This is a genomic window from Aminobacter sp. BA135 (assembly GCF_050859125.1).
GTDB lineage: Bacteria > Pseudomonadota > Alphaproteobacteria > Rhizobiales > Rhizobiaceae > Aminobacter > Aminobacter ciceronei.
In genome coordinates this window covers 5,710,524-5,765,864 of the sequence record NZ_CP139572.1, presented here as the reverse complement: position 1 = coordinate 5,765,864, position 55,341 = coordinate 5,710,524, and the positions used below count along the sequence as shown (strand labels likewise).

Below are 55,341 nucleotides of genomic sequence, written 5' to 3'. Positions count from 1 at the left end.
TGTTTGCAATCCCTAACCTTCGGTCCTCGTTGCCGAATGGGGACGCGCCGCTCGCGTCTCCATCGGTGTATGTTCATTCGGGATGCTTGCCGTTTCCGGCGGAGCCCCAGTCACCTTCGCCTAGCGCCATGCAGCGCTTTCGGAAGGCCAGTGCCGCGGGGGCGGCAGCACCAGGCAAATGCGTAGCCACCCGGCGAAATCGCCGGTGCGATGCAAAGTCACCATGCCGTGTATCCCCACACGCCCCAAGTATACTTCGAAGTGGGCATACCTCCCCCGGACGCGGATTCCATCCACGCCGAGAACGCCGCCGATTTTGTGGCTTTGCAGAGGGCTTGCTGCCCGTCCCTTCGATAAAAAGACCTTACAAAAATCGCTGTGGACGAGGCAAGGCCGAGTCTAACCCGTTTTTAATGAATCTGCTTACCTCGGCTCCGGATTCAAAGCTTGCCGGTACCCCTCAAAGGGACAAAGCCGTTGTGATTCAAACCCTTTTCCGGGGATCGAAAAAAACCGCACGCCGGCCGAAATATTTTTAAAAGAATCCGCTTGACACCAACTTGTCCCCCGAGCCCCGCGGGCAGCTTGAACAAGCTGTGGATGACCATTCGCAAGTCTTTGAAATTAATAGGTAATTTCTGCCAGCCCGAGTCTGGTTGTAGGGCTACTTCTAACAGTTGTAGTTATCAGAATAGCCGCATATGCCGGCAAAATTTCGACCCCCTGCAGACCCTGCTTGGACGGCCCTTCGGACGGGTTTTTCGGCCCTCATCCGGCAAAAGAAAAACCCGGCTGGTTAGGCCGGGTTGATCAGAAATCCAATTGCTTGCAGGGCTTAGGCGGAAAGCGCCTTGAGCCGCTGTGCCAGGCGCGAAACTTTGCGCGAGGCGGTGTTCTTGTGAAGCACGCCCTTGGTGGCGGCGCGCATCAGTTCCGGCTGGGCGGCGTTGAAGGCGGCTTCCGCCTTTGCCTTGTCGCCCGAGGCCAGTGCCTCTTCGACCTGGCGGACATAAGTCCGGACGCGCGAGCGGCGGTTCTTGTTGACCGCTGCGCGGCGGGCGATCTTACGCGTTGCCTTCTTGGCCGAGGAGGTATTGGCCATGGTGCCTCTCTTTGATCTCTAGGTGGGCGCCCGCGGGTATCCGTAGAGCGCAAAAATAAATCGGGCGTCCCTGGGGGCGCCTCAGTTGGTGCGGCTTATAGTTCAGCTTGCCGCCAACGTCAACGCGATTCAGGTCAGCGGTTGCGGAAATTCGCAGTCCTTTTCTCGGCAAAGGCCGCCATGCCTTCCTTCTGGTCGTCGAGTGAAAACATTGAATGGAACACGCGGCGCTCGAAGCGCAGGCCTTCGGACAGCGTTACTTCATAAGAACGATTGACCGCTTCCTTGCACATCATGACAGCCGGAAGCGAGAAGTCGGCGATCTTTGCCGCCGCCTTCATCGCCTCTTCCATCAGGTCGGCCGCGGGCACGACTCGCGAAACGAGTCCGGAGCGCTCGGCTTCGGCCGCATCCATCATCCGGCCGGTCAGGCACATGTCCATTGCCTTCGACTTGCCGACGAAACGGGTCAGGCGCTGCGAGCCGCCCATGCCGGGCATGACGCCGAGCGTGATCTCGGGCTGGCCGAACTTGGCCGAGTCGGCGGCGATGATGAAGTCGCACATCATGGCGAGTTCGCAGCCGCCGCCCAGCGCGTAGCCGGCGACAGCTGCAATCATCGGCTTGCGGTTGGCTGCAAAGGCCTCCCAGCCGGAGAAGAAGTCTTCCATATAGGCGTCGACATAGGTCTTGCCCTGCATCTCCTTGATGTCGGCGCCGGCCGCGAAGGCCTTTTCCGAGCCGGTGATGACGATGGCGCCGATACCCTGGTCGGCTTCAAAAGTGCCGGTGGCGGCGAGGAGCTCGGCCAGGACAAGAGAATTGAGCGCGTTGAGCGCCTTCGGGCGGTTGAGCGTGATCAGCCCGACCTTGCCGCGTGTTTCGACGATGATCGTTTCATAGGCCATCTTGCGGCTCTCCCTCTCTCGCAGCGTCACCAATGAGGCTTTGCTCTAACTCAGCGCTGGCACTGGCGGCAATAGAAGGTTGAGCGCCCGCTCTGCACGATGCGCTCGATATGGCCCGCACAGCCGCTGTGCGCGCAAGGTTCGCCCTCGCGGTCATAGACGGAAAAGGAGTGCTGGAAGTAGCCGAGCGAGCCGTCGGTATGGACATAGTCGCGCAGCGAGGAGCCGCCGGCGGCGATCGCATCGGCAATGACTTGCCGCACCGATGTCGCCAGAAGCGTCGCCCGCTCCTTCGCCACCTTGCCATTGCCGGCGATGGTGCCTGCGGCCCGCGTCGGCGACAGCCCGGCGCGCCAAAGTGCCTCGGAGACATAGATGTTGCCCAGTCCGGCAATCAGTCGCTGGTCGAGCAGGGCCGCCTTCAGCGGAGTCTTCTTGCCTTCGAACAGCTGGGCGAGCAGTTCACCGTCAAGCGTATTGCCCGTCGGCTCGACGCCAAGTCCCTGCAGCATCGGATGCTCGGTGCCGTTGCGCTCGGCAAACAGCATGAAGCCGAACCGCCTGGGGTCGTTGAAGACGACTCGCGCCGAAACACCCTTTGGATCCGCGACGTGGAAGACGACATGGTCGTGAGTCTCGGACTTCGAGCGCTCGTGGTGGAAATTGCCTGGGGCGGCAGAGCCCTCGTCGGTTTCGACGCGGAACGAGCCGGACATGCCCAGATGGCAGATCAGCAGCGGCGCATCCTCGACATCGGCGATCAGATATTTGGCGCGCCGTCCGAGCGAGGTGATCTTGCGGCCTTCCAGGCGTTCGCCGAACCTGTCGGGGAAGGGGTAGCGCAGATTGGGGCGGCGGGTCTCGACGCGCTCGATGCGCGCGCCTTCCAGCACCGGCTGCAGTCCGCGCCGCACGGTTTCGACTTCGGGCAATTCAGGCATGGCTGGCGATCGTCTCCAGGAAGGAGTTGCCATGGCGGCCGGGCGCCAGGCCGAGATGGGCCGCCACCGTTTCGCCGATGTCGGCGAAGGTAAGCCTCAGCCCGATGTCCCCGCCGGAACCGCCCGCAGCGATACCGATCACCGGGATACGCTCGCGCGTGTGGTCGGTGCCTGGCCAGGTCGGGTCGTTGCCATGGTCGGCGGTGAGGATCAGCAGGTCGCCCGGCTGCAGCCGGGCGAAGGCTTCGGGCAGGCGCTTGTCGAAGGCTTCGAGTGCTGCGGCATAACCCGGCACGTCGCGGCGATGACCGAACTCGGTGTCGAAGTCGACGAAATTGGCGAACACCAGGTCGCCGTCCTGGGCGTCGTCCATGGCGCCGAGCGCCTTGTCGAACATCGCCATGTTGCCGACGCCCTTGCGGATTTCGCTGATCCCGCGATGCGCGAAGATGTCGCCGATCTTGCCGATGCCGATCACCTTGCTGCCGCGTGCGGTGAGGCGGTCGAGCAACGTGTCCTCAGGGGGCGGGGTGGCATAGTCGCGGCGATTGGGCGTGCGCTGGAACGTTGCCTTACTCTCGCCCAGGAAGGGTCGGGCGATGACCCTGCCGATCTTCAGCGGGTCGACGAGGCGGCGGACGACCTGGCACAGCTCGTAGAGCCGCTCCAACCCGAAATGCGTTTCATGTGCTGCGATCTGCAGCACCGAATCCACCGAGGTGTAGCAGATCGGCTTGCCTGTCCTGACATGCTCTTCGCCGAACCGTTCGATGATCTCGACGCCGCCGGCGTGGCAGTCGCCTAGAATGCCCGGAACCTTGCCTTCCCTGGATATCGCTTCGGTCAGCGAGGCGGGGAAGGCCGGAACAGTCTGCGGAAAATAACCCCAGTCGAAGGTGACGGGCAGGGCGGCGATTTCCCAGTGGCCGGAAGGTGTGTCCTTGCCGCTCGAAACTTCCTGTGCCGCACCGAAAAAGGCGCCGGCACGCAGCGGCGTGCCGGCGGCGAATTCGAACCCTGTCGCCCGCCTCGCGGCGAGGCCAAGCCCGAGCGATGCCATATTCGGTACCTCTAGCGGGCCGCTGCGCAAACCGACGCGGTCGCCGCGGCCCTCGGCGCAGGCGCTCGCAATGTGCCCGAACGTGTCAGAACCGACGTCGCCGAAGTGCGCGGCGTCGGCCGCCCCGCCAATGCCGAAGGAATCCAGAACAAACAGGAATGCACGCGCCATCTACAAGGGGCTCTCAATTGCCGGTCCGCCAGACATAGGATCAGTCGCGAACGTTGGCAATTATCCGGCGGAAAGGCAGCTGACAGCTTCGCGGCACAGCGCTGTGCCGGTTCAGCAGTTCGTGCAGGGAACCGATGCGCTCATGCGGGGGCGCAGATAGTAGGTTTCCGCCATCGGGATGCTGGCGAAAGCCGCGCCCAGGCCAAGCGCCTGCTTGCTTGTGGGTGTCCAGACGATGACGGGCAGGTAGTCGAGGTTGCTTTCGACGCGGATGAGGAAGGTTCCTCTGATCTTGAGTGCCGTCGGCACCGTTGCCGGAGCGTCTTTGGGGGCGTCCATCGAGGCAGTGCCGTTCACGAGTTTGCGTGACCAGGCCACCTTTACGACAGGTGTCGGTTCATCCGTTATCTCGATCGCGGTGATCACGATCTTGCCGACACTGCGATTGTAGGGCTGCAGGATCGATTCACCGATCTTCATGATCGCATCGATCTCGGCCGTGGTGGTGGTCTGCTGCTGGGTGACGAGGTCGGCGACCATCGAGCCGACGCGGCTGACCTTCTTGTTGGTCTCGATCCCTTGCGAAACCTCCATGGTCACGAAGTAGAGCGACAACAGCAGCGGCGCGATGATGGCGAATTCGACGGCGGCAATACCGCGCCTGTCACCGACCAGCGCGCAAGCGCGACACCGCCATTGCTCCAGCAAGGATCGTGCTCCCGCGCAGAAAGACATGTTGCCCCTTTTCCCAGGTCCGCGGCTCTCGAGGCCGATCGGTTCACTCAGTCGTTAAACGGTTCGTTCTGCCAGGTGACGGTCGCGTATTGCAGGGTCTTGCCGTCCTTGAGGTTCGACATCGATGCCCGCATGAAATCTGTGATGACAGGCCACTTGTAGATGACCTGCAGCATGTTCTTGGACATCGATGGGCCTGGTGTGACGGCAAAGCCTGTCGTGTCGATATCCCTGTCGCTGGTCAATTTGAGTTTGACCTTTGCCGCTTCGGCAAAGGTCGGATAGCTGCGCAGATCGACGATCAGCTGGGCCTTGCAGTCCTTAGAGACCAGGACTGCAAGCTTCTCGCAAATCTTGTCCTTCAGTTTGTCCTCGGTGAAGCCTGCCGCCTTTTCCTGGCCCGTGCGCAACTGCCGTGCAACTTCGTCGGCGGCATTGGCGAGCACCTGTTGCCCGGCAAACGCAATGCAGCTTTCCAGGATGGCAAAGACCAGCAGCGAGAACGGGATCGCTAGCACGGCGAATTCGATCGCTGTACTGCCGCTCCGGTTCCGCATGAACCTGATGAGGTGGCTTGGCTTGGATCCGTTCACATCAATGCCTTCTGCAACCGCTGCTGCGCCCATGTCCCGACCGCGTTCCGTGGTTCGCGTCGACGTATAAGGGAAAGCTGTTGAGGTCCGGTTTGAATGACCGGGAAAATTGTGCGAATCCGGTTTACCCGCGGCTAACCACGGGGGGCAGTGTCACGCATCGACACCTACTGGCTGGCGTTCATCTCGCTCTCGGACATCCGCTCGGCATCGTTCTTGTAGGAGCTCTCGCAATAGGGCGTGCAGGACAGCGTCTGGATCTCCGAACGCCGGTAGATACGGACGGATGAGGCGTCATGGCGGATAACCGTCACCTGCTCGTCGACGATCGGGCTGCCGTCGGCATCGAGCACCACGAGGTTGGTGACGCCAAAACCCTTGCCGGTGAGCACGATGGTCGAGGCGTCCTGTATGGCAGCATCGGCGATCGCCGAATTGCCGACCACAATGGTATCGGCCGGGCGCGTGAGCCGCACGATCTTGGCCTGGTTCATCGTCACTTCAATGCCCGCGCCGGCATATGCGTATGTTGCGGCCGCGAGAGATGCCAGCCAGGCGCAGGCTCCCAGGACATAAAGGTTTGGCTTGGCCATGTCGTCGCCCCCTCGGCGGCTGTCGGTGTCGGTCCACTGTTCAATGGAAGATGAACGACTTTGGTGAACCAACGGTTAAGCGTTGCATGGTGACAACCATAGGGCGAGGCGGCATCCCTTTCGAACAGTCTTCATATCACGTTGCCAGTGCCGAAGAACGCCTTCCCGAGGCAGGTGCCATCCCTGACAATTGTTGGGCTGCGCTTAGTCCGCAGTTAACCAAATGGAGCCAAGCCGCCACGAAAGGATTCGGTAAGGCTGTTTCTTAAGTCGATCGAAAGAGCTCCCCGCTAGGTTGCAGTCATCCGATCGACGACAAAGAAATGTTGGCGGAAGTGCTGTAACACGGAGCAAGGAGCTTATCATGTCGAACCTCATCGCACGTTTTGTTAAGGACGAATCCGGCGCGACCGCCATCGAATACGGTCTGATCGCCACGCTTATCGCGCTTGCCATCATCGTTGCCGCCGGCAGCGTCGGCACGCAGCTTGATGCACGCTTCAAGGCCGTCGCAACGGCGCTGACGCCCGCCCCGTAATATGGGTGCAATGCCTCTCCGGCGCTTCAGTCGGTAGGGTTTACGGAAAGGCTGCTCGCGTTGAGCAGCCTTTTTGCTTTCGGGCGGCAGCCGATCGATCGTGCCGCCGGTTCATCGAAGCTTAATGCCACGCCATTAGCTTCGATCCAGTTGTGTGAATGGCGGAGACGTAGCCATGCTTGAAGCGTTGATATTTGTGGTGTTTCCCTTCTGCATGGTCTTTTCAGCCGTCTCCGACACCTTGTCGATGACGATCGCCAATCGCGTGCCGCTTCTGCTGCTTGGCGTGTTCCTCTTGGTTGCACCGCTGACTGGCATGGCATGGGCTGATATCGGCATGCATCTCGCCGCCGGCGGCCTCTTGCTGACCGTTACCTTCGCCCTGTTTGCCTTTGGTGGCATGGGCGGCGGCGATGCAAAGCTGATCGCTGCCACCGGCGTCTGGATGGGGCTGGGCATGCCCCTGATGGAGTATCTGCTCACCTCTACGATCCTTGGCGGCGTCCTGACGCTCGCGATCCTGGCTTTTCGGAGCTCGTTGCTGTCTCGTGTCGTCGGCCAGAACATGTTCCTTAAGAACTTTTCCGAAGACGCGGGCGGCGTGCCCTATGGCATTGCCCTTGGGCTCGGCGGGCTGGTCACCTACCCGGCCTCGCCGCTGGCGGTCTGGGCAGTGGAGCGTCTGGCGTCGCAATAGCCCTACAGACACCACGCGTAAGAAACAATTAATCACGCTTGTAAGGACTGCATTAACCATAAGTTGACGATTGCCTATGCAAAGTCCGGCTTGGCTTGATGGGGTGCCAGGGCGAGGTTTCGGACAAATGGCTGCATCGCGACTGATGATACTGGGCGTAGCGGTCGCTGCCGCAGGCGGCGCCGGTTTTGTCGCCAAGAACATGTCGGCACCGCCGCCGGCCGAGGTCATTGTCGAGTCCGGCCCACAACAGCCACAGATTGCCCTTACGGATGTTCTGGTGCTGACCGCCGACGTGCCCATGGGTGGCACCGTCGAAAACAACATCGGCTGGCAGCCCTGGCCCAGTGACGGCGTCAATCCCAATTTCATTACCCGGGATGCCGAGCCACAAGCGCTCGACAAGTTCAAGGCCTCTGTGGCGCGACTTGCCATGTATAGTGGCGAGCCGCTGCGCAAGTCCAAGCTGATCGGCGAAGGCCAGAGCTTCATGTCGGCGGTCCTGCCGTCCGGCATGCGCGCTGTCGCCACCACGATCTCCGCCGACACTTCGGCCGGCGGTTTCATCCTGCCCAACGACTATGTCGATGTCATCATGACGCGCCGCGCCGACGCATCGAAGTCCGGCGGCGGCTTCACCACCGAAACCATTCTCAGCAACATCCGCGTCCTGGCCATCGATCAGGCCATCCAGGAGGATGAGGAAGGCAAGAAGGTCAAGGTTGGCGAAACCGCAACGCTCGAGCTTACGCCGCAGCAGGCCGAAATCATCACCGTGGCGCAGCAGATGGCTGACCGACTGACACTGGCGCTGCGTTCGGTTGCCGACACCCAGCAGAAGAACCTCGCCGAGGCCGATTATCTGGTTTCCGGCTCAGGCAAGCGCGGAACGGTGCGGCTCATCAAATCTGGCGAGATTTCTGAATCGGGAGCACGGAAATGAGGTCCTGCATCAGACTTCTGGCGACCGCTGCCACAGCCCTTGGCATCCTGGCCGGCGGCTCCCTTGTTGCCAATCTCGCCCCGGCTTCCGCAGCCCAGGCCAAGGTCGGCTCGAACACGGCAAACAGCCAGCGCGTCAAGCTGGGGCTCAACAAGTCGGTTGTCATCGACCTGCCGAGCGACGCCTATGACATCCTCGTCGCCAACCCGGCCGTTGCGGACGCCGTCACCCGTACGGCGCGGCGCATCTACCTGTTCGGCAAGGCGGTCGGCGAAACCAATATCTTCGTTTTTGGCCCCAATGGCGAGCAGATCGTCAGCCTCGATCTCGCTGTCGAGCGCGACGTTGCCGGCCTTGAGGATTACATCAAGCGCTTCATCCCCAGTGCCGACATCAAGGTCGAACTGCTGAACGACAACGTCGTGCTTACCGGCACCGTCGACACCCCGCTCGATGCCAAGCGCGCCGTCGACCTGGCGACGATCTTCGTTACAGGCGGTGAGGCGACGACCGGTCAGTATTCGCAGACCGCCTCTGGCGGATCCCAGAACGGCGGCGTCGATATCGACAACCCCGACCAGACGCGCCAGAAGAGCAAGATCGTCAACCTGCTCCAGATCGTCGGCGACGATCAGGTGATGCTGAAGGTCACCGTCGCCGAAGTCAGCCGCAACATCATGAAGCAGCTCGGCGTCAACATGCTGGCGAATGGCGGCGCAGACGGCATTAGTTGGGGCATAGCAAACGCCGCGACAGGCGGTCTGGGCGCGCCGTTGTCGGGCGAAAACTTCTCATTTATTGGCAAGAATGGCCTTCAAGCCTCGATCAGCGCCATGGATCAGGCTGGTGTCCTGAAAACCCTTGCCGAGCCGACCTTGACGGCAGTCTCGGGCGAGCAGGCGACTTTCCGCGTTGGCGGCGAGTACAACATGTTGCGAGAGGTTTCGGCGCCAAAGAAGAACGACCAGGGCGTCGTCACCGACCCCGGCGGCCTCCGCTACGAGACGATGGAATATGGCATCAGCCTTGAGTTCAAGCCTGTCGTGCTCTCGCCTGGGCGCATCAGCCTGAAGGTTCGGACGGCGGTCTCCGAACCGACAAATGAATCACCGGGCGCCAGTGGCAGCAATCCTATGTTGCCATCCCTGCGCAAGCGCCTCGCCGATACGACGGTCGAACTTCCGTCTGGCGGATCAATGATGATTGCCGGCCTCGTTCGCGATGACGTCAAGCAGATCATGGGCGGGGTTCCCGGCCTGTCGAAGGTGCCGATCCTTGGGACGCTGTTTCGCAGTCGTGACTTTATCCGCAACGAATCCGAGCTGGTCATCATCGTGACCCCATATCTGGCGCGCCCGGTCGCACGCAATGAACTCGCCAAGCCCGACGACAATTTCAGCATCGCCAGCGATGGCGCAGGTATTTTCCTCGGCCGCGTCAACCGGGTCTACGGCACGATGAAAACCGACAAGCCCATGGGCCGCTACCACGGCGTCGTCGGCTTCATTTACAAATGAGCGGGGATAGGGGCATGTCTCAGGCAATCTTCACACGTACCGCCGACCGCGACAGACCGGTCAATGCGCGCTTCCTTGGTTCACTGCTTGCAGCTGCTGCGGTGGCCTTGCTGGCAGGCTGCGCCAATCGCGACAGCGTCGTCGTCGGCTCGATCCCCGACGACTACCGCACCAATCATCCCATCGTCATTGCCGAGAAGAACCAGACCCTGGACATCCCGGTCGGTGCTGGTGATAGCGGCATTACCAGAGGGCAGAGGATCACTTTCGAAGGGTACCTGCAGCATTATGATCGCAATGCGGCCCCGACGCTGACGATCATGACCCCTGCGGGCGGGGCCAACGACGCCGCAGCTTCGAGGACTGCCCGTGGCTTGATGAACGTCGCGATGAAGGCAGGCGTTCCCAGAAACCGGATCGCCATCACCCGCTACCAGAGCGAGTACCCCGAAGCATCGTCACCCATCCGCGTTGTTTACGCGGCGATGAGGGCGCAGACGGGCCGCTGCGGCACCTGGCCGGCGGATATCGCCGACACGACCGAGAACAAACTCCACGCCAATTTCGGCTGTTCCTATCAGAACAATCTCGCGGCGCAGATCGCCAACCCGGCAGACCTGCTCGGGCCACGCAAGCAATCCGAGATCGATGCCGAAAACCGCAACGTGGTGATCGACCAGTATCGAAAGCCGCCGGCTCCCTGGGATCCGGAAACATTCTATTGATGGGATTTGGGGGCAGTCAGACATGAGCAATCTCGCCTACGATTCCCCATCCGATGGGGCCGAGCTGTCGCAGCATGATCTTGACGTCATGCAGACCTTGAGGCCCGTGCCCCGCATTTCGATCCAGGCCTTCTGCGAGACCGACAGCGTCGCTGGCCCGATCGGCCGTGCGGGCGAAGACCGCCGCATGGCAAAGGCCCATCTCCAGGTCCATATGGGCGGTATCGAAACCGCCATCGAGGTCTACAGCGGCGCACCGACCCCGAATCTGATCATCCTGGAGTCGCGCAGCGAACCCAAGAGCTTGCTTGAGGCGTTGCATCGGCTGTCGGAATATTGCGACCCGAGTTCCAAGGTGGTGGTCATCGGCCATTACAACGACGTCGCGCTCTATCGCGAGCTGATCCGCTCAGGCATCTCGGAATATGTCGTGGCGCCTGTCTCCACCGCGGATGTCGTCAGCGTCATCTCCTCGATCTTCGTCGACCCCGACGCAGAGCCGATCGGACGCTCGATTGCGTTCGTCGGCGCCAAGGGTGGCGTGGGTTCCTCCACCATTGCCCACAACGTCGCCTGGGCGATGTCGAGCCTGTTCAAGTCCGAGGTTGTCGTCGCCGACCTCGATCTGGCCTTCGGCACCGCCAACATCAATTTCGACCAGGACCCGGCCCAGGGCATCGCCGAGGCGGTGTTTGCGCCGGAACGTGTCGACGAGGTCTATCTGGACCGCCTGCTGGCCCAGTGCGCCGAGCATCTGTCGCTGCTTGCGGCACCCTCGACGCTTGAGCGCGTCTATGATTTCGACGCCGAGGCCTTCACTTCGATCATCGACACGGCCCAGCGCAGCTCGCCGATGCTTGTGCTCGACGTACCCCATATCTGGAGCGGCTGGAGCAAGAACACGCTGCTTCGCGCCGATGAAGTGGTCATCACGGCAACGCCCGAGCTGGCCAATCTGCGCAACACCAAGAACATGGTCGATATGCTGAAGCGGCTGCGGCCCAACGATCCGCCGCCCAGGTTGATTCTCAACCAGGCCGGGGTGCCGAAACGGCCTGAGATCACCGCCAAGGATTTCGCCGAGCCGCTTGGCATCTCGCCGTTGGCGGTCATCCCGTTCGACCCGCTGCTGTTCGGTAATGCCGCCAACAATGGACGCATGCTGGGCGAGATGGATGCCAAGAACTCGGTCGTCCAGACGATCAATGAGATCGCCCATGTTCTCACCGGCAGGTCCGAGGCCAAGGCCAAGAAGGCGTCCGCGCTCGGTGGAATTCTCAGTCGGCTGAAAGCCCGCAAGAAGTGATGCCAGTGCGGCGGAGGTGTTAGTCGATCATGTTTGGCAGGAGAGGCAACGACGACGGCAATCGCCCCACGCCGGGGTTCCGTCCGCTCGCAACGACGCCGCCCCCCGCGGCATCGCCACAGGCCGCCGACACGCTGGTTGCTCCACGCCCCGCGGCGCCTGCGCCGGCTGCACCGGTAGCCGCGCCGCGGCGTAATTTCGAGCCGACGCCCTCCTTTGCGCCAGAGCCGCGCAAGGCGCAGCGCGAGCGCAGCGAAAGCTACTACGACACCAAGAGCCAGGTGTTCTCGGCGCTGATCGACACCATCGACCTGTCGCAGCTTGCCAAGCTCGATCCTGAAAGCGCGCGTGAAGAAATCCGCGACATCGTCAACGACATCATCGCGATCAAGAACTTCGCGATGTCGATTTCCGAGCAGGAAGAGCTGCTTGAGGACATCTGCAACGACGTGCTCGGCTACGGCCCGCTCGAACCGTTGCTGGCGCGCGACGACATCGCTGACATCATGGTCAACGGGGCCAAGAACGTCTACATCGAAGTCAACGGCAAGGTCGAGCAGACCTCCATCCGCTTCCGCGACAACCAGCAGCTGCTCAACATCTGCCAACGCATCGTCAGCCAGGTCGGCCGCCGCGTCGACGAATCCTCTCCGATCTGCGATGCGCGCCTGCCCGACGGCTCGCGCGTCAACGTCATTGCGCCGCCTTTGTCGATCGATGGCGCCGCCCTCACCATCCGCAAGTTCAAGAAAGACAAGCTGACGCTCGATCAGCTCGTCAAGTTCGGCGCGATCTCGCCACACGGCGCCGAAGTGCTGAAGATCATCGGCCGCGTCCGCTGCAACATCATCATCTCGGGCGGTACGGGTTCTGGCAAGACGACGTTGCTCAACTGCCTGACCAACTACATCGACCGCGACGAACGCGTCATCACCTGTGAGGACTCGGCGGAACTGCAACTGCAGCAGCCGCATGTCGTGCGCCTCGAAACGCGCCCGCCCAACCTGGAAGGCGAGGGCGAGGTGACGATGCGCGACCTCGTCAAGAACTGCCTGCGCATGCGGCCCGAGCGCATCATCGTCGGCGAAGTGCGCGGACCGGAGGTGTTCGACCTTTTGCAGGCGATGAACACCGGCCATGACGGTTCGATGGGCACCATTCACTCCAACAGCCCGCGCGAGTGCCTCAACCGTATCGAAGCAATGATCGCCATGGGCGGATATTCGCTGCCGCAAAAGACCGTGCGCGAGATCGTCGTCGGCTCGGTCGATATCATCATCCAGGCCGCCCGCCTGCGCGACGGTTCGCGCCGCATCACCCACATCACCGAGGTGATTGGCATGGAAGGCGACGTCATCATCACCCAGGACCTGGTGCTCTACAACATCAAGGGTGAGGACCAGAACGGCAGGCTCATCGGCAGCCACGTCTCGACGGGCATCGGCCGGCCGCATTTCTGGGATCGTGCTCGCTACTACGGTGAGGAAGCACGTCTGGCGACCGCACTCGAAGCCATGGAAAAGGCTTCGGATTGACATGCACAGGATGAGGATCTGACGCCATGTTCGGCCTCGACGCCATGATGCTGATCTTCGTCATACTGGCCGGCTTGAGTGCCGGCGCGGTCGCCTATGCCTTCCTGTTCAACAGGATCGAGACCCAGGCCAACACCGACCGTCGCATGGCCTTGGTCAGGCAGACGGAGTCGGACAAGTCGGTGGTCAAGGCCTCGCGCGACCGGGTCGCCGAAGTCGCCAAAAGGCGCAAGTCGGTCCAGGATACTCTCAAGGAGCTCGAGGAAAAGCAGAAGGCCAAGGACCGCAACATCAAGAAGCCGCCGCTGCGCGTGCAGATCAGACAGGCCGGCATGTTGGTCACGATCGAGCGCTTCTACGTCTATTCGGCGATCTGCGGTCTCGTCGTTACGTTGCTGATCTATCTGGCGGGCGCGCCGCTGATCCTTCTGCCTGGCGCGCTGCTTGCCGGCAGCATTGGCTTGCCCAGGTGGTTCGTATCCTTCCGTCGCGGCCGCCGCGTCAAGCAGTTCCTCGAGGAATTTCCCAATGCGCTCGACATCATCGTGCGCGCCGTGAAGTCAGGTCTCCCGCTCAATGATGGTATCCGCCTCATCGCTTCGGAATCGCCCGAACCCGTTCGCGGCGAATTCCGTCGCATGGTCGAGGCCCAGCAGGTGGGCATCTCCATCCCGGACGCTGCCTTGCGCATGACCGAGACAATGCCATGTCCCGAAGCCGGCTTCTTTGGCATCGTCATCCAGATCCAGAGCCAGGCGGGCGGCAATCTCTCCGAAGCGCTGGGCAATCTGTCGCGCGTGCTGCGCGACCGCAAGAAGATGAAAGCCAAGATCCAGGCGCTGTCGATGGAAGCCAAGGCCTCGGCCGCGATCATCGGCTCGTTGCCGGTCGTTGTCGCCGTGCTCGTCTTCTTCTCGAGCCCGAACTACATCATGCCGTTGTTTGTCACGAGCACCGGCCACCTCATCCTCGGCATTTCAGGCGTGTGGATGGCGATCGGCATCTTCGTGATGCGCAAGATGATGAACTTCGAGGTCTAGGCCGATGACGGACCAGGTTGTCAAATCGCTTACCGATCCGTCCTTCCTCATCGCGCTGCTCGTCGCGATCGCGGTGTTCGCGACTGTTTTCACCGTCCTGCCGTCGTTGAGCGGAAATCCGCTCAAGGGGCGCATGAAGGCGGTGGCTCTGGAGCGCGACGAGCTGCGCGCCAAGCAACGCATGCGCCTTGCCGCCGAAGCCGACCGCCGCCACAAGGGCCTGCGCGAGCAGCAGTCGATCGGTATGCGCAACATCGTCGAGCGGCTCGACCTGCGCCGGGCACTCGTCGACGAAGCGACGCTCAACAAGCTGAAGATCGCCGGTTTCCGCGGTCAGAACCCGCTGACGCGCTTCCTGTTCTTTCGTCTGGTCCTGCCGTTCGTTGGCCTGATGCTGGGCATACTCTACATCTTCGTGCTTGGCGCGTTCCCCGATAAGCCGTTCCTGATGAAGGTCTTCATCTGCATCGTCCTGGCATATGCCGGCTTCTACGCACCGGTGCTTTACGTCAACAACCGTGCCACCAAACGCAAGCAGTCGATCCAGGCGGCCTGGCCGGATGCGCTGGATTTGCTGTTGATCTGCGTCGAGTCGGGCATGTCGGTGGAATCGGCGCTCCGCAAGGTTGCGGACGAGATCGGCGCGCAGTCTGTCGATCTCGCCGAGGAGTTCGTGCTCACCAATGCCGAGCTGTCCTACCTCACCGAACGCCGTCAGGCCTATGAAAACCTGGCCGGCCGTACAGGGCTTGATTCGGTCAAGTCCATCACTCAGGCGCTGATCCAGGCCGAGCGTTATGGTACGCCCGTCGCGCACGCGCTGCGCGTCCTGGCGGCCGAAAGCCGCGACATGCGCATGAACGCTGCGGAGAAGAAGGCGGCCGCACTGCCGCCCAAGCTGACCGTGCCGATGATCCTGTTCTTCCTGCCGGTGTTGTTTGCCGTCATCCTCGGCCCAGCCGGCATGCAGATCAGTGAGCGCGGCCTGATGGGCGACAAGCAGCAGTCAAGCAGCGAATAGGGCAGCCCCCTTCATCGAGGCACAAAAAAAAGCCGCGTCATGACGCGGCTTTTTGCATTGGGTCAGACGGTTCCGTCAGTTCTTCTTCGACTTGTCGTCCGCCTTGATCTGGTTCCATGCGTTCTGCTGGGCCAGCATGCCCCTGAGGTAGCTGACATTGGCCTGCGCTTGCTCGGGCGAAAGCTCCTGGCTGGCAATCTGTTCGGCCTCGTCGAAGCGGCCCTGGAGCCCGACGGCAAGCGCCAGGTTCTGGCGCACGCGGCTGTCGGCGTCAGGCTGCGAAGCGGCCGAGCGGAGATAGGTCTCGGCCGATTTCAGGTCGCCTTCGAGCACATAGGACATGCCGAGATTGGACAGCACCGACGGCTCGTTCGGCTTGAGGTCGAGCGCCTTGCGATAGAGACCGCGCGCATCCTGGGTCTGGCCAAGCTGGTCGAGGATCGCGGCTTCCGCCGACACCAGCTTCCAGTCGGGATACTCAGGTGTCTGGGCGCGGCGCACGGCATCGAGCGCCGGCTGGAATTGTCCCGAGGCGGCGAGCGCCTTGCCATAGGCTGCGAGCACGTCTCGATCCTTGGGATAGCCGATGGCGAGCTTGCGCATCACCGCCAGCGACTGGTCGGTCTGACCCTTGATCTGCAACGCCGAGGCATATTGCAGTGCCACCGGCTTGTTGTTGGGGTCGCTGGCATAGGTCCGGCCGATCTGGTCGACGGAGCCGCCGATCGCACCCGTCGACATTGTGTCGACCGCTTTGCCGCGTCCGATCGAGCCGGTCGTCATCCTGGAGGCGCCGCAGCCGGCGACGCTTGCCATCAGCAGCGTCAGCAAAGCCATTCGGGCGAGGCGTTTTCCCGTTGCGTTCATCGAGCGATTGGTCAACATCGGCGACGGGTCTCCATTCGTTCGCGTGGCCGTTCACAGGCCATTTCCCCGCTTTGGAGAAATATTCTGTTAACCCTAACGGATGGTTAAGAACGCCTGACGGCACAGCCATCCGAGACTGAAGGAAGCCGAAATGCCGGTCGAACTGTTCGAGCAAAAGCCCTCCGACGCACTGCCGATCCACCTCGTCGCCAAGGGCGGTCTCGAAAGTGCCGGGCTTTCTCAGGATGTCCTGGCTTGGGCCAATGCCAACGGCTTTGCCGGCGAGGCCGGCAAGCTGCTGGTGCTCTCCGGCACGGACGGCAGGTTGGCGGGCGCGCTGTTCGGCACCGGCAAAGGCGATAGCGGCCTGGCGTTCGGGGCGCTTGCGCGAAGTCTGCCGGAGGGCAACTGGCATTTCGCCACAGCGCCGGCGCAGCCCGAACTGGCAGCCCTTGGCGCTGCTCTCGGTGGCTATGCTTTCACGCGCTACGGCAAGAAGCCGGGCAGGGCGCTCGGCCTCGAGGTGCCCGCGGGCGTCGATGCCGCAAGGCTGAACCGCATCGTTGATGCGGTGTTCCTCGTCCGCGACCTCGTCAACACGCCGACCAACGACATGGGGCCGTCGTCGCTCGAGGCTGAAGTAAGGAAGCTGGCCGGCATCCATGGCGCCGAGGTCAGGGTCACGCTTGGCGACGACCTGCTCAAGCACAATTTTCCCATGATCCATGCCGTCGGCCGCGCCTCGGACGATGCGCCGCGCCTGATCGACCTGAACTGGGGTTCCCAGGATGCGCCAAAGGTCACGCTCGTCGGAAAGGGCGTCTGCTTTGACACCGGCGGCCTCGACATCAAGCCGGCATCGAGCATGCTGTTGATGAAGAAGGACATGGGCGGTGCGGCCAACGTTCTCGGTCTGGCCTCGATGATCATGGCGGCGAGGCTCAACGTCAGGCTGCGCGTGCTGATCCCGGCGGTCGAGAACGCGATCTCGGCCAACGCCTTCCGGCCGGGCGACGTGCTGCAGAGCCGCAAGGGCATATCAGTCGAGATCGGCAATACCGACGCCGAGGGCCGGCTGGTGCTGGCCGATGCGCTCGCCCTTGCCGATGACGAGCAGCCGCAAATGCTGATCGACATGGCAACGCTGACGGGTGCCGCGCGGGTGGCTCTCGGCCCCGACCTGCCGCCTTTCTACACCGACGACGAAGCACTCGCTGCCGATCTTGCCGCCGCATCGGTCGCCGTCGAGGACCCGATGTGGCGCATGCCTCTGTGGAAGCCTTATGATTCGAAGCTGTCGTCGAAGATCGCCGACATGAACAACGTCACCACAGACGGTTTCGCCGGCTCGATCACCGCCGCCCTGTTCCTCAAGCGCTTCGTCGAGAAGACGCCAGGCTGGGCGCATTTCGACATCTTCGCCTGGAACCCGAGCGATCGTCCGCACGGTCCGACCGGCGGCGAAGCCCAGGCCATCCGCGCGCTGGAAAAGGTCATTTCGGCACGGTTTGGGTGAAATTGCCCTCATCCTTACCCTGTCCCGTAACGCTGGAGGGGGCATCGGCGTAGCCGCTTATCCTTCTCCCGTACTGCGGGGAGAAGGCGCTGGCAGGCGGATGAAGGGCGGTGCGAGATATCCGCCTTGCCCGCGCCGCAAATTCCTCATTAAATGAAACGGAACCGAAACAAATCTAATGGATGCTGGCGTCATGCCGATCGCGTTGCGTCCGAGCCAGTCGCTGAGACTGCTGCAGCAGTTTTCCCTGTCCGAGGTGCGCGACGACGCACCCGACCTGACATTGCGCCAGATGGCGATCCTGCTCACCATTTACCTCGACCCGCCGCCGCACACGGTGCGCGGGTTGGCAGCTCGCCTTGGTGTCAGCAAGCCCGTTATCACCCGCGCCCTCGACACCATGGGCGCGCTCAAGCTGGTGTCGCGCCACCGCGACGAGAGCGACAAGCGCAACGTGCTCATCCGGCGCACTGTTGAAGGCGCGCTCTATGTCGAGCGATTGGGCGATGCTATCATTGCCAAAGCCATGGAGCTTCCGATTTGACCGCCCGCGACAGCCGCCTTCACGCCTTCCGACCCGATCTCGCCGACGCCCGCCTGCAAGGCGAGGTCACCGCCGAGCGCTTCGTCGCCGGCCGTCCGGCGCGCATTTCCGCATCGGTCGCCGACGTCCGCAAGGCACCGCGACCCGATTCCGGTCTCAACACCCAGCTGCTTTTTGGCGACGAGGTCGTTGTCTTCGAGGAAGCCGAAGGCTTTGCCTGGCTCCAGGCTGAGCGCGACGGTTATGTCGGTTATGTCTCGTCAGGCGATCTTGCACCACGCGACGCGGAACCGACCCATGTCGTCACCGCCTTGCGCAGCTTCGTCTATCCAGGTCCAGACATGAAGTTTCCGCGCAATGGCCAGCTCTCCATCGGCTCGCAGGTCACCATTACCGGCTTCGCCGAAACGCGCGGCACGCGCTACGGGCTGCTGCCGTCGGGCGAGGCCGTGGTGCTGCAGCACCTGACGCCGCTCGGCACCACATCGGAGGATTTCGTCGCTGTTGCCGAAAGGCTGATCGACACGCCTTATCTTTGGGGAGGTTTCAGCGCCTTCGGCATCGATTGCTCGGGCCTCGTCCAGCTGTCGATGCGCATGACAGGCCGCAACGTGCTGCGCGATTCCGACATGCAGGAGGCGTCGCTTGGCACCCCGGTCGATGCAGGTGCCAATTTTTCCCAGCTGCGGCGCGGCGACCTGGTCTTCTGGAAGGGGCATGTCGCAATCATGACCGATGGCGAAAACATGATCCACGCCAACGGCCACACCATGACTGTCGCCCGCGAAGGCCTGCGCCAGGCCATCGACCGTATCGGCTACCTCTATGGTGGGCCGACCAGCTTCCGGCGACCGTGAGGGGCAATCAGCTTCGGGCGGTTTCGGGCTTTGTGATCGTGGAGAAGCGCTCCGCGCCTTGCGTTTTCCTGCTTTGGCAATTGATGGGGCTCGGAGCCGCCGTCATCTCGGAAACTGGAGCGCAGGTTATCCGGGACCCATTGACCGGACCATCGCCAAGCACGGCCGGGTCTTCGTCCCAGCGACAGTCCTGAATGCATCCGCGAACCCAGACCCCGGCCGCGCCGCAATGGCTCCCGGGTCGCTACGCTCGCCTGGGACGACGGGCGCGACTAGCGTGCCCACAAGGGAGGAGTGACGGCGCATTCAATAGCCGGCGTTGCGGTCGACCACGTTCTCCAGCGCAGCCCCGCGTTCAAAGGCTTCCATCTGGCCAAGCATCGGCGCCACCAGATGCGCGGGGTCCGAGGTCGCCGCCGCGTGCGGGGTGACGAACACCTTGGGGTGGTTCCACAGTGGGCTGGTCTTGGGCAAGGGCTCGACCTCGAACACGTCGAGGCTGGCTTCCTTCAGTGTGCCGTCGTCGAGCGCGCGCAGGATGTCGGCGTCGCGCTGCAGCTTGCCGCGCCCCGCATTGATCAGCACGGCTCCGCCGAGGCCGTTGCGCCGGCGCAGTTCCTTGAGCAGGCCATAGTTGATGATGCCCTTGGTCGTGTCGGTCAGCGGCAAAAGCACGACGAGGATGTCGGTCGCGTTGAGGAACGGCACCAGCCCGGCATCGCCGGCAAAAGTGTTGATGCCGGCAAGTTCCTGCGGCCGACGACTCCAGCCATTGATGCGGAAGCCGACTGCCTTGAGCACGTCGGCTGCGGCGCGACCGAGATTGCCCATGCCCATGATGCCGACGGAGATGTCCTCGGCTGGCCGCTGCGGCGGCTCGTGCCAGGCTTTCTTGGTCTGCTGGGCGCGGTAGAGCTGGCCCTGGCGATGATGGTCGAGCACCCGCCACAGCACATACTCGCTCATGTGCTGGCTGAGATTGTCGGCAACCACGCGCACGATCGGCACATCGGGCAGGCCGGGGTCGGCAAAGACATGGTCGACGCCGGCGCCAATCGAAAAGATCGCCTTGAGGTTCGGCAGCTTGGCGAGCGTGCCGGGCTTCTGCTTCCACACAACCGCATAGTCGATCGAAGGGTCGGCTGCGCCATCGGGTTCGAGCACCACCTCGCGCGCCGCCGACAGCAGCTCATACCAGCGCTGCGGGTTGAACCCGGTGATCGAAAGAAGGATCTTGCCCTTGGCCCTTGTCGACATGCTCTTCCCTTGCGCCTGCTATTCGCTGACCACACCTGTCGGCGCCGTCTCGATCCGGAATGCCGCCGAGATCAGCGCCCGAGTGTAGTCGGTTTGCGGGCGCTCGAAAATCTGTTCGGAGGGTCCCGCCTCAACCACCTTGCCATTGCGCATGACGATGACCTCGTTGGCCAGCGCCCGCACCACCTTGAGGTCGTGGCTGATGAACAGATAGGCAAGGTCGTGCCTGGCCTGCAGGTTGCGCAGCAGGTCGACGACCTGTGCCTGCACGCTCATGTCGAGCGCCGAGGTCGGCTCGTCGAGCATGACGAAGCGCGGCTTGAGCACCATGGCACGTGCGATGGCGATGCGCTGGCGCTGGCCGCCGGAAAACTCGTGCGGATAGCGGAAGCGCGTCTCGGGATCGAGGCCGACCTCACGCAGCACATCGACGACCTTTTGGTCGCGTTCCGCCACCTTCAGCCGGGGCTCGTGGATCTTGAGTCCCTCTTCGATGATGTCGGCCACCGACATGCGCGGGCTGAGCGAGCCGAACGGGTCCTGGAACACGATCTGCATCTCGCGGCGCAGCGGGCGCATGGCGCTGAAGCTGAACTTGTCGATCTCGCGGCCTTCGAAATCGATCCGCCCCTGCGACGAGATCATGCGGGTCAAGGCAAGCCCCAGTGTCGTCTTGCCGGAACCGGATTCGCCGACGACGCCGACGGTCTGGCCGGCGCGCACCGCAACGTCGATGCCGTCTACGGCCTTCACGTGGTCGACGGTCTTGCGGAAGAAGCCCTGCTTGATCGGGAACCACACCTTGACGTCCGAGCCCTGCATCACCGTCTTGGCCGACACATCGACAACCGGCGGTTTGCCCTTCGGCTCGGCAGCCAGCAGGTGGCGCGTGTAGCTGTGCTGCGGATTGTCGAAAATCTCCTTCGTCGGCCCGCTTTCGACGATCTGGCCCTTGGTCATGACGCAGACCCGGTCGGCGATGCGCCGGACGATGCCGAGGTCATGGGTGATGAACAGCATCGACATGCCCTTGCGGGCCTTCAGCTTGGCGAGCAGCTCGAGAATCTGGGCCTGGACCGTGACGTCGAGCGCCGTCGTCGGCTCGTCGGCGATCAGCAATTCCGGTTCGTTGGCCAGCGCCATGGCGATCATCACGCGCTGGCGCTGGCCGCCGGAGAGCTGGTGCGGATAGGCGTCGAGGCGCTTCTTGGGGTCGCGGATGCCGACCTCCTCGAGCAGTTCGAGCGTGCGCGCCTTGGCCTGCCGCTCGCTCATGCCCTGGTGCAGCGACAGCACCTCGACGATCTGCTGCTCGATCGTGTGCAGCGGGTTGAGCGAGGTCATCGGCTCCTGGAAGATCATGGTGATCTTGTTGCCGCGCACCTTGCGCAATGCGTTCTCGTTCAGGGAGAGCAGGTCCTGGCCGCCAAACATCATCTTGCCTGAGGGGTGGCTTGCCGGCGGATAGGGCAGGAGCTTGAGCACCGACAGGGCCGACACCGACTTGCCGGAACCCGATTCGCCAACCAGCGCCACCGTCTCGCCCTTGGCGATGTCGAAGGAGATGTGGTCGACGGCTATCGTCGTCTTGCCGCCCTGGCTGAAGGCGACCGACAGGTCCTGGACGGAGAGGAGAGGGGCGGCGCTCACTTGAACGTCTTCCTTGGATCGAAGGCGTCGCGGGTCGCCTCGCCGATGAAGATCAGCAGCGACAGCATCACCGAGATGACGACGAAGCCGGACAGACCGAGCCACGGCGCGTTGAGATTGCGCTGGCCTTGCTTGAGCAGTTCGCCGAGCGAGGCCGAGCCGGGCGGCAGGCCGAAGCCGAGGAAGTCGAGCGACGTCAGCGTCGAGATCGAACTGTTGAGGATGAAGGGCAGGAAGGTCAGCGTCGCCACCATGGCGTTGGGCAGCAGGTGGCGGAAGATGATGGTGCGGTTGGGCACGCCGAGCGCTCGCGCGGCGTTGACGTATTCGAAATTGCGGGCGCGCAGGAACTCTGCCCGCACCACGCCGACCAGCGCCACCCAGGAAAACAGCAGCATCAGACCAAGCAGGATGAAGAAGCCCGGCGGCAGGATCGCCGCGACGATCAGCAGCAGATAGAGCACCGGAATCGCCGACCAGATTTCGATGAAGCGCTGGAACAGAAGGTCAGTCCAGCCGCCGAAATAGCCCTGCATGGCGCCTGCGGTCACGCCGATCAGCGCCGAGCCGGCGGTCAGGATCAGGCCGAACAGCACCGAGATGCGGAAGCCGTAGATGACGCGGGCGAGCACGTCGCGGGCCTGGTCGTCGGTGCCGAGCCAGTTCCAGTTGCCGACAGTGCAGTTGGGATCGTCGACGCCAAGCGGATAGCGTTGGCACCGCACGTCCTTGGCATACATCCAGGACGGCTTAGCGGGTGCCGCCTCGGGGATTTCGTTGTTGGTGGTGCGGTAGGAATAGCGGACCGGCGGCCAGATCGCCCAGCCATTGGCCGCGATCGCCTCCTGCACCACCGACATACGGTAGTCGGTAACAGGCAGGAAGCCCTCGTCGCCGAGGAAGGTCTCCTCGCCATAGTCGCTGACGACAGGCGAGTAGAATTCACCCTTGAAGCGGATCAGAAGCGGCCGGTCGTTGGCGATCAGTTCGGAGAACAGCGACAGCATGAACAACACGAGGAAGATCCACAGCGACCAGTAACCGCGGCGGTTGGCCTTGAAGCTCAGCCAGCGCCGCTTGTTGATCGGCGAGAGCCAGGGCCGCTTGACCGGCACGGATACGGTGTCGACCGCCGACATCAGACGTCCCTCCGTTCGAAATCGATGCGCGGGTCGATCCAGGTGTAGAGCAGGTCGGAGATCAGGGCGACGAACAGCCCCATCAGCGAGAAGATGTAGAGATTGGCGAACACCACGGGATAGTCGCGGTCGAGCACGGAACGGAAGCCGAGCAGGCCGAGCCCGTCGAGCGAGAAGATGTTCTCGATCAAGAGCGAGCCGGTGAAGAAGGCGGAGATGAAGGCACCCGGGAAGCCGGCGATGACGATCAGCATGGCATTGCGGAAGACATGGCCGTAGAGCACCCGGTGCTCGGACAGGCCCTTGGCGCGTGCGGTGACGACATACTGCTTGCGGATCTCGTCCAGAAACGAGTTCTTGGTGAGCAGCGTGGTGGTGGCGAAGGCTGACAGCACGAGCGCCGTTAGTGGCAGCGCCAGATGCCAGAGATAATCGAGCACTTTGCCGCCGAGTGAGAGCTGGTCGAAATTCTCCGAGGTCAGGCCGCGCAGCGGGAACCAGTCGAAGAACGAACCGCCGGCAAACACCACCATCAAAAGGATGGCGAACAGGAAGGCCGGGATGGCGTAGCCGATGATGATGATACCGCTGGTCCAGATGTCGAAGCTCGAACCATCCTTGACCGCCTTGCGGATGCCGAGCGGGATCGAGATCATGTAAGACAGGAGCGTGATCCAGATGCCAAGCGAGATCGACACCGGCATCTTCTCAAGGATCAGGTCGAGCACCGAGACGTCGCGGAAGTAGCTCTCGCCGAAGTCGAAGCGGATGTAGTTCCACAGCATCATGAAGAAGCGTTCGAGCGGCGGCTTGTCGAAGCCGAATTGCTTTTCAAGCTTGGCGATGAACTCCGGATCGAGGCCTTGCGCACCGCGGTACTTGGACGAACCTTCACCACCCGCTGGATCGAAATTGTTGTTACCGCCGAGATCGCCGCTGCTGCCCGACAGACGGTCGGCGGCGTCGCCGCCCTGGCCGGTCAGCTTGGCGATGACCTGCTCGACCGGCCCGCCCGGCGCGAACTGGATGACGGCAAACGAGATCGCCATGATGCCGAACAGGGTCGGGATCATCAGAAGGATGCGGCGGAGGATATAGGCGCCCATCAGGCGAAGCCCCTCGAACGGAGCGTGGGTTCAGTCCTAGAAATCTCAGGTCTTGCCAATACGTGCAGCCTTGTCCTTGTCGAACCACCACATCGCCTCGACGGGAAAGCCGAAGTCCGGCTTCGGCTCCTTGTAGCCGAACATGTCCCAGAAGGCGGCGCGGTGATTCGCCGAAAACCAATTTGGAATCCAGTCTTGCCGGGCGCGCAAGAGCCGGTCGAGCGCGCGCATGGCAACCGTCAGCGTTTCGCGATCCTTGGCCGCACCCACGGCGTCGATCAGCGCGTCGACGGCAGGATCGGCAGTGCCGGGCAGATTGGTCGAGCCCTGCAACTTGGCCGAGCGCGAGTGGAACAGCCCGTCGATCTCGTCGCGGCTGGGCGTCGCCGAAAACCCGGCCGCCGCCGAAATGGCATCGTAGTCGAAGCTTGTCTGCCGGGCCTGATACTGGGTCGAATCGACCAGGCGCAGCGTAGCCTCGATGCCGATCGCCTTCATGTTTTCGGCCCATGGCGAGTACACACGCACGAAAGCGTCGTCGTCGACGAGGATTTCGAGCGTCAGCGCCTCGCCCTTGTCGTTGCGCAGCCTGCCATCCTTGCGGACCCAGCCGGCGTCGGAGAGCAGCTTCGACGCCTGGCCGAGCAGCTTGCGGTCGCGGCCCGAACCGTCCGAATGCGGCTGTAGCACGGCTTCGCCGAAGGTCTCGTCGGGGATGCGGCCGCGGAACGGTTCGAGCAGCGCCAGTTCGGCTGGCGAGGGCAGGCCCTCGGCCTTGTAGGCCGATTTCTCGAATGTCGACTGCGAGCGTTCGTAGGAACCATAGAACAGGTTGCGCTTCGTCCATTCGAAATCGAAGCACAGGGCAATTGCCCGGCGCACGCGGGGATCGCGGAAACGCACGCGGCGCTGGTTCAGCGCCATCGCCTGCATCGTTGGCCGCTTTTCGCTGGGAAACTCGCGCTTGATCACCTTGCCTGCCGTGAGGGCGGGGAAATCGTAGCCGGTGGCCCAGATGCGCGCCGTGGCTTCCTGGCGGAAATGGATGTCGCCTTTCTTGAAGGCTTCGAACGCTGCCTGCCGGTCCTGGTAGAATTCGACACGGATGCGGTCAAAATTGTAGAGGCCGCGGCTGACCGGCAGATCGCGGCCCCAATAGTCGGCGACGCGCTCGTATTCGATGGACTGGCCGGGCGACACGCGGCCGACCTTGTAGGGGCCTGAACCGAGCGGCGCCTTGAGCTCCGACGCGTCGAAAGGATGGGTCTCGAAGAAGGCCTTGGCCGGAATAGCGTAGGTCGCGATGTCCAGGATTGTCAGATCCGACTGCTTGCCGTCGAAAGTCAGCCGCAGCGTATGCGGGTCGAGCGCCTTCGCCTCCTTGAGATGGCTGAGCGGCAGAAGCAGGTTGGGATGCCCGTCCTTCTTGAACAGATCGAAGGCAAAGACCGCGTCGTCGGCGGTGAACGGCGTGCCGTCGTTGAAGCGCGCCTCGGGACGCAGCGCGAAGTCGAAGCTGTTGCGGTCGTCGGAAATCGTCACCGAACTGGCGAGCAGGCCGTAGATTGCATCGGGCTCGTCGATCGCCCGCACCATCAAGGAATCGTAACAAAGCTCCATGCGCGGCGGCGCGTCGCCCCTGGCGACGAAGGTGTTGAGCGTGTTGAAAGTCAGCGGGCTCTGGTTGAAGTACCAGTAGTTCGGCGAAAAATTGAATGTGCCGCCCTTGGGCGCGTCGAGATTGACGAAGTCGAAATGGCTGAAGTCGGGGCCGTATTTCAGGTCGCCGAAGGCCGACAGCCCGTGCAGTCCGGTGCCGGTCGGGCTCGCCGCGAAGGCGCGCCCCGGGATGAAGGGGGCGGCCGCTGCAGCTGCGCCGAGCGCGAGGAAGTCCCTGCGGGGGAGGCGCGCGCTCAATTGACGCCCTTGTATTTGGCGGCCAGCGCCGCTTCCTTGTCCTTGTCGATCCACCATGAGTTGATATCAGCGCCGATGAAGCCCGGCTGCTTGTCGGGAATGCCGAACTTGTTCCAGTAGGCCAGCCACAGCACCGAGCGGTGGTATTGCGGCACGACGTAATAGTTCCACAAAAGGATGCGATCGAGCGCGTGGGTGGTAGCCAACAGGTCGTCGCGGTCGGAGGCGAAGATGATGCGCTCCACAAGCGCATCGATCACCGGATCGTTGATGCCCATGATATTGCGCGAACCGGGCTTGTTGGCGGCCTTGGAGCCCCAGAAGTCGCGCTGTTCATTGCCTGGCGACGACGACTGGTTGAGGGTCGTCGTCGTCACATCGAAATCGTAATTGTCGATCCGGTTGACGAACTGGCTGGTGTCGACCATGCGCAGCGTGGCATCGATGCCGAGCCGGCGCAGGCTGTCGATGAAGGGGCTCGCTATGACCTCGTCGGTGGCGTCCTTGCCGAGGAACTCGATTTTGAACTGCTCGCCCTTGTCGTTCATCAGCTTGCCGCCCTTGGCGCGCCAGCCGGCCTCGGCGAACAGGCCGATCGCCTGCCGGAGATACTGCCGCTCGGCCTGCGGCGTGTCGTAGACCGGCAGCTTGAACTCCTCGGTGAAGAGTTCTGGTGGCAGCTTGTCCTTGTACTGCGTCAAAAGCTCCAGTTCCTTGCCGGTGGGCAAGCCGCTCGAGGCCAGGTCCTGGCCCTGGAAATAGCTGTTGGTGCGGGTGTTGAGCCCGAAGAACAGGGTGCGGTTCATGTATTCGAAATTGTAAGCCAGCGTCAGCGCCTGCCTGACGCGGCGATCCTGGAACTGCGGGCGGCGCAAATTGAGCGCATAGCCTTGGAACGGCTCGCCCGATGTTGTCTTGAATTCCTTCTTGATGACGTCGCCCGCCTGGAGGGCGGGGAAATTATACTGCGTCGACCAGCGCCGCGAGCTGTTCTCCGGCTTGATGTCCTCCAGGCCGCCCTTCTTGAAGGCTTCCCATTCGGCGTTGTCGTCGAGGAAATAGGCATAGCGGCGCTTGTCGAAGTTGTTGCGCCCGACATTGACCCCGACATTTGCGCCCCAATAGTCGGGCACGCGGGTCCAGACGATCTCGGTGCCGGGTTTGAAGCTCTCGACCTTGTAGGCGCCCGAGCCCAACGGAATCTCGAGCGTCGGCCGGGTGATATCGCGCTTCTTTCCCGCAGCGTCGGTTCCTTCCCACCAGTGCTTGGGCAAGACCACCAGGTCGCCCATGATCTTGGGCAGTTCCCGGTTGCCTTTCTGGTTGAAGCGGAAGGTCACCTCATGTTCGCCCGTCGCCACCGCCTCGGTCACGTTGACGTAGTACTGGCCATATTGCGGGCTGTTGGCCTTCAGGACATTGAAAGACCAGATGACATCATCGGTCGTGATCGGCTGGCCGTCATGCCATTTGGCGCGCGGGTCGAGCCGATAGGTCGCGTAGGAGTAGTCGGCCGGAAACTTGTAGGCATCGGCGATCATCGGGTGGCTGGTGCTGGGCTCGTCTATCGACTGTTCCATCAGCGTTTCATAGATCAGTCCGCCGCCAAAGCCGACAAAACCGGCTGCCGGCAAGCCCTTGACGATGTAGGGATTGAAGCTGTCGAAGGTGCCCGGCGTCGTCGAGTTCAGTGTGCCGCCCTTGGGCGCGTTCGGATTGACGAAATCGTACTGCTTGAAATCCTGGCCGTATTTGGAAACGCCGTTCAGGGTTGACGAGGTCTGCCATTCCTGGGCGTTGGCAGGTGCCGTCGACAGGGCCGCAATGGCGAGACCTGCAATCGCAAGAAACCTGGTCAGGCAAGCCTTCATCAAAATCCCCTTCGCCCGGTGCTTCGCGACACTCTAATTCATTCCCGGCGCATGGAAACCGGCCGTTCGACAAATGTCGTCTTATGTTTGCGCCAGGCAACAAAAAAGCCGGGCTAAACCCGGCTTTTTCAAGATGCGAAGATTACAAATCGCTTAGTGAGCGGTGGCCGGAGCGGCGCCCTCTGCAGGAGCCGCAGGGGCCGCGCCTTCAGCCGGAGCTGCGGCAGGCGTGGCGGCCGGAGCGGCGTCAGCCGCGGGCAGGGGGGCCGGGCTGTCCGACTGCGAATTCAGGTAGGCGATCAGGTTTGCGCGCTCGTCATCCTTCTTGATGCCGGCGAAGCCCATCGCAGTGCCCTTGATGAAGCCCTTGGGCGACGTCAGGAAGTGGTTGAGGTGCTCGAAGTCCCAGACGACCTTGCCGCCTTCGGAGAACTCCTTCATCGCGCCCGAATAGCCGAAGCCCTCGTGCGAGGCGATCGGACGGTTGACCACGCCCCACAGATCCGGACCGACCTTGTTCGGGCCGCCCTTCTCGATCGAGTGGCAGGCGGTGCACTTCTTGAACACGGCAGCACCCGCCTCGGCGTTGGCGCTGGCCAGCAGCTGGGCGACCGGTACGGCAGCCGGAGCAGCCTCGCCGCCGCCGGCACCTGCGCCGCCTTCTTCAGCGGCTTCGATGGCAAAGCCGGGCTTTTCGGGGACCGGCGCAGCAAAGATCGCGTCCGACACCAGCGAGATGGAGAACACCACAAAGGCAGTACCCAGCAGACCGCCAAGCACCTTGTTCATTTCAAATGAGTCCATACGCCCCTGGCTCCCTTATCCGGCCGATCGCCGTCCTCTGCGACCGCTGCCGTTCGTCGGTATCGTCTATCGCCCGGCTGGCCGGGTCAAATCGCGCGGAAACTAGGTCTTTTGCTTGCCGGTTGCAACACCTATAAGGGCCCTTCCAGTGAGACCTTTTGACACTTTCCAACACCATTTAGAAACAGTCGCCAAGCCATGTCCACCCTTGTCCTTATCCCTGCCCGCATGGCCTCGACACGCTTGCCCGGCAAGCCATTGGCCGATATCGCCGGCCGCCCGATGATCGTCCATGTGGCGGCGCGCGCTTCGGAATGCGGGCTCGGCCGCGTGGTCGTGGCGACCGACAGCGACATGGTCGCGGAAACGGTGCGGGCGCACGGCTTCGAGGCGGTGATGACACGCGCCGACCATGAGTCGGGTTCGGACCGCATCTTCGAGGCACTGACGACGCTCGATCCGAAGGGTACGGTCGACACCGTCGTCAATGTCCAGGGTGACCTGCCGACGATCGATCCCGCGATCATCCAGGCAGCACTTCGGCCGCTGGAGGAACGGGCGGTCGACATCTCGACGCTCGGTGTCGAAATCACCCGTCACGAGGAAAAGGTCGATCCCAACGTTCCCAAGATCATCGGCTCGCCACTGTCCGCTCAGCGGATGAGGGCACTCTACTTCACCCGTGCGACGGCGCCCTGGGGCGACGGCCCGCTCTATCATCATGTCGGGCTTTATGTTTACCGCCGCGCAGCACTCGAACGCTTCGTCGGGCTCGGCCCGTCGCCGCTGGAAAAGCGCGAGCGTCTCGAGCAGCTGCGCGCGCTGGAAGCCGGCATGCGCATCGACGTCGAAATCGTCGACACGGTGCCGCTGGGCGTCGACACGCCGGAGCATCTCGAACGCGCGCGCGAACTTCTCTCGAACTAGAACAGACAGGCCGACCATGCCGACGACGACCAACAATATTTCCTTCCAGGGCGAGCCGGGCGCCAATTCCGACACCGCCTGCCGCAACATGTTCCCCGACATGGAGCCGCTGCCCTGCGCGACCTTCGAAGATGCCTTCAACGCGGTGGAGACCGGCAAGGCCGATCTCGCCATGATCCCGATCGAGAACACGATCGCCGGCCGTGTCGCCGACATCCATCACCTGTTGCCTGAATCGAAGCTGCACATCGTCGGCGAGTATTTCCTGCCGATCCATTTCCAGCTGATGGTCCTGCCGGGCGTTCAGCGCTCCGAGATCAAGACCGTGCACAGCCACATCCACGCGCTCGGCCAGTGCCGCAAATACATCCGCAGGAACAGCTGGAAGCCGGTGATCGCCGGTGACACCGCGGGTGCCGCCAAGCTGGTGTCCGAGGTCAAGGACCGGACGATGGCGGCGCTCGCGCCGCGTCTCGCCGCCTCGCTCTATGGCCTGGACATACTGGAAGAGAATGTCGAGGACACCGACAGCAACGTCACGCGCTTCGTCGTCCTGACCAAGAACAAGCAGTGGGTCGAGCGTCCGAGCCAGGACGCCAAGATGATGACGACTTTCATGTTCCGCGTCCGCAACGTGCCGGCGGCGCTGTACAAGGCGATGGGCGGCTTCGCCACCAATGGCGTCAACATGACCAAGCTGGAGAGCTACCAGCTCGGCGCTTTCACGGCGACGCTGTTCTACGCCGACATCGAGGGCCATCCGGAGGACCCGGGTGTCACCCACGCGCTGGAGGAGCTGCGCTTCTTCTCACGCGAGGTGCGCATCCTCGGCGTCTACCCGGCGAGCGATTCCCGGGAGGCGTGGCAGGTCGCCGACTGAGCGACTGAGCATTTCAGTCAGCCCTCGTCCACCCAGGCGTGGATGAGCTGGTAGGCGATGGCATGTCCCGGCGGCACCCCGGAGCTCGCCGGGATGGGTGCCCGCGCGCAACTGCCGGACCTCCGCCAGGCCACTATAGTCTCGTCTCACCACAGATTGAATTGTGCGTTCGCTACACCTGGCGCAGCATCGGCTGCGCTAGGACAAGCCCATGGGCACGGCTGCCATCCAGGGAGAATTGTGGGGCGCCAAGGCGCGCGACTGGGCCGAGGTCCAGGAACCCGCATGGCGGCCGGTGTTCGAAAATGTCATGATGCTGGTCGGCGTCGGGCGAGGTAAGAGGCTGCTCGATGTCGGCTGCGGCGCCGGTGGATTGCTAAGTCTTGCGCGAGAGCGTGGCGCGGCCGTCGCAGGCCTCGACGCGTCGGAGGCGCTGGCGGCCATCGCACGACAGCGCTTGCCTGACGCCAGCATCGAAGTCGGCGAGATGGAGGAATTGCCCTTCGTCGACGGCGCCTTCGACATCGTGACTGGCATCAACGCTTTCCAGTTCGCAGGCGACATGGTCCGCGCCCTAAGCGAGGCGGCTCGGGTTTGCGACGGCCGCGGCATTGTTTTCATGCTGGTTTGGGGCCAGCGCGACAAGAGCCAGTTGCAGCTGGCAGCGATGAGCGCGCTCGGGCCGTTGCTGCCGCCTTCGCCCGCATCTGCCGTGCCACCGCTTTCGAACCACGGGGTGATCGAGACGTTCATGAGCAAGGCCGGGCTTGAGCCGATCGATGACGGGCAACTTGACGCCACCATCGTCTTCCCCGGTAAGGACATAGCTTTGCGAGCCTTCGCTTCGGCCGGGATTGTCACGCGCGCCGAACGCCATTCGGGGGCCGACAGAGTTCGGGACGCGCTGGTCGATGCCATTGCGCCCTATGTTCGCGCAGATGGTCAGGTCGCGCTCGCCAACCAGTTTCGCTGGGTGAAGGCGAGGCCTGCGCCCTAGTCGCTCTCCGCCCAGGTGCGGATGAGCTGGTGCGCGATGGCATGTCCCGGCGGCACCCTGAGCTCGCCGGGATGGGTACTGGCGAGCATCTGCAGGACCTCCGCCCGGGGAAACCAGCGGCAGTCCTCAAGTTCGTCGGTGTCCCTTGAAATGTCCTCGTTCAGCGCCTCGCCATAGCAGCCGATCATCAGCGAGTAGGGGAACGGCCAGGGCTGGCTCGAATGGTAGACGACGCGACCGAGCCGGATGCCGGCTTCCTCGAGCGTTTCGCGCCGCACCGCCGCCTCGATGGTTTCGCCCGGCTCGATAAAGCCGGCGAGCGCCGAATAGACACCCGGCGCGAAATGCCGGCCGCGCCCCATCAGGCACTTGTCGCCCGACACCGTCAGCATGATGGCGACGGGGTCGGTGCGCGGGAAATGCTCGGTACCGCATCCCGTGCAGCGGCGCTTGTAGCCGCCGGCGCGCATTTCGGTCGCAGCACCACAGCGGCCACAGAAGCGGTGGCTGGCATGCCAGGCAAGCAGTGCCGCGCCCTGCGCCAGGGCGCCGAGACCGGCTTCGTCGGTCAGGCGTTGCGCCAGAATCGAGCGGAAGTCGATGGATTTGATGTGCTCCGGTAGGCCCTCCTGCTCCGCAGCGACGGGCAGGGCCAGCATGGCGATGTCGTCAGCGCGGCCGAGCAGGATCGCCTCGCCGGTCCCAGGCCCCAGCGCCTCGGCTGCCGCGCGCGAGAAATAGGGGTTGGCCGACCCGCCGCTGAAATCGAGCAGCAACCGCCCTTGCGCGACCAGAATCAGTCTCGCGCCGGGTTCGGCGAGGGCCTTCACAGCCGAATCGTCGCTGCGCTTTTCCGACTGGCGGTCGATGATGTTGCCGGAGAAGCCGAGGAAATGGCTGGCTTCACGCTTGGGGGCGTCGAACAGGCTGAAAGGCATCTGGAACTCTGGTGTGCGTCAGGGCAGCGTTATAGAGCCGACTTGATGCTCTCGGCAAACCGGTGAAGATCGTCGCGGCGATAGGGCTGGCGCACGCCATGGCCCCAGACCGGGCCGGGCCAGCCGGGATCGCCCTCGGTGCGCGCGACGACGTGAAAATGCAGCTGCCTCACGATGTTGCCGAGCGCGCCGCTGTTGATCTTGGCGCAGCCGGTCGCGCTTTTGAGCGCATGCGCCACCATGTTGCTCTCGAAGGTCAGCATCGCCTGGTCGAGCGGGGTCAGGTCATGGATTTCCTCGACGCCGGGGCGCTGCGGCACCAGCACCAGCCAGGGCCAGCGCTGGTCGTTCATGACGCGCAATTCGCAAAGGCCGAGCCACATCAGCGGTTCGCTGTCGGCGTCGAGACGCGAATCCAGCGTAAACCCGGCCTTGAGCCCCGAAATCATTGGCGTTTCCCTTGTTTGATCGAAGGCTAGAGTGTGGCTGTCACGGCTGCAAGCGAATCATTGAAAAGGTTGGCCCTGAAACGTTGGCGCAGTAACGCACCGCGCGTTGCACCGATATGCTATGCGTCGAACGTCAGCGGAGATGCGCAATGTTTGCCGGTCACTTTGCCCTGGTTCTCGCGGCCGCCTTTGCCGGTGCGGCATTCTACATCAATTTCGCCGAACAGCCCGCACGGCTTGGCCTCGACGACAAAAATCTGCTTGCCCAGTGGAAGCCGAGCTATGCCGCCGGCTTCACCATGCAGGCGAGCCTGGCATTCGCCTCCGGCATGCTCGGCCTTCTCACCGCCTGGCTGACCGCGGATTGGCGCTGGGTGGGGGCGCCGCGCTGATGCTTGCCAATTGGCCCTATACGCTGCTTGGCATCATGCCGACCAACAAGCGCATCGAGGCGATACCGAACGAAGAGGGCGGTGTCGCGTCCCGCAGGCTGATCGTGCATTGGGGCACGCTGCATGCGCTGCGCACCGGCCTCGGCATCGCGGCAACGCTTTCCTATCTCTGGGCGCTGAATTCCGGCGGCGCCTGATCGCCGCATCGACATGTCGCCCAAGGCTCTTGCAATTGGTGCGGCAATTGCCGATATGGAGGTTGGGAGGTTGGTGGTGGACGATCCACTCGCCAACCGGGTCAGGTCCGGAAGGAAGCAGCCCTAACGAGCCCGGAACGGGTCATTGTTCCAGCCTCCCGCCTCTTCGCCCTTCTCCGCGTCATTGACGGCGTTGCGCCGTGCGGGCGAAACTCGTTTCGCGGAATCGGCCCTCGTGGCCGTGGCAGGGGCGCCAATACCAACGGGCGAACGGGGCGGATGAGCGAAGCCGGACAGACCGATAAAACCAAGGACGGCGCCTATCGCGTTCTCGCGCGCAAGTACCGTCCTGCGGATTTCACCGCACTCGTCGGCCAGGAGCCGATGGTCCAGACGCTCACCAACGCCTTTTCCTCGGGTCGTATCGCCCAAGCCTGGATGCTGACCGGCGTCCGCGGTGTCGGCAAGACCACCACCGCCCGCATCTTGGCGCGCGCGCTCAACTACAAGACCGCTGACATTGACCGCCCGTCGGTCGACCTGTCGGTGCTCGGCGAGCACTGCCAGTCGATCATGGAAGGACGCCACGTCGACGTCATCGAGATGGACGCCGCGTCCCACACGGGCATCGACGACATCAGGGATATCATCGACCGTGTCCGCTATGCGCCCGTGTCGGCGCGCTACAAGGTCTATATCATCGACGAGGTGCACATGCTCTCGACGCAGGCTTTCAACGGCCTGCTGAAGACGCTGGAAGAGCCGCCGCCCCACGTCAAGTTCATCTTCGCCACCACTGAAATCCGTAAGGTTCCGATCACGGTGCTGTCGCGCTGCCAGCGCTTCGACCTGCGCCGTATCGACGCCGGCAAGCTTGTCGGGCATCTCCGCAACATTGCCCGGCAGGAAGGCATTTCGGTCGAGGACGACGCGCTTGCCATGGTCGCGCGCGCGGCAGAGGGCTCGGCGCGCGATTCTTTGTCCATCCTCGACCAGGCCATTGCCCATGGCGGCGGTACGGTGACCACGGAAGCTGTACGCGCCATGCTCGGCCTTGCCGACCGGGCGCGGGTGGTCGACCTGTTCGAAAACATCATGAAGGGCGACATCGCCGCTGCCCTTGGCGAGCTGCGCGCCCAGTACGATACCGGCGCCGACCCGGTGGCTGTGCTCAACGACCTTGCCGAATTCACCCATCTTGTCACCCGCCTGCGCTTCGTGCCGTCGGCGGCCGACGACGCCTCGCTGTCCGAGGACGAGCGCAAGCGCGGCGTGGAATTCGCCCAGGCCTTGTCGGTGCGTGTGCTGTCGCGTGCCTGGCAGATGCTGCTCAAGGGCATTCCCGAGGTGCAGTCGTCCAATCGTCCGGTCAGTGCCGCCGAGATGGTGTTGATCCGGCTGGCGCATGCCGCTGATCTGCCCACTCTTGACGAGGCATTGAAATCCCTCGGCGACGCGCCGCCGCAGCCTTCCGGCGCACCACGCAATGGCGGCATGCCGGCCGGTGGCGGCAATGGCGGAGGCGCTTCGGCCGTGTCGCAGGCGCGCGTGCCGGTCAGCAATGGCGGCGGCCAGGCGATGCGCCTGGTTGAAAGCGCGCCAGCGCCTACGGCCTTTCTCGCGCCGACGCCGGCCCCGGAACCGGTTGTCGATGCCGTGCCTGTGCGCACCATCGCCGAACTCGCGAACCTTGCCGAAGCCAATCGCGAAATGGCCTTCAAGGTGCTGATCCGCCGTGCCGTGCGCCCGGTGCGCATCGAGCCCGGCCATATCGAATGCAGCCTGACTTCGGACGCCCCGCGTACCTTCCTCAACGACCTGACGGTGAAGCTGAAGGCCTGGACCGGTCGTCACTGGATGGTGTCGCTGTCCAAGGAAGAGGGCGGGCCGACGCTTGCCGAGATCGAGGCGACCAAGCGCGAGGTCGCGCTGACAGACGCCAAGGCGGACCCGACGGTGGCGGCGATCCTGGCGCGCTTTCCCGGCGCCAAGATCATCGACGTGCGGCTGCCGACAACAGCGGATGCGCCCGATATCGATACCGACACCGAGTTGCAGCCCGATCCGGGCATCGGTCTCGACAATGACGACGACGACCCGTTCTGAGACGACCCGTTCTAAGACGAAAGGACAAAGACGATGAAGGATCTCCTCGGCCTGATGGGCAAGGCGAAGGAAATGCAGGCCAAGCTGCAGGCCATGCAGGAAGAAGTTGCCCTGCTCGAAGCCACCGGCCAGTCCGGCGGCGGCCTCGTGACGGTAACCCTGTCCGGCAAGTCGGAAATGAAGGCGCTGAAGATCGACCCGTCGCTGCTTAGGGAAGGCGAGGGCGAGATCCTCGAGGACCTGATCGTCGCCGCGCATAACGACGCCAAGGCCAAGGTCGAGGCGACGATGCAGGAAAAGACCAAGGCGCTGACCGCCGGCCTGCCGATCCCGCCCGGCATGAAACTGCCCTTCTGAGAATAGGCAATAGCGACTAGCCAATGGCGGCGCGGCGCTTGAGGTTCAGGCGCCGTTCCTGATCTATCTGTCCACTGTTCTCCTAGAATCTGGTCACGACGCTGATCCCCAGCCCTTCGAACCGGTCCATGGCCATCAGCGCTGCCGGGGCGTCGTCGAGGCTGATGTGCTTGCCGACCAGCAATTGCGGGGCAAGCTTGCCTGCCTCGATCATCTGCATCATCGCCTCGTAGCGGAACGCCTGCATGCCGTGGCTGCCGAGGATTTCGAGTTCATGGGCGATCACCTTGCCCATCGGGATCCTGGGATCGGCATGGTCGCCGAGCATCAGCCCGACCTGGACGTGGCGGCCACGCCGGCGAAGGTTGGCGATCGAGTTGTAGCAGGTGGCGGGATGGCCGAGCGCGTCGAGCGACAGATGCGCACCGCCCGCCGTGAGCTCGCGCACCGCGCCGACGACATCGGTCTCGCGTGAGGCATTGATCGTCGCCACCGCGCCCATTTTCCTGGCAAAGTCGAGCTTCTCGTCCGAGAGGTCGATGGCGATTGCATTGGCGCCCGACGCGGCCGCGATCATGATCGCCGACAGGCCGACACCGCCGCAGCCGTGCACTGCCACCCATTCGCCTGGCTTGACACGGCCCTGGTCGACGACGGCGCGGAACGAGGTGATGAAGCGGCAGCCGAGGCTGGCTGCGGTGACGAAATCCATGCTGTCGGGCAGCCGCACCAGGTTGGTGTCGGCGAAATCGACAGCGACATATTCGGCGAACGAACCCCAGGCGGTGAAGCCCGGCTGGAACTGGTGTTCGCAGACCTGGTGATTGCCCGAGGTGCATTCAAAGCAGCGTCCGCAGCCGCCCACGAAGGGCACCGTGACGCGGTCGCCGGCCTTCCAGCGCGTGACCTGCCGGCCGGCGGCGACGACGACGCCGGCGAGTTCGTGGCCCGGCACATGCGGCAGGGTGATGTCGGCGTCGTGTCCCATCCAGCCATGCCAGTCGCTGCGGCAGAGCCCGGTGGCCTCGACCTTGATCACCACGCCGCCGGGTGCAGGCGCCGGTTCGGCGACAGTCTGGACCTTCGGCGGTTGCCCAAATTGTTCGAACAGCACGGCTTTCATGGTCGTCTCCAACTGATTTTCGGCCGCCAGAATGCGTGCCTTTGCCTGTCATTGACCTGACCATAACGACCGGCCGTTGCAGAGGCGAGCCCGGCCAGGAGGCGCTGTCTGCCGCTCGGCCATCATTTTGCCCGAAACGGGCGCATTCTTGCTGCAATCTGGGGACGTGGCGGGCTTACGAGAGGGGCGCATTTGATCGCCAAAAATTGGAAGATGCCGATTTTGGTCGGCGTCGTCGCCTCGCCGTTCATCGTTTCCGGGTGCACCACCAGCAAGCTCGCTGACGGGATCACCACGAGCTCGGTCCGTTCGGGTTCCTACGCCTATTCGGCGAAGGACAAGGAATGCCTGGCGCGCGCGATGTTCTTCGAATCCAACCGCTCGAGCCGCGATGGCCTGGTTGCCGTCGGCAGTGTCGTTATGAACCGGCTCAGGTCGGGCGAATATGGTGACACTGTCTGCGGCGTCGTCGGCCAGAAGGGCCAGTTCGCGCCCGGCGTGCTGTCGCGGCCGATGAATTCGCAGGCCTTGCCCGACGTGCAGGCGGCAGCAGAATCCGTGCTCAAGGGCGAGCGCCACCCCAAGGTGAAGCCAGAGGTGATGTTCTTCCATACCGCCGGGCTGAAGTTCCCTTACAAGAACATGCACTACACCACAGTTGCCGGCGGCAATGCGTTTTACGAGAAGCGCAGCCGGCGCAAGCTGCCCGTGGCCGAGCCGGACACGATGGTCGCTTCCGCCGCACAGCCGACGCTGCCGGGCGTCGTCGAGCAGCAGCCGACCACGGTCGCTTCTGCCGGCTCCGACGCGGCGTTGGCCAGCGCGATGTCGTTTCAGGCGACACCGGAAAACGCCGACGCGATCGGCGCGCTCATTGCGAGCCAGGAACGGCCGATGGAATGAGGGATGGCGAATAGTCAGTAGTGAGTGGAGGAACGAGGCCGCGGCCGCTCCTCGGCCCACTATTCACTACTCACCATTGCCTAGTCGTTTTATATCGCTTCCATGTCCAAGCGAATCGCCGGTCCCGAGATCGAACGCCTGATCCAGCTTCTGGCCAAGGTGCCGGGGCTCGGCCCGCGTTCGGCCCGCCGCGCCGCCCTTCACCTGATCAAGAAGAAGGAACAGCTGCTGGCGCCGTTGGCCGCCGCCATGGGCGAAGCGGTCGACAAGGTCAGGGTGTGCTCGACCTGCGGCAATGTCGACACCTCCGATCCGTGCATGATCTGCACCGATCCACGCCGCGACCCCACCACCATCATCGTCGTCGAGGACGTGTCCGACCTCTGGGCCCTGGAGCGGGCCGGCGCGATGAATGCGAAATTCCATGTGCTTGGCGGCACGCTGTCGCCGCTCGACGGCGTCGGCCCCGATCAGCTGACCATCAGGCAACTGGTCACCCGCATCGCCGAGGGCGGGGTCAGCGAGGTGATCCTGGCCGTCAACGCCACCGTCGAGGGCCAGACGACCGCGCATTACCTGACCGACCAGCTCTCCGGTTTCGACGTAAAGGTGACGAGGCTGGCGCATGGCGTGCCGGTCGGCGGTGAGCTCGATTATCTCGACGAGGGCACGCTGTCGGCCGCATTGAAGTCGCGGACTGTGTTTTGACGCAATTGCGGTGAAGGAAGCTGCATGAGCAAACTTTCTGAAGCGTCGCAGCTCCGTCCTACCCCCCTCTGCCCTGCCGGGCATCTCCCCCGCAAGGGGGGAGATTGGCAGCTTCTGGCACGTCGCCGATCTGGCTACGCTGGCGATTGGCGGAAACGGTGGCGACAGCTGATATCCCCCCTTGTGGGGGAGATGGCCGGCAGGCCAGAGGGGGGTGCGAAGAGACGAAAGCTCTCAGTGCTGGCCGCCTTCGCAGCAGCGCTCGTCACGTTCGGTGCCGCCCCTGCCTCCGCCGCCAGGATCGACGACCAGTTCCAGGCCTGGCTGACCAAGGACCTGTGGCCGGAAGCCAAGGCCAACGGCATCTCCAGGGCGACCTTCGATGCGGCGTTCGATGGCGTAAGACCCAATCTCAAGCTGCCCGATCTCGTGCTCCCCGGCGAAAAGCCGAAGACGCCGAAGAAGCAGCACCAGGCCGAGTTCGGCTCGCCCGGCAACTACTTCTCCGAAAAGACGCTCGGTGCCGTTACATCAGGCGGACGCAGTCGTGCCGGCGCAAATGCGAAGACACTTGCCGCGATCGAGAAGCGTTTCGGCGTGCCGGGCGGCGTGGTGCTGGCGATCTGGGGCCGCGAATCGGGCTTCGGTGCCGCCAAGATGCCTTACGACGCCTTCGAGGTGCTGGGCACCAAGGCCTTCCTGGCGACCCGCAAGGACATGTTCCGCAAGGAGCTTTTGGCCGGGCTCGAAATGCTCGAACGCGGGCTGGTCAGTCGCAAGGCGATGCGCTCGTCCTGGGCCGGTGCGCTCGGCCAGCCGCAGTTCCTGCCGACCTCGTTCCTGAAGCATGCCGTCGATTTCGACGGCGACGGCCGCGCCGACATCTGGAACTCGACGCCTGACACGCTGGCCTCCATCGCCAACTATCTCGTCCATTATGGCTGGGCAAAGGGCCGCGACTGGGGTTTCGAGGTGTCGCTGCCGGAGAGCGTCACCTGTGCTCTGGAAGGCCCCGACCAAGGCAAGAAGATCTCGGACTGGGCCGCGATGGGAATCACCCGCGTTGGTGGCAAGCCCTTCCCTCAGAATGAGGCACGGGCCGAGGGTTTCCTGATGATGCCGGCGGGGCGCAACGGCCCGGCCTTCATTGTCACGCCCAATTTTTATGTGCTCAAGGAATACAACGAGAGCGACGTCTACGCGCTGTTCATCGGCCACGGCGCCGACCGGATCGCGTCCGGCGACCGACGTTTCGTGGGCAACTGGGGCAAGGTCGATGGGCTCTACCGCTCCGACGTCGCCACCATGCAGCGCGGCCTGGAAAAGCTCGGCTACGACGTCGGCGGCGCCGACGGTCTGCCGGGCTTCAAGACGCGCCGGTCGATCGGCGACTGGCAGGCGAAGAATGGCCGTGCGGCGACATGTTTTCCCGACAAGGGCCTCGTCGAGGCGATGCGGTAATTTCCTTCGCCCCGTTTACGGGAGAAGGTGGCCCGAAGGGCCGGATGAGGGACGGTGCCAACTGCCGAGTTCAGCCCTGCCCCTCACTCTGCTGTGCTCGCAAGCTCGCTTCACTTCCCTCTCCCCGTAAACGGGGCGAAGGAACGGCTACGCTGCCTTCGCCAATCCGGCACCGACTTCCGCAAGGATCTCATACGAACGCTTGCGTGACTGATGGTCGAACACCTGGGCGGTGACCATCAGTTCGTCGGCACCGGTACGCGCGATGAATGCCTTGACGCCGCGCCGGACCGTGTCGGGCGAGCCGACGACGGCGCAGGCAAGCGTCTGCGACAGCATCTGCCGCGCGACCGGGTCGAGCTCGCGCTCGTAGCCTTCGAGCGGCGCGGGCAGGCGGCCGGGACGGCCGCTGCGCAGGTTGACGAAGGCCTGCTGTACCGAACTGAACAGAAGCTTCGCCTCGGCGTCCGTATCGGCGGCGACGATGTTGATGCCGGCCATGACATAGGGTTTGGCCAATCGCTCCGACGGCTGGAAGCGCGAGCGGTAGATCTCGATCGCATGGTCGAGCTCCGAAGGGGCGAAGTGCGAGGCAAAGGCGTAGGGCAGGCCAAGCATGGCGGCGAGCTGCGCGCCATAGAGACTTGATCCCAGCACCCAGACTTCGACCTGCTCGCCCTCGCCGGGCACGGCGCGGATGCGCTGTTCGGGCGTTGCCGGATCGAAATAGCCCATCAGCTCGACAACATCCTGCGGGAAATTGTCGACGCCGGCCTCGAGATTGCGGCGCAGGGCGCGCGCGGTCAGCATGTCGGTGCCGGGCGCCCGGCCGATGCCGAGGTCGATACGGCCGGGGTGCAGGGCGGCAAGCGTGCCGAACTGTTCAGCGATGACCAGCGGCGCATGGTTGGGCAGCATGATGCCGCCGGCGCCGACGCGAATGGTGCTGGTGCCGGCCGCGACATGGGCGATGACCACCGAGGTCGCAGCACTGGCGATGCCGGCCATGTTGTGGTGCTCGGCCAGCCAGTAGCGATGGAAACCGAGCTTTTCGGCGTGGCGAGAGAGGTCGAGCGTGTTCTTCAGCGATTGGGCGGCGGTGCTGCCTTCGGTGACCGGGGAAAGGTCGAGGACGGACAAGGTGGTCATGAGGCAGCTCCGGCGGGTGGGGACCCGCCGGATATAGGAAGCGTCACCTGCACAAACAAACCTTCCCGCCGAGGGTATGTTTTGGTCCAGCGGCTGGAACGCTCCGGTTTGCCTTCGGCTGACCGCTCACGCCGCCGAGTTGACGGCGGCAGCGCCCAGTTCCTTGCGAACCAGCGGCGCCACCTTGGTGCCGTAGAGCTCGATCGCCTTCATGATCTTGTCGTGGGGCATGATGCCGATTGCCATCTGCAGCAGGAAGCGGTCGTTCTTGAAGATCTTGTGCTGGGCCACGATCTTCTCGGCCACCGCTTCCGGATTGCCGACGAACAGCGCGCCGTTCGGACCGCGCGACTGGTCGAAATGCGCCCTCGAGGTCGGTCCCCAGCCGCGCTCGCGGCCGATGCGGTTCATCACCTCGGCCTGAGGCAGGTAGAAGTCGTCGGCCGCCTGTTCGGTGGTCTCGCCGATGAAACCATGCACGTTGATGCTGGTGGCGAGCTTGGCCGGATCTTGGCCGGCACGGCGCGCCGCCTCGCGATAGAGGTCGAAGAGCGGCGCGAAGCGGGCCGGCTCGCCGCCGATGATGGCGAGTGCCAGCGGCAGGCCGAGCACGCCGGCGCGCGCCGCCGACTGCGGTGTGCCGCCAATGGCGATCCAGATCGGCAAAAGCTCCTGATAGGGGCGGGGATAGACGCCGCGATCATTGATCGGCGCACGGTGTGTGCCTTGCCAGGTCACGCGCTCGCTGTCGCGCAGTGCCAGGAGCAGATCGAGCTTCTCGGCGAACAGCTCGTCGTAATCCTCGAGGTTGTAGCCGAACAGCGGAAACGATTCGATGAACGAGCCGCGGCCGGCCATGATCTCGGCACGTCCGCCCGACAGCTGGTCGAGCGTGGCGAACTGCTGGAACACGCGCACCGGATCGTCCGATGACAGCACAGTCACCGCGCTGGTCAGGCGGATGCGCTTGGTGCGTTCGGCGGCGGCGGCCAGCGCCACGACCGGGGCCGAGGCGGCATAATCGGGGCGGTGGTGTTCGCCAAGGCCGAAGACGTCGAGCCCGACCTGGTCGGCCAGCTCGATTTCTTCGATGAGATTGCGCAGCCGCTGGTGCGCTCCGATGGCACCAGGCCCCGGCTCTGGGCTAACGTCGGCAAAAGTGTAGAGGCCAAGTTCCATGAAGTCTGGTCCTGTCGCTATTGTTTGTGCTAGAGGTAACCCTCGCTCCACGAGGTCGCCAGACGCGATCTAGTGAACAATCCATATCGAGATTGGCGTCAAAGAGCGTTTCCTATCCGCAACATCACGCGAATTCATGGGAGACATGCCTTTTTGGCGCTTGAACTATGCCTTCGTGCGCGTATGTAAGCGGCGCGAAGTGACTCCAGGGAAATCAAATTGGCAATCTACCGAGAAAAAGACGTCTTTGAGCGGCGTAACGCTGCCAATGACGCAAAGAAAGCTCTCCTCGAAAAGTACAAGGCCCGCCCCGCAGCTGACGATCCGGCCGTTCTGGCCCGTCAGGCCGAGCGCAAGGCTATCCTCGAAGCTCGTGCCATCCGCGAAGCCGAGAAGGAAAAGCTGAGGCAGGAACGCCTGGCTCGCGAAGCCCTTGAGAGGGCCGAGCGCGAAGCCAAGGCTGAAGCCGCACGTCTCGCCGCCGAAGAGGCTGCACAGGCAGAGGCAAAGGCACGCGAGGCCGAAGAGGCCGACCGTATCAGCCGCGTGCTCTCCGACGAAGCCGAGCGCAAGGCAAAGCGCGACGCGCGTTATGCTGCCCGCAAGGCGCGCGGCAAGCGGATGCCGCCTTCGGCCAATTACGGCTGAGTGCAGGCACACTTTCGCCTGCACGCGCCGGAATGACGCATCGGCCCGCTAGCCGGGACCGATAGCGCAAAACTCACATCGTCAGCGATTCGCGACCGGGGACTTGCCAAGCCCTGGGCGCGGATCGCTTTTGCGCGTCCGACGCATAATGCGTCGACCCCTGTGGATGTCAGGGCGTGCCAGATGAGAAATTGGGAAAGGTGAAGCCCGCCCGTTTCGGGCGGGCCGCCGCAAGTCTGCGGATCAGGCGACCAGCTTGAGGCCGACGATGCCCGAGACGATCAGCCCGATGCAGGCGAGGCGAAGTGCTGTGGCGGGCTCGCCGAGCAGCCAGATGCCAAGCATCGCGGTGCCGACTGTGCCGATACCGGTCCAGATCGCATAGGCGGTGCCGACGGGCAGTGTCTTCAGCGCCAGGCCGAGCAGGCCGAGGCTGACGATCATCGAGGCAATGGTGAGGATGGTCGGCATCGGCTTGGTAAAGCCATCGGTATATTTCAGGCCGATAGCCCAACCGATTTCAAAAATTCCCGCGAAAAACAGATAAGTCCAAGCCATGGAACGCTCCAATGGGATGGCGGGTCGTCCCGGCCGGTTTTTAGGGGAAGCGCAGGGCCGTCCCTGCGCCCGCTCAGATAGGATTTTCCGAGGAGGAGTTCAACCCGCGCCCGGCCGTGAAAGCCGGGCGAGGTCTGCGTCGGCTCAAAAGGAGCTTACTTGTCCTTTAGCTTGGTCGCCTGAACAGGAGGCGCCTTGAAAGCCGGCGCAGGTGCAGGCTTCTTGGCGTCTTTCTTGGGTTTCCGGGCTTCTTTCCCGGCTTTCATCGCACCCTTGGCCATGATTCGTTTCTCCCGCTGCTGAGAAGCGAAGTGAAACGCGAAGTTGTCGCGCTTGCAAGAGGGGTCTTCAAACACCGGCCTGCAGGATACGGGCGCAGCGAAAAGAGCTTGAGCATGACCTCCTGCTGGCTACAGTCATCCGGGTGAGGCACCGATGGCAGGACATTCCGGCTCCAGGCTTGTTATTTTCGCGGCGATTGCCGGCAATCTGCTGATCGCCGTCACCAAGTTCGTCGCCGCTGCCTTCACCGGCAGTTCGGCGATGCTGTCGGAAGGCGTGCATTCGCTCGTCGACACCGGCAACGGACTTTTGCTGCTCTACGGGCTGCATCGCGCCGCCCGGCCGCCTGATCTCACCCACCCGCTCGGCCATGGCCGCGAGCTCTATTTCTGGAGCTTCATCGTTGCCCTGCTGGTCTTCGCGCTTGGTGCCGGCGTGGCCTTCTACGAAGGCATCATTCACATGCTCGACCCCGAGCCGATCGAAAACCCGCTCATCAACTACGTCGTGCTCGGCATCTGCATGGTGTTCGAGGGCGGCTCCTGGCTGGTGGCGCTCAGGGAATTCCGCCGCAGCAAGGGCAGTCTCGGCTACATCCAGGCGGTGCGACGGAGCAAGGACCCGAGCGTCTACACGGTGCTGTTTGAAGACAGTGCCGCCTTGATGGGCCTGGTCATTGCCTTTGCCGGCATCTTTGCCGCGCATTATTTCGAGCAGCCCTGGCTCGACGGTGCCGCCTCGATCGGCATCAGCCTGATCCTTGGCGCCACGGCGGTGTTCCTGGCGCGAGAGAGTAAGGGTTTGCTGATGGGCGAGCCGGCTTCGGCGGACGTGCAGGCGGCGATACTGGCGATCGCCCAGGCCGATCCCGCCGTCGAGCAAGCCAATGGCGTGCTGACAGTGCATCTGGGGCCGGAGCAGGTGGTTGCCGGGCTCAGCCTCGACTTCGTCGACCACATCTCGGCGGCGGAGATCGAAGCCTGCGTCGAAAGACTGGAGACGAAGCTCAAGGCCGAAGTTCCCGAGGTGACGTCGGTGTTCGTCAAGCCGCAGACGTCGCAGCGATGGAAGCTGCGTCATGACCGGATCGTGAACCCGAAGGCAGGGACGCCGATGCCCGAAGGCGGCTAGTGTGCCCGTGAATCACGCATTGCAGGACAGGAGGAGTTCGAAGTGAAGATCGAAGGCGGGTGCCATTGCGGCGCCATTACCTACAAGGCCGAAATCGACCCGGAGAAGACGGCGATCTGCCATTGCACCGATTGCCAGAAACTGACCGGAACGGCCTTTCGCGTTACCGTTCCGGTGCCGGAGGACAAGATCGCGTTTTCGGGAGCGCCGAAGATTTACGTCAAGACAGGCGACAGCGGTAACAAACGCGCTCAGGGCTTCTGCCCCGAATGTGGCTCGCACCTGTTCGCCACTTCGGTCGGTGACGGACCCAAGGTCTATGGGCTGAGGACCGGAACTTCGGACCAGCGCGAGCAACTGGTGCCCCGCAAACAGGTCTGGCACCGATCGGCATTGCACTGGCTGCCGGAGTTCGACGGCATGGAGACGGTGGAGAAACAGTCCTGAGGGCAGGGCTTGCTGCGCTAGTCGCTTTCCTCGACGACGCGCAGCCTGAGCTGCCCAGTCTTGGAATCGGCAGCCCGGGCACCCGGAGGCTGGGTCTTGGCCGTAGCTTCCGCCTCGCCGGCATGGCCCGTGCCGAATTCCAGCGCCTCGATCTTTTCGCCGCGTTTGGTGACCTTGGACGACGATACGAGAATGTCGTCAATGTCCTTGCTCGACTGATCGAAATGCGTCTTGAGTTTACGCACGCGTTCGTCGAGGCGGCCGACATCTTCCATCAGGCGGATGACCTCGCCCTGGATCAGGTGCGCTTGTTCGCGCATGCGGGCGTCCTTGAGGATCGCCTGGATGACCTGGATCGACAGCATCAGCAGTGACGGCGACACGATGACGACGCGGGCGCGGTGAGCACGCTGCACCAGCGATTCGAAGTTCTCGTGGATTTCGGCGAAGATCGATTCCGAGGGCACGAACATGAAGGCGGTGTCCTGGGTCTCGCCCGAGATCAGGTACTTGTCGGCGATCGCCTTGATGTGGACTTCGAGATCGCGCCGGAAGGCCTGGGCGGCATATTTCTGCGCTTCAGCCGCACCTTCGGTATCGGCTGCCGCGCGAATGGCGTTCCACGCCTCGAGCGGAAACTTGGCATCGATGACAAGTGACGGCGCGCCGTTCGGCATCCTGACAAGACAGTCCGGCCGGTTGTTGTTCGACAGCGTCGCCTGGAATTCGTAGGCGCCGAGCGGCAGGCCGTCGGCGACGATCGTCTCCATGCGCGACTGGCCGAAGGCGCCGCGCGTCTGCTTGTTGGAGAGGATCGCCTGCAGTTGCACCACCTGGCCGGCAAGCGACTGGATGTTGCCTTGTGCGGTATCGATGACCGCCAGCCGCTCCTGCAGCTTGGCCAGGCTCTCATGCGTCGATTTCGTCTGCTCGGTCATTGTCTGGCCAAGGCGGCCGGTCATGGCGTCAAGACGTTGGCTCAGCGATTGGGTCAGCTCCGCCTGGCGCGAGCCGAAGATTTCGGCCACCGTGCCGAGCCGGCCCTGCATCTCCGCCTGCGCTTGCAGGATGCCCGCCATGCGGGCCTCGGCATCACGGGCGTGGTCGGCGGCCTCGGCGGCTGCAACCGCGCGCGCCTTGGCCGAGCGCCACAGCGCCACCATCAGGACGGCGACAAGTGCGACGAACAGCACGGCTGCAAACAGCAGCGCCTGCCCGAGCGTGAGCACGGAGGCACCAAGCTGGGCGATGGGGGCGGACAGGATGCTGGAAAGCTCGTTCATGGCGCGCACCATAGCCGATTCGCACAAAAGGTTCAGATCAAAACGGGAACATCCTGGATCGAGCCCTGTTGACGGTTTTCGCCTGACATCCTAGTTGATGCGCATGACCATCAAGCCGCTCATCATCCTGCCCGATCCGCTCCTGCGCCTGGTTTCCAAGCCGGTCGAGCGCATCGACGACGCCACCCGCAAGTTCGCGCGCGACATGCTCGACACCATGTATGACGCGCCGGGCATCGGCCTTGCCGCCATCCAGGTCGGCGAGCCGCTGCGCATACTGGTGATCGACCTTGCCAAGGAAGGCGAGGAGCCGGCGCCGATGACGGTTATCAATCCCGAGATCGTCTCGCGTAGCGACGATCGCTCGATCTATGAGGAAGGCTGCCTCTCGATCCCGGACTATTACGCCGAGGTCGAGCGCCCGGCCAAGGTGCGGGTCAAATATCTCGACGAGAACGCCAAGGAGCAGGAAGTCGAGGCCGACGGTCTGCTGGCCACCTGCCTGCAGCACGAGATCGATCATCTCGATGGCGTGCTGTTCATCGACTACATCTCCAAGCTCAAGCGCGACATGGTGATGAAGAAGTTCAAGAAGCTTGCCAAGGACCGTCCGCCGAGCCGCATGGTGGGGTGAGAGTCTGGCGGACCGGAGACTTCGACGGGCTTGACCTGAAGCTCGTAAACCCGTTTGAAACGATAGCCTGAACGGTCGGCCGACGCCGTCCGGGGCTGTGCGGGATAGCCTAGCAGAATGAGCCTTCGCGTCATCTTCATGGGCACGCCGGATTTTTCCGTGCCGACGCTGCGTGCGATATCAGAAGCCGGCCACGAGGTCGTTGCCGTCTATTCGCAGCCGCCGCGCGCCGCAGGGCGCCGCGGGCTGGAGCTGACGCTGTCGCCGGTGCAGCGCGAGGCCGAGCGGCTGGGTATTGAGGTGCGCACGCCTCTGTCGCTGAGGGGTGAGGCCGAACAGGCGGCCTTTGCCCAGCTTAAGGCCGACGTCGCAGTGGTCGTTGCATACGGTTTGCTGCTACCCAAGGCCATTCTTCAGGGCACGCGGCTGGGCTGCTACAACGGCCATGCCTCGCTGCTGCCGCGCTGGCGCGGGGCGGCTCCGATCCAGCGCGCCATCATGGCAGGCGATGCGGAAACCGGCATGATGGTCATGCGGATGGAAGAGGGATTGGACACCGGACCCGTGGCTCGACTTGAAAAAGTCGCGATTGGACCCGACATGACGGCCGGTGAACTGCACGACCGCCTGATGGCGGAAGGCGCTTTGCTGATGGTGGACGCTCTCGCAGAGCTCGAAGCGGGCAAGCTGGAAACGGTGCCGCAGCCATCGGAAGGCGTGACCTACGCCAAAAAAATCGATAAAGCGGAGACGCGGATCGATTGGACCTTGCCGGCGACGGCGGTCGACAACAATATCCGCGGCCTGTCGCCATTCCCCGGCGCATGGTGCGAAATCGAAATCAGCGGACGAACCGAGCGCTTGAAAATACTGCGCTCGCAACGCGCCGCTGGACAAGGAGAGCCGGGAACGGTTCTCGACGACCGGTTGGAGATTGCCTGCGGCGACGCTGCCGTGAGGTTGGTCGAGGTACAAAGGGCGGGAGGAAAACCCGTCACCGCGGATGAATTCCTGCGCGGTGCCAAGATCGAAAAAGGAATGAAGTTGTCATGAGCATGATGTCGATTAGGGCAGCTACGCCCCGCGACCGCGAGGCGATCCGCCTCGTCGAAGAACACGCCTTCGGGCAGCAGGCCGAGGCTGGTCTCGTCGATGCGCTCGTTGCCGAAGGCGATGCGGTCGTCGAACTGGTGGCTGAAGAGGATGGCGATGTGGTTGGCCACATCCTGTTTTCCAGGCTTTACATCCAGAACGGCGGCAAGACGGTTCCGGCGGTGGCGCTCGCCCCGCTGGCGGTCGAGCCCGATTTCCACGGCACCGGCATCGGTGGCGCGCTGGTCCGCGAAGCCCACATCCGGCTCAAGGATGCCGGCGAGACGATCGCCGTGGTGCTTGGCGATCCGGCCTATTATGGCCGCTTCGGCTACAGCCATGAGCGTGCAGCAGGGTTCGAGAGCGACTACCAGTGCGACGCACTGCAGGCCCTGGCCTGGGGCGAGGCGCCCGAGACGGGCAAGCTGGTCTATGCCTCGGCCTTCGGTACTGCTCTGGCCGCGTAAAGCGGCCGGAGGTTTGACTGCACATGCCGCGCTATCGCCTCGATCTGGAATATGACGGTCGCGCCTATGCCGGGTGGCAGCGGCAGGCTGGCCTGCACACCGTGCAGGCGGCGATCGAGCAGGCGATCCTGAAGTTCTCGGGCGACGAAATCTCGCTGCGCGGCGCCGGCCGGACCGATGCCGGCGTGCATGCCACGGCTCAGGTCGCTCATGCCGACCTGACCAAGGCCTGGGCCGACGACAAGGTACGCGACGCCGTCAACGCGCATCTGCAGATGGCCGGCGAAACCGTCGCCATCATCGCCGCCCGGCAAGTGCCTGACGAGTTCGATGCCCGCTTCTCCGCCACCGGGCGGCACTATCTCTACCGTATTCTCAACCGCCGCGCGCCGGCGGCGCTCGAGCGTGGCAAGGTCTGGTGGGTGCCCAAGCGCCTCGACCACGAGGCGATGGCGGACGCCGCCAGGCTCCTGCTCGGCCGGCATGATTTCACCACCTTCCGCTCGACGCAGTGCCAGGCGAACAGCCCGCTCAGGACGCTTGCCCAGCTCGACGTGACGCGCAGCGGCGACGTGATCGAAGTCAGGACGTCGGCGCGCTCGTTCCTTCACAATCAGGTCCGCTCGATGGTCGGCAGCCTGAAACGCGTCGGCGAGGGCGGCTGGACTGCCGACGACCTCAAGGCAGCCCTCGACGCACGCAACCGCGCCGCCTGCGGCCAGGTCGCGCCGCCCGACGGGCTCTATCTCAGCGGCGTCGATTACTGATCTTTCGAGCTGCATACGGAAAGCCGCGGCGCACAGGTCCTGGAATAGCTTCAGTAGATCGGATTGGTGCCGAGCTTCGGCGCCGGCCAGTCCTGGGTGATGCCGGGCTGCACAGGCCGTTCGAGATAGGTCGACAGCACGACATAGCTGCGCGTCGAGGTCACGCCCGGCGTGTCGTAGATGCGGGCAAGCAGCCCCTCCAGTGCGCGGGTGTCCTCGGTCCGCACCTTGAGCAGGATGCAGGCGTCGCCGGCAACCGTGTGGATTTCCTCGACCTCCGGAAACGACGAGACCGCCATAAGTTCCGGCGTCTTGCCCCAACCCCTGGTGTCGACATGGACGAAGGCCAGCAGCGGCTTGCCGACAGACCTCGGATCGGCCATGGCCACGGTCTGGCGGATGGCACCTGACCGGCGCATGCGCTTGACCCGCTCGTGCGCCGCCGGCGCCGACAGACCTGCCTTTTCGCCCAGTTCGGCGTAGGAGACCGTCGCGTCCTCGACCAGCGCGCCTAACAGCCTTCGGTCGGCGGCATCGATCGAGCGCTCCGGCAGGCGGTTCTGCCGAATGCCGTCTGTTTCTTCATCCATCCGGAAATTCTCCGTTGAAGCCGAACATCATTCGGAGAATATGCGGCAATGTCGAACGTTGATCAAACACTTCCTGCTGCTGCCGAACCCGTGGCCCGCATTCCCCGGGCTGCCTATCTATTGACCGGCTGCATTGCCGTCATCGGTTCCAATTCGCTGGTCCTCGGCCCGATCGCGCCCGAGGTTGCGGCAGGCTTCGGCAGTTCCGTGCCGGTGGTCATGACGGCGGCCTCAGCCTTCGGGTTGGGCACCGCGGCAAGTGCTCTCTTCCTTGCCCGCTACATCGACCGCTTCGGCGCCAAGCGCATGTTGCAGCGGGCGCTGGCGTTGCTGGCCGTAGCCCTTTTGGCCAGTGCCGCGGCACCCCAGGTCATTGTGCTGGTCGCAGCGCAATTGCTGGCCGGCATCGCGGCCGGAATAGCCCTGCCGGCGATCTATGCCAGCGCCGCGGCCGTTGCACCACCCGGCCGCGAAAGCGGAACCATCGGCGTCGTGCTGACCGGCTGGACGCTGTCGATGGTCGCCGGCGTGTCGATGTCTGCCGTGCTCGCCGACCTCGTTCACTGGCGCGCGGTATTCGCAGCGGTGGCGCTGCTCTCTGCCATTGCGCTGGCAGCGATTTCGGCGATGTCGGCCGACGACAAGCCGGCCGGTGGTGTCGCACCAGCGCCGCTGGGAGCGCTGGCGACGCCCGGCATCGTCCCGTTGTTGATCGCCTGTGGCGCCTTCATGACGGCGTTTTACGGCGTCTATGGCTATCTCGGCGATCATCTGCATCAGGCGCTCGGCCGGCCGGTCAGCGCCAATGGCCTCGCCGCCATTTCCTACGGCATCGGTTTCGGCGCTGCCGCACTGCTGGACGGCATTGTCGATCGCCTCGGCGCCCGGCGCGTCATGCCGATAGCCTATCTCGGAGTGGCGGCAATCTATGTGCTCATCGCGGCAGTCGCCGGCACCTTCACCATCCTGATCGCCAGCATGGCCTTGTGGGGCTTGGGCAACCATTTCGGGTTGAACGTGCTGGTCATGCGCCTGTCCGCGCTCGACCCTAGCAGGCGTGGAACCATCATGGGGCTGAACAGCGCGGTGACCTATCTTGCCGTGTCGGTCGGCACCACCGCCTTCGGGCCGCTCTACGCCAATTACGGCTTTGCCGCTTCCGCAGTCGTTGCGGCCGTACTGATGCTAGGTGCTGCCGCTGCTGCCTGGCGTTGAGCTCCGGGCGCTGGGGTTTCAGGCCGGCAACTGGATGCCGAGCAGGGCCTGCAGCGAAAACAGCACGAGCAGCGATACGAAGAACATGCCGGCGAAGACGGCCGACCCGATCGCCGCGCCCTTGCCGATGGTGGCGTTGGTCATGCGCCAGGTGAACACCATCGCGAGCGCGAACACCGCAAACGACAGCAGCGAAACAACGTTGTCAGCCGCCGGAAACAGCATGCGGGCGAGCGCTGCCGGCAGCATCAGCCAGGCGATGATCGCGGACGTCCAGTTGCTGGCGACGACGTAATGGACGAAGCGGTCGCCGATGCCGACGCGTGGCGCCACCAGTGCCAGCACGATGAGCGGCAGGACCCAGGCGCCGATGTCGACCATCGCCAGCCGGACGACGATGCCGAAGCGGCTGGCGAATGTCGCCGTCTCCAGCGCGACGTCATTGGACACCCCGGCCCAGCCGACAACGAGGGCGGGAACGGCAACCAGGATTGCGAAGAACGAATTCCAAAAGCCGTCGGCGCTGAGATCGAGCTGGCGCAGGCCGTCGGCCTTGCCCAGCATCAGCCGCCAGGCGCCCCCCAGATTCTGCTCGATTTCATCGCTTGCCAGCATCAGGGCCATTCGTCATCCGAACCAGTCTGCGAGGAACTGCTGGTAGACCTGTGTCAGCTGTTCGAGCTCGGCAAGCGGCACGCGCTCGTCGACCATGTGCATGGTCTTGCCGACGAGCCCGAACTCGACGACCGGGCAGTAGTCCTTGATGAATCGTGCATCGGAGGTACCGCCCGTCGTCGATAGTTTGGGCTTGCGTCCGGTGACGCGCTTGATGGAGCCGGCAAGCGCATCGATCAGCTTGTCGTTGCGGGTCAGGAAGACGTGGCTCGGCCGGTCGCGCCAGACGAGCTCGAACTCGACCGGCTCCTTGCGGCCCTTACGGTACTTCTTGCGCCCGCTCGCCTTGTCCAGCCGGTTGTGGATCTCGGCCTGCAGCGTCTCGGCCGTCCAGCTGTCGTTGAAGCGGATGTTGAAGCTGGCGGTAGCCTTGGCCGGAATGACGTTCGTCGCCGGATTGCCGACGTCGAAGGTGGTTAGCTCCAGATTCGATGGCTGGAAATCCTTGGTGCCCTTGTCGAAGACCGGGTTGAGCAGTGCATCGACCAGGGTCATCAGCCCGCGCACCGGGTTGTCGGCGAGATGCGGATAGGCGGCGTGGCCTTGCCTGCCGTTGACGGTGATGGTGGCCGAGATCGAACCACGGCGGCCGATCTTGATCATGTCGCCGAGCGCATCGGGGTTGGTCGGCTCGCCGACCAGCGATGCGTCCCACTTTTCGCCGCGCGAGGCCGCCCATTCGAGCAGCTTGACCGTGCCGTTGATCGAGGGGCCTTCCTCGTCGCCGGTGATCAGCAGCGAAATTGAACCCTTCGGCCCGCCATGGGCTTCGACGTGGCGGGCGACGGCGGCGATGAAGCAGGCGATGCCGCCCTTCATGTCGACGGCGCCGCGGCCATACATCTCGCCTTTGTCGACCGCCGCCGAAAACGGCGGATGCTTCCACGCCGCCTCGTCGCCGACCGGCACCACGTCGGTATGGCCGGCAAACATCAGATGCGGCCCGTTGCCCGACCGGCGGGCATAGAGGTTCTCGACATCAGGCGTGCCGTCCTCGGAGAAGGTCGGGCGATCGATGGCGAAGCCGAGCGGCTTCAGCATGGCTTCAAGCGCCGTCAGCGCACCGCCTTCGGCCGGCGTGACCGACGGGCAGCGGATGAGGGCGGCGAGGTTTTCGGCGGGATCTGTCGGCAGTTTCATGGCGACAGCGATAATCGAATCGCCGGTTCCTGTCACGACGGTCGATTGTACCAGCGACATCGGCCTCCAGTTTCGCAAAAGCGTGGGGCGCTCACGCGCGGCTCTGGTCACGAGCTCCGCAACAGCTCGCGTCGATGTCGAGATTGAACTCGGCAACGGGTGAGACGACCACACCAGCGATTTTTGAGTCCGCCCTTAAGTCTCCTGCAATCAGCTGCTGGCATTGTCGCGGCATGAGAATTGCCACGATCACCCATTGGGCCTACGGCATCACTGTCGTCCTGACGGCGCTTTCCGGCGTTTCGTTCATCCTGTCGTCCAACAGCGCCCTCCAGGAGCGCGCTGCGGCCGAGGAGCATCTCACGCTCGACACGCTGGCCGAAGATCTTGCCCTTGGTGCGGAAATGCGCAGCGACGAAGCGAGGCTTTACGTGATGCGCGGTGAGGTGCGCCATCTCCAGGCGTTTCGCGTACAAGAGGCTGCGGAACGGCGGCTGGAGACCGTTGCGTCGGACCTGGCGGCCCGCGATCCCGCGCCGGCGGAGGCTGCGGCGCTGCAGGCGATCGATGCCCGGGCGGAGGAACTGGACAAGCTCGAAGCGGCAGCTATCGAGGCGTATCAGAACGGAAACAAGACGGCCGCGCAGGAAGCTCTTTTCGGCGCCGAACACGAACGGGTCCAGAATGCGCTGCTTCAGACGGTCACCCATTTCCGCGACCTGACCGCCGCGCGCACGACTGCGGCACTCGATGCGGCTCGCGACCGCAGCAACTGGTGGAGCCTTGTCGCCAAGGTCATGCTGGCGACCACGGGGGCGCTGTTCGTGGCCGTGCTCTATTTCGTTCTCAGCCGACGGGTGGCGACGCCGTTGCGCCACATGACCGGGATCGTCAGCCGGCTGGCCAAGCAGGACTACAGCGTCGAGGTTCCGGTCAATCGTCGGGCCGACGAAATCGGCGAGATGAGCGATGCCATCGAGGGCTTCCGCACGAACCTGATCGAGCGTGAAAAACTCGACGCCGAACGGCGTGCCGACCAGCATATGAAAGATCTCATCCTGCAGATGATGCACCGCGTGCAGGCATGCCGTGACCAGGTGGAACTGACTGATGTGATCGTGCGCTTTGCGCCCCAGATTTTCCCTGAGCTTGCCGGCGGCCTTTATGTCCTCAACGAAGGCAAGACAGCGCTGGCACGCGCCGGCCTATGGCTCGATCCGGAACACTCCGCGGCGGAGTTCCCGGCCACGGCCTGCTGGGGCCTGCGGCGCGGCCGTACTCATCACAGCGGCGGCAGCGGCGCCGACGTTCCCTGCCAGCACGTGGAACCGCCTGGCGTCGCGACGCTCTGCGTGCCCCTGACGGCCCAGGGCGACATGATCGGGCTGCTCTATCTCGAAGAGCGCGTCGATGGCGCGCTCGAGCCGGCAGGGCCGCGGCTTTACCTCGAACTCATCGCGGAAAATGTCGGCCTTGCCATTGCCAATCTGCAATTGCAGGAAAAGCTGACGGCACTTGCGGTGAGCGATCCGCTCACCGGCCTGTTCAACCGTCGGTTCCTCGACGAGACGCTGCGGCGGCACGCCCGGGACCACCGGGACGAGCCGCTCGCCTGCCTGATGATCGACATCGACCATTTCAAGCGCTTCAACGACCAGTTCGGCCATGACGCCGGCGACCTCGTCATGCAATT

The 55,341-nt window shown here is 63.6% G+C and carries 57 protein-coding genes and 1 other RNA gene (1 of these 58 cut by a window edge); 32 read left to right on the top strand and 26 right to left on the bottom strand.

Annotated features, from left to right (window positions below):
* Positions 1-835 precede the first annotated feature (835 nt).
* The 7 genes from rpsT to SLT36_RS27945 form a co-directional block, all read right to left on the bottom strand.
* Positions 836-1,102 carry a 30S ribosomal protein S20 gene (gene rpsT / locus SLT36_RS27975; RefSeq protein ID WP_067965745.1) on the bottom strand — a complete coding sequence of 89 codons (267 nt, stop codon included), beginning with the start codon at positions 1,100-1,102 and terminating at the stop codon, positions 836-838.
* Positions 1,103-1,236: 134 nt separating this feature from the next.
* Entirely contained in the window at positions 1,237-2,010 is a 774-nt protein-coding gene (locus tag SLT36_RS27970; protein ID WP_192318678.1) for an enoyl-CoA hydratase, read from the bottom strand.
* A 50-nt stretch (positions 2,011-2,060) separates the two neighbouring features.
* The gene (gene mutM, locus SLT36_RS27965; RefSeq protein ID WP_432285196.1) at positions 2,061-2,951 is read right to left on the bottom strand and encodes a bifunctional DNA-formamidopyrimidine glycosylase/DNA-(apurinic or apyrimidinic site) lyase; all 891 of its coding nucleotides are present in this window, start codon (positions 2,949-2,951) and stop codon (positions 2,061-2,063) included.
* Positions 2,944-4,182: a phosphopentomutase gene (locus SLT36_RS27960; RefSeq protein WP_432285194.1), complete on the bottom strand. Its 1,239-nt coding sequence runs from the start codon at positions 4,180-4,182 to the stop codon at positions 2,944-2,946. The genes mutM and SLT36_RS27960 overlap by 8 nt, the downstream gene beginning before the upstream one ends.
* Positions 4,183-4,293: 111 nt before the next feature.
* Positions 4,294-4,890 carry a TadE/TadG family type IV pilus assembly protein gene (locus SLT36_RS27955; RefSeq protein WP_432285193.1) on the bottom strand — a complete coding sequence of 199 codons (597 nt, stop codon included), beginning with the start codon at positions 4,888-4,890 and terminating at the stop codon, positions 4,294-4,296.
* A gap of 74 nt (positions 4,891-4,964) precedes the next feature.
* Positions 4,965-5,435, bottom strand: coding sequence for a TadE/TadG family type IV pilus assembly protein (locus tag SLT36_RS27950; RefSeq protein ID WP_432285192.1), 471 nt, complete (start codon positions 5,433-5,435; stop codon positions 4,965-4,967).
* Positions 5,436-5,677: 242 nt separating this feature from the next.
* Positions 5,678-6,103, bottom strand: a complete 426-nt coding sequence (locus SLT36_RS27945; RefSeq protein WP_432285190.1) for a pilus assembly protein N-terminal domain-containing protein — start codon at positions 6,101-6,103, stop codon at positions 5,678-5,680.
* Between the two features lie 364 nt (positions 6,104-6,467).
* On the opposite strand from SLT36_RS27945, the gene SLT36_RS27940 reads away from it, so the two are divergent.
* The 9 genes from SLT36_RS27940 to SLT36_RS27900 all read left to right on the top strand — a co-directional run bounded on the left by SLT36_RS27940 (position 6,468) and on the right by SLT36_RS27900 (position 15,425).
* Positions 6,468-6,641, top strand: coding sequence for a Flp family type IVb pilin (locus SLT36_RS27940; RefSeq protein WP_432285189.1), 174 nt, complete (start codon positions 6,468-6,470; stop codon positions 6,639-6,641).
* A 175-nt stretch (positions 6,642-6,816) separates the two neighbouring features.
* Positions 6,817-7,338, top strand: a complete 522-nt coding sequence (locus tag SLT36_RS27935; protein WP_432285187.1) for an A24 family peptidase — start codon at positions 6,817-6,819, stop codon at positions 7,336-7,338.
* Positions 7,339-7,465: 127 nt separating this feature from the next.
* Positions 7,466-8,281, top strand: a complete 816-nt coding sequence (gene cpaB, locus SLT36_RS27930; protein WP_432285186.1) for a Flp pilus assembly protein CpaB — start codon at positions 7,466-7,468, stop codon at positions 8,279-8,281.
* Positions 8,278-9,798 (top strand): type II and III secretion system protein family protein, encoded by a 1,521-nt coding sequence (locus SLT36_RS27925; protein WP_432285185.1) that lies wholly within the window; start codon positions 8,278-8,280, stop codon positions 9,796-9,798. The genes cpaB and SLT36_RS27925 overlap by 4 nt, the downstream gene beginning before the upstream one ends.
* Before the next feature lie 101 nt (positions 9,799-9,899).
* Positions 9,900-10,523, top strand: a complete 624-nt coding sequence (locus SLT36_RS27920) for a CpaD family pilus assembly protein (protein ID WP_432285184.1) — start codon at positions 9,900-9,902, stop codon at positions 10,521-10,523.
* Between the two features lie 22 nt (positions 10,524-10,545).
* On the top strand, positions 10,546-11,829 hold the full coding sequence (locus SLT36_RS27915) for an AAA family ATPase (protein WP_432285183.1): 1,284 nt from the start codon (positions 10,546-10,548) through the stop codon (positions 11,827-11,829).
* Between the two features lie 29 nt (positions 11,830-11,858).
* The gene (locus SLT36_RS27910; RefSeq protein WP_432285182.1) at positions 11,859-13,364 is read left to right on the top strand and encodes a CpaF family protein; all 1,506 of its coding nucleotides are present in this window, start codon (positions 11,859-11,861) and stop codon (positions 13,362-13,364) included.
* 26 nt (positions 13,365-13,390) lie between these two features.
* Positions 13,391-14,404 (top strand): type II secretion system F family protein, encoded by a 1,014-nt coding sequence (locus tag SLT36_RS27905; protein WP_432285181.1) that lies wholly within the window; start codon positions 13,391-13,393, stop codon positions 14,402-14,404.
* Positions 14,405-14,408: 4 nt separating this feature from the next.
* Complete coding sequence (locus SLT36_RS27900; protein ID WP_067965719.1) at positions 14,409-15,425, top strand: type II secretion system F family protein; 1,017 nt, start codon at positions 14,409-14,411, stop codon at positions 15,423-15,425.
* A gap of 75 nt (positions 15,426-15,500) precedes the next feature.
* Here SLT36_RS27900 and SLT36_RS27895 read toward each other — a convergent pair whose 3' ends face one another.
* A complete protein-coding gene (locus tag SLT36_RS27895) occupies positions 15,501-16,310 on the bottom strand; it encodes a tetratricopeptide repeat protein (RefSeq protein ID WP_192318673.1) in 810 nt (269 codons plus the stop codon).
* A 133-nt stretch (positions 16,311-16,443) separates the two neighbouring features.
* Between SLT36_RS27895 and SLT36_RS27890 the strand changes: the two genes are divergently transcribed.
* The 3 genes from SLT36_RS27890 to SLT36_RS27880 all read left to right on the top strand — a co-directional run bounded on the left by SLT36_RS27890 (position 16,444) and on the right by SLT36_RS27880 (position 19,209).
* On the top strand, positions 16,444-17,808 hold the full coding sequence (locus SLT36_RS27890; protein WP_432285180.1) for a leucyl aminopeptidase family protein: 1,365 nt from the start codon (positions 16,444-16,446) through the stop codon (positions 17,806-17,808).
* A 193-nt stretch (positions 17,809-18,001) separates the two neighbouring features.
* The gene (locus SLT36_RS27885; RefSeq protein ID WP_067967155.1) at positions 18,002-18,352 is read left to right on the top strand and encodes a MarR family winged helix-turn-helix transcriptional regulator; all 351 of its coding nucleotides are present in this window, start codon (positions 18,002-18,004) and stop codon (positions 18,350-18,352) included.
* Positions 18,349-19,209, top strand: a complete 861-nt coding sequence (locus SLT36_RS27880; protein WP_432285179.1) for an NlpC/P60 family protein — start codon at positions 18,349-18,351, stop codon at positions 19,207-19,209. Before SLT36_RS27885 ends, SLT36_RS27880 begins: the two co-directional genes overlap by 4 nt.
* A 306-nt stretch (positions 19,210-19,515) precedes the next feature.
* On the opposite strand, the gene SLT36_RS27875 is transcribed toward SLT36_RS27880, so the two are convergent.
* From SLT36_RS27875 to SLT36_RS27845, 7 genes are all read right to left on the bottom strand, one after another.
* A complete protein-coding gene (locus tag SLT36_RS27875; RefSeq protein ID WP_432285177.1) occupies positions 19,516-20,466 on the bottom strand; it encodes a 2-hydroxyacid dehydrogenase in 951 nt (316 codons plus the stop codon).
* 18 nt (positions 20,467-20,484) lie between these two features.
* A complete protein-coding gene (locus SLT36_RS27870) occupies positions 20,485-22,116 on the bottom strand; it encodes an ABC transporter ATP-binding protein (protein ID WP_432285176.1) in 1,632 nt (543 codons plus the stop codon).
* Entirely contained in the window at positions 22,113-23,255 is a 1,143-nt protein-coding gene (locus SLT36_RS27865; RefSeq protein ID WP_432285175.1) for an ABC transporter permease, read from the bottom strand. The genes SLT36_RS27870 and SLT36_RS27865 overlap by 4 nt, the downstream gene beginning before the upstream one ends.
* Positions 23,255-24,361 (bottom strand): microcin C ABC transporter permease YejB, encoded by a 1,107-nt coding sequence (locus SLT36_RS27860; RefSeq protein ID WP_154385926.1) that lies wholly within the window; start codon positions 24,359-24,361, stop codon positions 23,255-23,257. Before SLT36_RS27860 ends, SLT36_RS27865 begins: the two co-directional genes overlap by 1 nt.
* A gap of 45 nt (positions 24,362-24,406) precedes the next feature.
* Positions 24,407-26,278, bottom strand: a complete 1,872-nt coding sequence (locus tag SLT36_RS27855) for an extracellular solute-binding protein (RefSeq protein WP_432285174.1) — start codon at positions 26,276-26,278, stop codon at positions 24,407-24,409.
* A complete protein-coding gene (locus SLT36_RS27850; protein WP_432285173.1) occupies positions 26,275-28,149 on the bottom strand; it encodes an extracellular solute-binding protein in 1,875 nt (624 codons plus the stop codon). Before SLT36_RS27850 ends, SLT36_RS27855 begins: the two co-directional genes overlap by 4 nt.
* A 153-nt stretch (positions 28,150-28,302) precedes the next feature.
* On the bottom strand, positions 28,303-28,953 hold the full coding sequence (locus SLT36_RS27845) for a c-type cytochrome (RefSeq protein ID WP_432285172.1): 651 nt from the start codon (positions 28,951-28,953) through the stop codon (positions 28,303-28,305).
* A gap of 198 nt (positions 28,954-29,151) precedes the next feature.
* Between SLT36_RS27845 and SLT36_RS27840 the strand changes: the two genes are divergently transcribed.
* The 3 genes from SLT36_RS27840 (at position 29,152) to SLT36_RS27830 (ending at position 31,757) form a co-directional block, all read left to right on the top strand.
* Complete coding sequence (locus SLT36_RS27840; RefSeq protein WP_432285171.1) at positions 29,152-29,880, top strand: 3-deoxy-manno-octulosonate cytidylyltransferase; 729 nt, start codon at positions 29,152-29,154, stop codon at positions 29,878-29,880.
* Positions 29,881-29,896: 16 nt separating this feature from the next.
* Entirely contained in the window at positions 29,897-30,760 is an 864-nt protein-coding gene (locus SLT36_RS27835) for a prephenate dehydratase (protein WP_432285170.1), read from the top strand.
* Positions 30,761-30,971: 211 nt separating this feature from the next.
* The gene (locus SLT36_RS27830; RefSeq protein ID WP_432285169.1) at positions 30,972-31,757 is read left to right on the top strand and encodes a class I SAM-dependent methyltransferase; all 786 of its coding nucleotides are present in this window, start codon (positions 30,972-30,974) and stop codon (positions 31,755-31,757) included.
* On the opposite strand, the gene nudC is transcribed toward SLT36_RS27830, so the two are convergent.
* Together nudC and SLT36_RS27820 are read right to left on the bottom strand one after the other, a co-directional pair.
* On the bottom strand, positions 31,754-32,695 hold the full coding sequence (gene nudC, locus SLT36_RS27825; protein ID WP_432285168.1) for an NAD(+) diphosphatase: 942 nt from the start codon (positions 32,693-32,695) through the stop codon (positions 31,754-31,756). The two genes, SLT36_RS27830 and nudC, sit on opposite strands and share 4 nt — an antisense overlap.
* A gap of 29 nt (positions 32,696-32,724) precedes the next feature.
* Entirely contained in the window at positions 32,725-33,144 is a 420-nt protein-coding gene (locus SLT36_RS27820; RefSeq protein ID WP_432285167.1) for an HIT domain-containing protein, read from the bottom strand.
* A 149-nt stretch (positions 33,145-33,293) separates the two neighbouring features.
* On the opposite strand from SLT36_RS27820, the gene SLT36_RS27815 reads away from it, so the two are divergent.
* From SLT36_RS27815 to SLT36_RS27795, 5 genes are all read left to right on the top strand, one after another.
* A complete protein-coding gene (locus SLT36_RS27815) occupies positions 33,294-33,536 on the top strand; it encodes a hypothetical protein (protein ID WP_432285166.1) in 243 nt (80 codons plus the stop codon).
* Positions 33,536-33,733: a DUF1772 domain-containing protein gene (locus tag SLT36_RS27810; protein WP_432285165.1), complete on the top strand. Its 198-nt coding sequence runs from the start codon at positions 33,536-33,538 to the stop codon at positions 33,731-33,733. The genes SLT36_RS27815 and SLT36_RS27810 overlap by 1 nt, the downstream gene beginning before the upstream one ends.
* Before the next feature lie 65 nt (positions 33,734-33,798).
* An RNA gene (ffs, locus tag SLT36_RS27805) (signal recognition particle sRNA small type) lies at positions 33,799-33,895 on the top strand.
* Positions 33,896-34,012: 117 nt separating this feature from the next.
* Positions 34,013-35,839 carry a DNA polymerase III subunit gamma/tau gene (locus tag SLT36_RS27800; protein WP_432285164.1) on the top strand — a complete coding sequence of 609 codons (1,827 nt, stop codon included), beginning with the start codon at positions 34,013-34,015 and terminating at the stop codon, positions 35,837-35,839.
* Positions 35,840-35,872: 33 nt separating this feature from the next.
* On the top strand, positions 35,873-36,196 hold the full coding sequence (locus SLT36_RS27795) for a YbaB/EbfC family nucleoid-associated protein (RefSeq protein ID WP_067965675.1): 324 nt from the start codon (positions 35,873-35,875) through the stop codon (positions 36,194-36,196).
* An 82-nt stretch (positions 36,197-36,278) separates the two neighbouring features.
* On the opposite strand, the gene SLT36_RS27790 is transcribed toward SLT36_RS27795, so the two are convergent.
* Positions 36,279-37,319 (bottom strand): zinc-dependent alcohol dehydrogenase family protein, encoded by a 1,041-nt coding sequence (locus SLT36_RS27790; RefSeq protein WP_154385921.1) that lies wholly within the window; start codon positions 37,317-37,319, stop codon positions 36,279-36,281.
* Positions 37,320-37,511: 192 nt separating this feature from the next.
* On the opposite strand from SLT36_RS27790, the gene SLT36_RS27785 reads away from it, so the two are divergent.
* The 3 genes from SLT36_RS27785 to SLT36_RS27775 all read left to right on the top strand — a co-directional run bounded on the left by SLT36_RS27785 (position 37,512) and on the right by SLT36_RS27775 (position 40,391).
* The gene (locus SLT36_RS27785; protein WP_432285163.1) at positions 37,512-38,222 is read left to right on the top strand and encodes a cell wall hydrolase; all 711 of its coding nucleotides are present in this window, start codon (positions 37,512-37,514) and stop codon (positions 38,220-38,222) included.
* A 102-nt stretch (positions 38,223-38,324) separates the two neighbouring features.
* Entirely contained in the window at positions 38,325-38,930 is a 606-nt protein-coding gene (recR, locus tag SLT36_RS27780) for a recombination mediator RecR (protein ID WP_067965671.1), read from the top strand.
* A 192-nt stretch (positions 38,931-39,122) separates the two neighbouring features.
* The gene (locus SLT36_RS27775) at positions 39,123-40,391 is read left to right on the top strand and encodes a lytic murein transglycosylase (protein ID WP_432285162.1); all 1,269 of its coding nucleotides are present in this window, start codon (positions 39,123-39,125) and stop codon (positions 40,389-40,391) included.
* Positions 40,392-40,538: 147 nt separating this feature from the next.
* Here SLT36_RS27775 and SLT36_RS27770 read toward each other — a convergent pair whose 3' ends face one another.
* Both SLT36_RS27770 and SLT36_RS27765 read right to left on the bottom strand, forming a co-directional pair.
* Positions 40,539-41,540 carry an LLM class flavin-dependent oxidoreductase gene (locus SLT36_RS27770; protein WP_432285161.1) on the bottom strand — a complete coding sequence of 334 codons (1,002 nt, stop codon included), beginning with the start codon at positions 41,538-41,540 and terminating at the stop codon, positions 40,539-40,541.
* Between the two features lie 126 nt (positions 41,541-41,666).
* On the bottom strand, positions 41,667-42,719 hold the full coding sequence (locus SLT36_RS27765; RefSeq protein WP_432285160.1) for an LLM class flavin-dependent oxidoreductase: 1,053 nt from the start codon (positions 42,717-42,719) through the stop codon (positions 41,667-41,669).
* A 219-nt stretch (positions 42,720-42,938) separates the two neighbouring features.
* Here SLT36_RS27765 and SLT36_RS27760 point away from each other — a divergent pair, with 219 nt between their 5' ends.
* Positions 42,939-43,367 (top strand): DUF6481 family protein, encoded by a 429-nt coding sequence (locus tag SLT36_RS27760; protein ID WP_432285159.1) that lies wholly within the window; start codon positions 42,939-42,941, stop codon positions 43,365-43,367.
* A gap of 243 nt (positions 43,368-43,610) precedes the next feature.
* Here the strand turns inward: SLT36_RS27760 and sugE are convergent, their stop codons facing one another.
* Both sugE and SLT36_RS27750 read right to left on the bottom strand, forming a co-directional pair.
* On the bottom strand, positions 43,611-43,925 hold the full coding sequence (gene sugE, locus SLT36_RS27755; protein WP_184773330.1) for a quaternary ammonium compound efflux SMR transporter SugE: 315 nt from the start codon (positions 43,923-43,925) through the stop codon (positions 43,611-43,613).
* Between the two features lie 155 nt (positions 43,926-44,080).
* Complete coding sequence (locus SLT36_RS27750; RefSeq protein WP_018426265.1) at positions 44,081-44,206, bottom strand: hypothetical protein; 126 nt, start codon at positions 44,204-44,206, stop codon at positions 44,081-44,083.
* Between the two features lie 154 nt (positions 44,207-44,360).
* Here SLT36_RS27750 and SLT36_RS27745 point away from each other — a divergent pair, with 154 nt between their 5' ends.
* A complete protein-coding gene (locus SLT36_RS27745) occupies positions 44,361-45,338 on the top strand; it encodes a cation diffusion facilitator family transporter (protein ID WP_432285158.1) in 978 nt (325 codons plus the stop codon).
* Positions 45,339-45,380: 42 nt separating this feature from the next.
* A complete protein-coding gene (locus SLT36_RS27740) occupies positions 45,381-45,785 on the top strand; it encodes a GFA family protein (protein WP_432285157.1) in 405 nt (134 codons plus the stop codon).
* 17 nt (positions 45,786-45,802) lie between these two features.
* Here the strand turns inward: SLT36_RS27740 and SLT36_RS27735 are convergent, their stop codons facing one another.
* Positions 45,803-47,068: a DNA recombination protein RmuC gene (locus SLT36_RS27735; RefSeq protein ID WP_432285156.1), complete on the bottom strand. Its 1,266-nt coding sequence runs from the start codon at positions 47,066-47,068 to the stop codon at positions 45,803-45,805.
* A 103-nt stretch (positions 47,069-47,171) separates the two neighbouring features.
* Between SLT36_RS27735 and def the strand changes: the two genes are divergently transcribed.
* The 4 genes from def (at position 47,172) to truA (ending at position 50,028) form a co-directional block, all read left to right on the top strand.
* Positions 47,172-47,702 (top strand): peptide deformylase, encoded by a 531-nt coding sequence (gene def / locus SLT36_RS27730; protein WP_432288521.1) that lies wholly within the window; start codon positions 47,172-47,174, stop codon positions 47,700-47,702.
* Between the two features lie 117 nt (positions 47,703-47,819).
* Positions 47,820-48,755, top strand: a complete 936-nt coding sequence (gene fmt / locus SLT36_RS27725) for a methionyl-tRNA formyltransferase (protein ID WP_432285155.1) — start codon at positions 47,820-47,822, stop codon at positions 48,753-48,755.
* Positions 48,752-49,261, top strand: a complete 510-nt coding sequence (locus tag SLT36_RS27720; RefSeq protein ID WP_067965654.1) for a GNAT family N-acetyltransferase — start codon at positions 48,752-48,754, stop codon at positions 49,259-49,261. Before fmt ends, SLT36_RS27720 begins: the two co-directional genes overlap by 4 nt.
* A gap of 23 nt (positions 49,262-49,284) precedes the next feature.
* The gene (truA, locus tag SLT36_RS27715) at positions 49,285-50,028 is read left to right on the top strand and encodes a tRNA pseudouridine(38-40) synthase TruA (protein ID WP_432285154.1); all 744 of its coding nucleotides are present in this window, start codon (positions 49,285-49,287) and stop codon (positions 50,026-50,028) included.
* A 50-nt stretch (positions 50,029-50,078) separates the two neighbouring features.
* On the opposite strand, the gene SLT36_RS27710 is transcribed toward truA, so the two are convergent.
* Entirely contained in the window at positions 50,079-50,618 is a 540-nt protein-coding gene (locus SLT36_RS27710) for an Lrp/AsnC family transcriptional regulator (RefSeq protein WP_432285153.1), read from the bottom strand.
* A gap of 48 nt (positions 50,619-50,666) precedes the next feature.
* On the opposite strand from SLT36_RS27710, the gene SLT36_RS27705 reads away from it, so the two are divergent.
* A complete protein-coding gene (locus SLT36_RS27705) occupies positions 50,667-51,833 on the top strand; it encodes an MFS transporter (RefSeq protein ID WP_432285152.1) in 1,167 nt (388 codons plus the stop codon).
* An 18-nt stretch (positions 51,834-51,851) separates the two neighbouring features.
* Here SLT36_RS27705 and SLT36_RS27700 read toward each other — a convergent pair whose 3' ends face one another.
* The gene (locus SLT36_RS27700) at positions 51,852-52,448 is read right to left on the bottom strand and encodes a transporter (RefSeq protein WP_432288520.1); all 597 of its coding nucleotides are present in this window, start codon (positions 52,446-52,448) and stop codon (positions 51,852-51,854) included.
* A 12-nt stretch (positions 52,449-52,460) separates the two neighbouring features.
* On the bottom strand, positions 52,461-53,648 hold the full coding sequence (dapE, locus tag SLT36_RS27695) for a succinyl-diaminopimelate desuccinylase (protein WP_432288518.1): 1,188 nt from the start codon (positions 53,646-53,648) through the stop codon (positions 52,461-52,463).
* Positions 53,649-53,881: 233 nt separating this feature from the next.
* Between dapE and SLT36_RS27690 the strand changes: the two genes are divergently transcribed.
* Positions 53,882-55,341: the 5' portion of a diguanylate cyclase gene (locus tag SLT36_RS27690; protein WP_432285151.1), read on the top strand. It continues 328 nt past the right edge of the window; the window shows 1,460 of its 1,788 coding nt (coding positions 1-1,460); the start codon lies at positions 53,882-53,884; its stop codon lies off the right edge, out of view.

Coding starts and splice junctions, on each gene's coding strand:
- rpsT (WP_067965745.1), bottom strand. CDS start 1,102: ATGGCCAATACCTCCTCGGCCAAGAAGGCAACGCGTAAGATCGCCCGC.
- SLT36_RS27970 (WP_192318678.1), bottom strand. CDS start 2,010: ATGGCCTATGAAACGATCATCGTCGAAACACGCGGCAAGGTCGGGCTG.
- mutM (WP_432285196.1), bottom strand. CDS start 2,951: ATGCCTGAATTGCCCGAAGTCGAAACCGTGCGGCGCGGACTGCAGCCG.
- SLT36_RS27960 (WP_432285194.1), bottom strand. CDS start 4,182: ATGGCGCGTGCATTCCTGTTTGTTCTGGATTCCTTCGGCATTGGCGGG.
- SLT36_RS27945 (WP_432285190.1), bottom strand. CDS start 6,103: ATGGCCAAGCCAAACCTTTATGTCCTGGGAGCCTGCGCCTGGCTGGCA.
- SLT36_RS27940 (WP_432285189.1), top strand. CDS start 6,468: ATGTCGAACCTCATCGCACGTTTTGTTAAGGACGAATCCGGCGCGACC.
- SLT36_RS27935 (WP_432285187.1), top strand. CDS start 6,817: ATGCTTGAAGCGTTGATATTTGTGGTGTTTCCCTTCTGCATGGTCTTT.
- cpaB (WP_432285186.1), top strand. CDS start 7,466: ATGGCTGCATCGCGACTGATGATACTGGGCGTAGCGGTCGCTGCCGCA.
- SLT36_RS27925 (WP_432285185.1), top strand. CDS start 8,278: ATGAGGTCCTGCATCAGACTTCTGGCGACCGCTGCCACAGCCCTTGGC.
- SLT36_RS27915 (WP_432285183.1), top strand. CDS start 10,546: ATGAGCAATCTCGCCTACGATTCCCCATCCGATGGGGCCGAGCTGTCG.
- SLT36_RS27910 (WP_432285182.1), top strand. CDS start 11,859: ATGTTTGGCAGGAGAGGCAACGACGACGGCAATCGCCCCACGCCGGGG.
- SLT36_RS27905 (WP_432285181.1), top strand. CDS start 13,391: ATGTTCGGCCTCGACGCCATGATGCTGATCTTCGTCATACTGGCCGGC.
- SLT36_RS27900 (WP_067965719.1), top strand. CDS start 14,409: ATGACGGACCAGGTTGTCAAATCGCTTACCGATCCGTCCTTCCTCATC.
- SLT36_RS27895 (WP_192318673.1), bottom strand. CDS start 16,310: ATGTTGACCAATCGCTCGATGAACGCAACGGGAAAACGCCTCGCCCGA.
- SLT36_RS27890 (WP_432285180.1), top strand. CDS start 16,444: ATGCCGGTCGAACTGTTCGAGCAAAAGCCCTCCGACGCACTGCCGATC.
- SLT36_RS27885 (WP_067967155.1), top strand. CDS start 18,002: ATGCCGATCGCGTTGCGTCCGAGCCAGTCGCTGAGACTGCTGCAGCAG.
- SLT36_RS27875 (WP_432285177.1), bottom strand. CDS start 20,466: ATGTCGACAAGGGCCAAGGGCAAGATCCTTCTTTCGATCACCGGGTTC.
- SLT36_RS27865 (WP_432285175.1), bottom strand. CDS start 23,255: ATGTCGGCGGTCGACACCGTATCCGTGCCGGTCAAGCGGCCCTGGCTC.
- SLT36_RS27860 (WP_154385926.1), bottom strand. CDS start 24,361: ATGGGCGCCTATATCCTCCGCCGCATCCTTCTGATGATCCCGACCCTG.
- SLT36_RS27850 (WP_432285173.1), bottom strand. CDS start 28,149: ATGAAGGCTTGCCTGACCAGGTTTCTTGCGATTGCAGGTCTCGCCATT.
- SLT36_RS27845 (WP_432285172.1), bottom strand. CDS start 28,953: ATGGACTCATTTGAAATGAACAAGGTGCTTGGCGGTCTGCTGGGTACT.
- SLT36_RS27840 (WP_432285171.1), top strand. CDS start 29,152: ATGTCCACCCTTGTCCTTATCCCTGCCCGCATGGCCTCGACACGCTTG.
- SLT36_RS27835 (WP_432285170.1), top strand. CDS start 29,897: ATGCCGACGACGACCAACAATATTTCCTTCCAGGGCGAGCCGGGCGCC.
- SLT36_RS27830 (WP_432285169.1), top strand. CDS start 30,972: ATGGGCACGGCTGCCATCCAGGGAGAATTGTGGGGCGCCAAGGCGCGC.
- nudC (WP_432285168.1), bottom strand. CDS start 32,695: ATGCCTTTCAGCCTGTTCGACGCCCCCAAGCGTGAAGCCAGCCATTTC.
- SLT36_RS27820 (WP_432285167.1), bottom strand. CDS start 33,144: ATGATTTCGGGGCTCAAGGCCGGGTTTACGCTGGATTCGCGTCTCGAC.
- SLT36_RS27815 (WP_432285166.1), top strand. CDS start 33,294: ATGTTTGCCGGTCACTTTGCCCTGGTTCTCGCGGCCGCCTTTGCCGGT.
- SLT36_RS27810 (WP_432285165.1), top strand. CDS start 33,536: ATGCTTGCCAATTGGCCCTATACGCTGCTTGGCATCATGCCGACCAAC.
- SLT36_RS27800 (WP_432285164.1), top strand. CDS start 34,013: ATGAGCGAAGCCGGACAGACCGATAAAACCAAGGACGGCGCCTATCGC.
- SLT36_RS27795 (WP_067965675.1), top strand. CDS start 35,873: ATGAAGGATCTCCTCGGCCTGATGGGCAAGGCGAAGGAAATGCAGGCC.
- SLT36_RS27790 (WP_154385921.1), bottom strand. CDS start 37,319: ATGAAAGCCGTGCTGTTCGAACAATTTGGGCAACCGCCGAAGGTCCAG.
- recR (WP_067965671.1), top strand. CDS start 38,325: ATGTCCAAGCGAATCGCCGGTCCCGAGATCGAACGCCTGATCCAGCTT.
- SLT36_RS27775 (WP_432285162.1), top strand. CDS start 39,123: ATGGCCGGCAGGCCAGAGGGGGGTGCGAAGAGACGAAAGCTCTCAGTG.
- SLT36_RS27770 (WP_432285161.1), bottom strand. CDS start 41,540: ATGACCACCTTGTCCGTCCTCGACCTTTCCCCGGTCACCGAAGGCAGC.
- SLT36_RS27765 (WP_432285160.1), bottom strand. CDS start 42,719: ATGGAACTTGGCCTCTACACTTTTGCCGACGTTAGCCCAGAGCCGGGG.
- sugE (WP_184773330.1), bottom strand. CDS start 43,925: ATGGCTTGGACTTATCTGTTTTTCGCGGGAATTTTTGAAATCGGTTGG.
- SLT36_RS27750 (WP_018426265.1), bottom strand. CDS start 44,206: ATGGCCAAGGGTGCGATGAAAGCCGGGAAAGAAGCCCGGAAACCCAAG.
- SLT36_RS27745 (WP_432285158.1), top strand. CDS start 44,361: ATGGCAGGACATTCCGGCTCCAGGCTTGTTATTTTCGCGGCGATTGCC.
- SLT36_RS27735 (WP_432285156.1), bottom strand. CDS start 47,068: ATGAACGAGCTTTCCAGCATCCTGTCCGCCCCCATCGCCCAGCTTGGT.
- def (WP_432288521.1), top strand. CDS start 47,172: ATGACCATCAAGCCGCTCATCATCCTGCCCGATCCGCTCCTGCGCCTG.
- fmt (WP_432285155.1), top strand. CDS start 47,820: ATGAGCCTTCGCGTCATCTTCATGGGCACGCCGGATTTTTCCGTGCCG.
- SLT36_RS27720 (WP_067965654.1), top strand. CDS start 48,752: ATGAGCATGATGTCGATTAGGGCAGCTACGCCCCGCGACCGCGAGGCG.
- truA (WP_432285154.1), top strand. CDS start 49,285: ATGCCGCGCTATCGCCTCGATCTGGAATATGACGGTCGCGCCTATGCC.
- SLT36_RS27710 (WP_432285153.1), bottom strand. CDS start 50,618: ATGGATGAAGAAACAGACGGCATTCGGCAGAACCGCCTGCCGGAGCGC.
- SLT36_RS27705 (WP_432285152.1), top strand. CDS start 50,667: ATGTCGAACGTTGATCAAACACTTCCTGCTGCTGCCGAACCCGTGGCC.
- SLT36_RS27700 (WP_432288520.1), bottom strand. CDS start 52,448: ATGCTGGCAAGCGATGAAATCGAGCAGAATCTGGGGGGCGCCTGGCGG.
- dapE (WP_432288518.1), bottom strand. CDS start 53,648: ATGAAACTGCCGACAGATCCCGCCGAAAACCTCGCCGCCCTCATCCGC.